Below are 57,671 nucleotides of genomic sequence, written 5' to 3'. Positions count from 1 at the left end.
TCAGATCCTTCCGGCAGGTCGAAGGTCATGGTCAGTTCTTCATCTTCCAGAAGCGTGATCCATTCAGCCATGTTGCCTTCATCGTCGATCAACGCCATTTCCATCGGGATCAGCATCGGCTTCTTGGCTGGTTGGCCGGGTGTTGCTGGCGTCTTCTGTTTCAGCGTGACAGCAATCTCGCGCGCTTCCGGATTCCAGCTTTCTTCCATCGTGATTTCTGGCGTTCCGGCTTGCGAATACCAGAGTCGGAACTGAGTGAAGTCCTGCTCGCTGACTTCTTCGAAACAGGCATAAAAATCCTCGATGGTGACGGCCTGTCCATCATGACGGTCGAAATACAGGTCCATGCCTTTGCGATAGGTTTCCTCACCCAGCATCCGGCGCAGCATGCCAATTATCTCCGCGCCCTTTTCATAGACCGTGGCCGTGTAGAGATTATCGATGGCCCCATAGGTGGTCGGGCGCACCGGGTGCGCCAATGGGCCGGCATCCTCGGCAAACTGGCGTGCGCGCAAGCGGATGACGTCCTTTATCCGCTGCACTGGGCGCGAGCGCATGTCGGCCGAAAAATTCTGATCACGGAAAACCGTCAGGCCTTCCTTGAGGCACAGCTGGAACCAGTCTCGACACGTGATCCGGTTGCCAGTCCAGTTGTGGAAATATTCATGGGCGACGATGCTTTCGATGGCCTCGAAATCTGCGTCGGTCGCGGTGTCTTCGTCAGCCAGCACATAGGCCGAGTTGAAGATGTTCAGACCTTTGTTCTCCATGGCGCCAAAATTGAAGTCGCGCACAGCCACGATATTGAACACGCCGAGATCATACTCCCGGCCATAGGTCTCCTCATCCCATTTCATTGAGCGTTTGAGGCTGTCCATGGCCCAGGCCGCACGATCCGCATCGCCCTTGTCGACATGAATTGCCAGATCGATGGTCTTGCCGCTCATGGTGGTGAACTGATCAGAGTAAACATCATAATCGCCAGCGCAGAGCGCAAAGAGATAGGCCGGCTTCTTGTGCGGATCATCCCATACCGCAAAGTGACGACCATCATCCACATCGCCTGCCTCGCCCGGCGTACCGTTCGACAGCAGGATGGGATAGGTCGCCTTGTTGGCCGTCATGCGCACGGTGAAGCGGCTCATCACATCCGGACGGTCGGGATAGAACGTAATGCGACGGAATCCGATGGCTTCGCACTGGGTGCAGAAACGGCCGCCTGACATATAGAGACCCGACAGCGCAGTGTTCTTTGAGGGCGCGATCTCGACTTCCGTAACCAGCGTAAACGCGTCTGGCACGTCTGCCAGCGTCAGTCCGGTCTCCGTCAGCTGGTAGGCATCATCCGGCACTGCAACGCCATCAATTGCGATCGACTTCAACTCCAGCGCTTCGCCGTCAAGCTCCAGAGGCGCGTTCGCGTCACCTGTCCGGCGGACCTTCAGATCGGCGCGCACCCGCGTCGCATCCGGATGAAGGTCAAACCTCAGATTCACCTGCTCGATTTCGAAGGGATAGGACGAATAATCCGACAATTGAACGGCAATGGGGGCTTCAGTGCGCATGTTTTCTCCGGCAAACAGGATTTCAGTCTTTCAGTTAGGGAGTCTGGCTGGCAACGTCGAGGGCTAGCGCCCATGCGTCTGCAGATATCAACCCGAATGGCGAGGCCTGATGCGCGCACTTCTGTCTCACCCCCTCATCCGTAGTCTGGCGGGGCTTGCCGCAATCGGACTGGCGATCATTATCGCAGTCTATTCCCTTGTCCCGGCCAGCGAGGCCCCTGCTCCGCAATTGTCGGACAAGATCAAACACTTTGCCGCCTACGCCGCCCTTGCCGCGCCGCTCTCGGTAGCGTTCGGGGTGGGCCCACGCCCGGCTGCTCTGGCGTTCAGCATATCAGCCTTGTTCGGTATCGGACTTGAGATCGCGCAAATGCTTGGCGAGGCCGGGCGCGAGGGCTCCAGCCTGGATGTTGCGGCCAATCTTGGCGGCGCGCTGGTCGGAGTTCTTGTTGTCGGGGTACTTGGTCGACAGGGGCGGCTATTCAGCCGCGACCGTCGCTGAATCTGCCTCAGCCGCGTCATCCAGCTGGTAGACAAAGCGCAGGATCGATGCGCAACGCTGGGCGACCTGCTTGAGTTCGGACGGGCAGTCATCCGGCTTTTCCTGACAGAAGTCCGCGATCTGACGTACGGTCTGTAACAAGTCCGGCGTGCAGGCGATCATGCGGGCCTGATGCTCGATACGTTGCGGGTCGCGATCATATTCGCCGCCCGTGACGCGCCAACCGCCCTGGTCATCTTCATCCGTCACAACCACGGGATAGGTCCCGACATCACTGATGCCGAGGCCACCAATACTGGCCCGCCATTTCGCGCGGCGGCGAGCGATATGCCAGTGCTCCAACAAGGAATCGTCGTCATCCGGGCGCAGGACGTGCGAATCCCTCGCCAAGCTCTCTTCAGCCGCCAGTTCATGAGACTGGAAACTGCGTCCCAATCCGCACTCATAGGTCACGCGGAGCGGCTCATCCACGTCCTTGACCCAATGCGGCACGACTTTTTCGATCAGCGCCCACGTTCCGACGGGCTTCACGAAGACGCGCTGCGATTTGTGAAATAACGCCTTGGCCATCAGTTGCTCCCGAATTCAGACGTGATTTTTGCCATCTGGGCCTTTCAACGCAGTGAAACCGATCGATGAAATTTGACCTACCGGCACGATTTCCCACCAAAAGTGGATTTTCGCGTTTCCGTTGGGTGACGGGTTTCCGCGCACGTAAACCGCGCTATTTTGCTCATCATTGAAGAAAATGAGTGGCCCGACCGGCCACAAAGGGGAGCGCAAGCGACATGAACTTCGACTTTTCCGAAGACCAGAAATTTCTCGGCAATGAGGCCCGCAAATTCCTCGAAGCCGAATGCCCCATGACGGCCGTCCGTCTGGTGTTGAATGACGACGATGTCAGCCACAATGAAACTGTCTGGAACAAGGTGGTGGAAATGGGCTGGCTCGGCACGGCCATCCCGGAAGAGCATGGCGGCCTCGGCCTGGGCCTGCTCGAAGTGTGCGTGCTGGCAGAAGAAATGGGCCGCGTCCTGGCTCCGGTTCCGTGGGCCTCCACCGTCTACTTCTTCACCGAAGCGCTGAAGCTGGCTGGCTCGAATGAGCAACAGGCCGAAATCCTCCCGCGTATCGTCAGCGGTGATGTAGTGGGCTGCTACGCTGCCAGCGAAGGCCCTGGAAATCCAGCAGCGGATACGCTGAAAACGACCTTCGACGGCTCCACGCTTTCGGGCACCAAGGTCCCGGTCACCGATGGCGATATCGCAACGCACGCCGTTGTGCTGGCCAAGGAAGGCTCCGGCGCGAGCCTGGTCCTCGTCGACCTGACCGGCGAAGGAGTGACTCGCAAGACGCTCCAGACACTGGACCCAACGCGCAGCCATGCCGAAATCGTCTTCGACAAGGCTCCGGCCACGCGCCTTGGAAACGCAGGCGACGGCGAAATGCTCAACGACCAGATTCTGGACCATGCCGCTGTCCTGCTCGCCTTCGAACAGCTGGGCGGCGCCTCCCGCGCCCTCGAAATGGCAACCGACTATGCCAAGGAACGCTACGCCTTTGGCCGCCCGATCGGTGGCAACCAGGCGATCAAACACAAGCTCGCTGAAATGTATGTGAAGAACGAGGTTGCTCGCTCGAACTGCTTCTACGGCGCATGGGCCGTCTCGACGGGTGCCGCCGAACTGCCGGAAGCCGCCGCCGCGGCGCGCATTGCGGCATGCGAAGCCTTCTGGTTCGCGTCCAAGGAAAACATCCAGACCCATGGCGGCATGGGCTTTACATGGGAGGTGGACTGCCACCTCTTCTATCGCCGCGCCAAGCTGCTGGCCGTTCAGGCCGGAGCGCCCAAAGTGTGGAAAGAAAAACTCGTCCGCACCCTTGAAAACAAGAATGCCGCCTAAGGAGGAATGACTCATGGACTTCAATGATACCAAAGAAGAAGCCGAATTCCGCGCCGAAGCTCGCGCTTTCCTCGGCAAACACCTCGAGCCCAAGGGCGACAAGCCGCTGCGCCAGCGCGTGGATGGCAGCGAATTCATGAAACTTGCCAAACAATGGCAGAAGACAAAATCCGAAGGCGGGTATGCTCAGATCACCTGGCCGAAAGAGATCGGCGGGCGCGGCGGCACGCCGATGCAGCAGGTCATCTGGAACCAGGAAGAAGGCAAGTTCGACGCGCCGACCGGCCCCTTCACCATCGGCCTCGGCATGTGCATCCCGACCGTCATCGCGTTCGGCTCCGACGAGCACAAGAAGCGCTATGTCGGCAAGGCGATGAAGGGCGAGGAAATCTGGTGCCAGCTCTTTTCCGAACCGTCTGCCGGGTCTGATGTTGCGGGCCTGAAGACCCGCGCCGTCAAGGATGGCGACGAATGGGTCATCAACGGCCAGAAGGTCTGGACCTCCGGCGCGCATTATTCCGACTACGGCATCCTGCTGACTCGGACCGACCCGAGCGTGCCGAAGCACAAGGGCCTGACCATGTTCATCGTGGACATGAAACAGGCTGGCGTCGAAGTGCGCCCGATCCACCAGGCATCTGGGGGTCGCGAGTTTAACGAGGTCTACTTCACGGATGTCCGCATCAAGGATTCCGACCGTCTCGGCGAAGTCGGTCAGGGCTGGAAAGTGGCCATCGTCACACTGATGAACGAGCGCCTTGCCGTGGGCGGTTCCCCTGGCCCGGACTGGGCGGAGATCATGGCCTATGCCAAGGAAGCCGGCACCATGTCTGATCAGGCTTTCCGCGAGAAACTGGCCGACTGGTACGTTGCAGCACAAGGCTACAAGCTGACCAAGTTCCGCACGCAGACGGCCCTATCACGCGGCCAGACACCGGGACCGGAAAACTCGATCGGCAAGATCATCACGGCCAACCACCTTCAGGACATTTGTAACTCGGCCATCGAGATGCAGGACCATTACGGCATCCTGACGGATTCAGATCGCATGCCAGCCGATGCCATCTTCCAGCAAAGCTTCATGTGGGCCCCCGGCCTGCGCATTGCAGGCGGCACGGATGAGATCCTGAAAAACATCATCGCCGAACGCGTTCTGGGCCTACCCCAGGATGTCCGAGTGGACAAGGACATTGCGTTCGACCAGATGAAAAGCGGCTAGATCAAGCCTCAGGCGCGTCTGCGTGAACGTTGATGTACTGGCTGACGAAGGCCGCCACATCGTTCACGCAGGCCCGGCCTGCTTCGCCCAGCGCCTTGGCACGGTCTGCATTTGACCCGCCATTGGCACTGGCAGAATTCGAGACCACGATCTGGTCCAGCACATCTCGCGATCCACCGTCCATGAGCGTCGCGCGCACGCGGCACCGCCCGATCGTGCCGGACAAGGTGAAATCCGTTACCTGCCAGGAAAGCTCATAGGGTGCTGAAGCCCCCGTCTCGGGCGCAATCGCCTTGCCTGCGCCCTGCCCCTGCAACGCGTCCAGCATCGCCATCTGCATCAGGCGTGTCGATGAATCGGTCCATTCCACATTCGGCACCAAACGTAGCGCACCACTGGAGTCTTCCGCCGCAATCGCCCGACCGGCTACGAGGCGTGACGCATCCGGCTCACGAATGAGAACAGACGCATCCAAATCGTAGGTTGTTTCCATCGGCGCAAAGCGATAGAGGCCCTGTGGCACCTTTGGCTCTGGCAAGACAGACACACATGCTGCGAGGCTACAGGCCGCAAGGCCAGTCATAAGAACACGGATCATCTAGCGGCTCTCCTCATATGGGGCCGGGTCACCGACCACGAAGCCCTGGGGGTTTTGTTCCAATTCACGCGCGACCCGGTCGAGGCGATTGATCAACAGGCGCAAATCCCGGCTGGCAAGACGCGCGTCAACCAGCGCGCCCGTGGCCGGGCCTTCGATGGCGTCTGTCGCCGCAAGTACCGCGAGATTGCTCTGCTCCACCGTCTTGTTCGCACTGGCAGCCACTTCGCGAATTTCGGCGACCAACGCATTGGCCTGCGAGCCGAACTCGGTCATCTGGCTGTCCGCATTCGTCCCGAAGGATTCCAACGACGCAGAGGCCGCTTCAAAGCGCGCGCTCGCCGCCGATACATCTTTCAGCGTCTGGGTCGCTTGTGCCATCGTGCCATCGGAGGCGGCGAGTTGCCCGCTGAGTGTTTCGATGTTGCGGATCGTGGCTGACAGGGACTCAATGTTCTCATCCGTGAGGATCAGGTTCACCCGCTCAATGGTCCGGTTGGCCTTGCCGAGCACTTCGGCGCCACCGGCAAAAATTTCGTCGAGTTGTGTCCGCTCGGCCTTGATGACGGGCACGGGCTGACCCGGCCGCGCACGCAGGGGCGCTGCCTTGGGTGACCCTGCCGTGATCTGAACAAATGTGATGCCCGTAATGCCGGCCAGCTGGATAGAGGCCGTAGAATCCACTTTCACAGGGGTTTCCGCGTCCACACGTATCCGGGCCCGCACCTTGGACTGATCGCCCCGGTCGATCCGCACCCAGGAGACCTCGCCCACCTTGATGCCGATATAGCGCACCGAAGCCCCCTGCTCCAAAGAGACCGGTCCCTCGAAGACAATATCATAGGCTTCAAAATCCTGCCGGAACTGGGACTGGCCCAGCCACAGCGTGAATACCGCCACGGCCATCGTGGCGATCAGGACGAATGCTCCGATCAGGGCGTAATTCGCTCGCGTTTCCATCGTCTCCGGGTCCTCTTCTAGTGTCCCGTCGCGGCCCGCCCACGCGGACCTCCGAAATATTCCTGGACCCACGGATGATCGAAGGCCCGTAATTCATCAATTGTGCCGACTGCCAGCACGCGTTTCTCGCCCAACACGGCAATCCGGTCACAAGTTGCCTGCAGCGTATCCACATCATGCGTCACAAGGAAGACCGTCAGGCCCAATGCGCGTTGCAGCTGTCGGATCAGCGCATCGAAATTGGCTGCTGTGATCGGGTCGAGCCCGGCGGTAGGTTCATCCAGAAACAGGAGTTCCGGGTCGAGTGCCAAGGCCCGTGCAAGGGCCGCGCGCTTGCGCATGCCACCTGACAGATCGGACGGGAATTTTGGACCGGCATCCACATGCAGGCCCGCCATCAGAATTTTCATATCCGCCAGTTCGCGGCATAGCTGCGGCGAGAGGTCGGTGTGCTCCTTCATGGGCACCATGACATTCTCGCGCACGGTGAGGTTCGAGAACAGTGCGCCGTCCTGGAACATGACGCCCCAGCTGCGCTCCACGGCGGCGCGCTCGTCCGGGTCGAGTGTCTCCAATCGCTTGCCGAACACCTCAATACTGCCAGCCGAAGGTTCCTTCAGGCCAGTGATGGCGCGCAGAAGCACTGACTTGCCACAGCCTGATGGGCCGATGACGCCGATGATCTCGCCGCGACGAATATCAAGATCAAGATGCTCATGTACGACATGAGACCCATAGGCGGTCTTCAGGTCACGCACGCGGATGATGATATCGTCGGTCAAATGCCCATCTCCATGTAGAAGATGGCGAACAGGGCATCGATCACGATGATCGAGAAGATGGCCTGCACAACCGATGTGGTTGTCTTGCTGCCAAGCGACTGGACGCTGCCACCCACATTCAGGCCCTGACGGCAGGCAATAAGCGCCACCACGAACCCAAACACCGGAGCCTTGGACATGCCAACCCAGAACTGGTCCAACGGCACGTTCGACTGAAGACGGTCAAGGAAGAGTGCCGGATTGATGTCGAGTGCCAGCCAGCCAACCATTACGCCGCCCGCAATGCCTGCAAGCGTGCCCACGAAGGCGAGTACCGGCGTGGCCACAACCATCGCAATGATACGCGGCGCGACCAGCACATCCATCGGCTTCAGGCCGAGTGTCTGCATGGCGTCGATTTCCTGGCGCATCTTCATCGTGCCGATTTGCGCCGTGAACGAGGAGTTGGTCCGCCCCGCCAAAACGATGCCGGTCATGATGACCCCAAGCTCACGCAGCATGGCAAAACCGATCAGTTCGACCACAAAGATTTCAGAGCCCAGGTCGCGCAGGGTTGTCGCGCCAATGAAGGCCACCACCATACCGACAAAGAAAGAGAGAAACGCGATGATTGGCATCGCATCGAGACCAGCCTCTTCAAGCACAGAGACAATTGAGGTCCAGCGTAACTTCCAGGGTGTCAGGACGAGCCGAAATGTCGTCACCAGCGTCTCGCCGAGAAAGGCCAACGTGTCCTTGGCTTCGCCCAGCATGTTCATGAAACCGCGGCCGGTCCGCTCAAGCATATCAACCAGTCCGCCATGCGGCGGTCGCTTGGGATCTTCCACATCGGTCACGGCATGCACCTGGCCGATCAGGTTTTCGGCGTTGGGATGGTTGCCTTCGATTCGGGCAGGCGATTCTGACAATTGTCGCAGCGTGCGGTCAATGACAAAGGCGCCGGCGGTGTCGAGCTTGCCGAGCGCAGCAGCGTCCAACACAAGCGCGCCCTCATGGGCCTCCAAATCACGCAAACCGTCATCCACGGCGTGAACTGTGCGCACGGTCCAGTCCCCCGAGACACGGAGGACGGTCTGTTCGCCGCTGGTTTCCAGCGCGAATTCGGGGATGCTAGGGTTCGCCATTCAAATACTTTTCTACCTGACCACCCTATCCAAACATGCTTAAGACCTGAAAAGCATGATTGTTCAAATTTCACCTATTGGGACCATACATGGGCCAGCGAACACTTGAAATTACTGATGTTTCTTCACCCCTGAAGACGGCGTTTACCATTTCACGCGGCGCCAAGACCAGCGCGGATACAATTCGGGTCACCCTCCGCCAGGGCCAGGCGGTCGGGCGGGGTGAATGCGTGCCCTACCCGCGCTATGGCGAAACACAGACCGGGGTACATGCGGCCATCGAAGCGCTTAGGGCTCAGATCGAAGGCGGTCTGAGCCGGGAGGCCTTGCAGACCGCCATGCCCGCCGGCGCTGCCCGGTGCGCCGTCGACTGCGCCTTGTGGGATCTGGAAGCCAAACTGACCGGCACGCCGGTCTGGAAACTGGCGGGCCTTCCCGAACCCAAGCCGATTGAAACTGCGGTTACGGTCAGCCTCGACACGGCGGACGCAATGGCCGAGGCCGCGCGCTCAACGCCCAGCCGTTTGCTGAAGCTGAAACTGGGCGGACCGGAAGACCTTGAACGGATCGAAGCAGTTCATGCGGCCCGTCCCGATGCCCGCTTGATCGTGGATGGCAATGAAGGTCTGCTGCCAGAACAATTCCCTGCCATCGTAAAGCGTGCCGCAGACCTGGGCGTGGTCCTGATCGAACAACCCTTTCCGGCTGGCAAAGACGAGGCCTTGCTAAGGAGGCCCGGCGCAGTATCCGTATGCGCAGACGAAAGCGCCCATACGAGCGCCGAGATCCAGGAACTCGCCCGCCGCTACGATGCGGTCAACGTGAAGCTCGACAAGACCGGCGGGCTTACAGAAGCTATTCGCACGGTCCGCGCCGCACGCGAAAGCGGACTTGGTGTCCTGCTCGGATGCATGGTGGGCGGATCATTGTCGATGGCGCCCGCCGTTCTACTGGCCGACATCGCTGACGCGGCAGACCTGGACGGCCCGCTCTGGTTGTCCGAAGACATCGCGCATGGCCTGACCTATTCGGACGGCATGGTCAGCCCACCAACATCAGCACTCTGGGGCTAGGCCGCCCCGTCGAGAATATCCCTGAAACCGCTGGGGGCGTGAGGCCCCATGAACAATTGTTCGAAGGCGCCGATGCCTTCGGACGACAAGCCGTTCGGCCCTTCATGCCGCGCGCGGGCGATGGCCTGGATGTGGAGATTTTCAGGCTGTTGCCAAGACATCTTCTCAGGCTCGTAATCCTCGCGGAGAACCGACAACTGGTCACCATGATAGGAGCCATGCTTGCGCTCAGGATGGCCATAGCCGATGCCCTTCATCAGGAAGGTTCCGAACGGATCGAAACTCACCGAATGCGAATTTCCCTGTCCGTCCTCGAGATGCAGCTTGGCCGCCTTCATCCGCCGTGTGCCCGGCGTGTAATTGATGTCCATGTGCGGCTTGTCGAGATGGAGCAATTCGCCCTGTCCGGCACCATCCATCGCCAGCACGGCGCGGGTGTTCCATGCCTCACCCGCCTCATCATGGTTCACATGATAGAACATTGAGAGGTTGGGGAAATTCGTCGGCGTCCAGATCCAGTAGAATTGCGGCGGCAATGGCGGGATCAGCGGCTGGGTATCCTGCGCGCCGATCGGGCGCACGCCCCAGCTGCGGTCACGCGTGCCCGTCCAGCTGTCTGGCGACACGGTGATTTCCTGTCCATCGAGGCGCAACTTGCCGGACCATCGCCCATTCTGAGTCATGCGGGTAACATCCATCAGCATGCGCGGCCCCTGCCGACGTGTGAAGCGAGGTTCTTCGATCGGAAAGGCCCTGCCCTCGAACTCCACATCCAGCGCGATGCCTTCGGTCTCTTCAACTTTCAATCGGATGCGCTTCAGCGGCTCAACCACTTCGACCGAGAAGCCCCCAACATATGTGTTCATCCGCTCCATATTGAGGGGACGGGAGAAGAAAACCGAATGCTGCTTGCCACCGCGCAGGATCGAGACCGCCGCGTCGATAATGTTCAGATGCGGATAAATGCCCATCGCCGCCGCGAAGAAGGTCTCGCCATCGGCGGAATAGCCATTGAAAAAGAACCGGTCATAGAAATTCCGGTCTGAGCCGGAAAAGGCGATGGGCTCTGGCGTCTGGTGAATCGGGTATTCGTCTCCGGCGGTCAGCATGTCATTTCCTTCCTTCGCGTTACCTCTTGGCGGGCAACGTCCCGCAAGTAGGGTGAACGACAGAGACACGCGGTTCAAGACGTGACGCCAAGGGAGGCTCCATTTAGATGACCAAGATGACGGCGGAAGAAGCCAACACATTTCTCAAAGGGGCATTCGAGACGCAGGACAATCGCAGCGAAGTGGTTCTGATGGAAGACGGTCGCGCTGTGATGCGACTTGTTGCCGACTCCTCACACCTTCGCCCTGGTGGCTATATTTCCGGACCCACTCAAATGGCTCTGGTCGACTCCGCAGCCTACATGGCGGTGATGACGAAGACAGGACATGAGCCGATGACGGTGACCAGCAATCTCAGCATCAATTTCCTGCGTCCCTGTATCGGAGACGTCGTGGTCGCCGATGCGCGCATCATGAAGATCGGACAGGCACTGGCGGTCATGGATGTCGATGTGCGGATCGAGGGCGCTGAAAAGCCCTCCAGCCATGCCGTCGTCACCTATGCCATCCCGCGCCAGCCGAGTGGCATGGCATGAACCGGTTGGGCATCTTCGCGGCCCTCACGGGCTTTCTTGCCGTCGCCTTGGGCGCATTTGGCGCCCATGCGCTGGACGACCAGCTGACCCCTGAAGGGCTCGACTGGTGGCACACCGCCACGCTCTATGCCCTGCCCCACGCGGCCGCGGCGCTCGCCATCTCGCTCCATGCGAAGACGGGCCTTGTGCGCAAAGCCGGCTGGGCGTTCGTATCCGGGACGATTGTATTCGCCGGTTCGCTCTATGCGATGGCGCTCGGCGCGCCGCGCTGGTTCGGTGCGATCACGCCGATCGGCGGCATATCATATCTGGTGGGGTGGGCGTGCTGCGCGTGGGCCGCCCGGAAAGCCTAGCTCGTCGACCGGCTCAGCGAGGCGTACTTGTCGGCCAGACCATCAGCCGTCTCACGCGCATCATCAATCGTATCGGCAAAGGATTTGAGCTCACGGTCAACCGGCGCCACATCCATGTCCATGTCAGGGCGTGAAGTCACTTCACCCATGGCACCCTGGAAATTGCGATAGGCCATCTGCGCGCGAACCAGTGCCCGCTCATAGCTCATCACGTCAGCGCGGCTGGCGGTATCTTCCTTGCCGGACTGCAGCACATCGCGGGCTTCGCGGCTGACATCTGCCAGACCCGTGCGGGCAGCCTGTGCGTCCGACACGATGCGGGCAAGCACAAGCGAGGGGGCATCAGACTTTGCTCCGATGCGGGACGCATAGTCCCGGCTATCGTCACTATCGGATTTTCCGTTGATCAGCGTGGACGCAAATGCGGCAAGGCCGCCTGTTGCTTCGATCCAGCCATTCTTCACAGCGTCCGCACAATAGTCGGCTGATACTTTGCGCAAGGCAGATTGGGACTGCGTAAGGCTGGTTTCCACCGACGCCTCACCGGGTACCATCGAGACGGTTGCGCACCCCGCCAAAAGGCATAGGGATGCACCCAGAACTATACTACGCATTTGACAGCCACCTGCACACCTGATTGGGACCACACCTGTAATAATGTTTACGGACGCAATTGGACCAAGTCCAGTAATGGCTGTGAATTTGACTGAAAATAGGTGAAGACTGCATGAACAGACGCCCAAACCGCCGCATTTTGTTCCCGAGACTGGAATCCAGACGCTCTGGACGGCTGCGAGTCAGTGAAATCCACGAGATTTACTGGGAAGAATCGGGGAATCCGAGCGGGATTCCCGTCATTGCCGTCCATGGAGGCCCCGGAGGCGGCTCTAGCCCAGAAATGAGGCGTTTCTTCGATCCGGGCAAATATCGCATCATTCTGTTCGACCAGCGCGGCTGTGGCCGCTCCACCCCGCACTCGGAATTGCGCGAAAACACAACCTGGGACCTGATCGACGACATGGAGTCGATTCGCGACATGCTCGGGATCGACAAATGGGTCGTCTTTGGCGGCTCGTGGGGGTCGACCCTTTCGCTGGCCTATGGCGTCACACATCCCGACCGCACGCTGGGCCTAGTCCTGCGCGGCATCTTCCTCGTCTCGAAGGCGGAGATCCAGTGGTTCTACCAATCCGGCGCCAGCCGTCTGTTCCCGGATGCTTATGACCGGTACATCAAGCCGATCCCGGAAGACGAGCGCGACGACCTGCTGATGGCCTTCCATCGCCGCCTGACAGGGGAGGACCGGCAGGTTCGCGTGGAAGCCGCGCGCGCATGGTCACGCTGGGAGGGCGAAACCCTGTCCGTCAAGGGTCCGACCACGACTCCTGCCCGCTTCAATGAAGATGATTTCGTCGACGCGTTCGCGCGCATCGAATGCCACTATTTCGTCAATCGTGGTTTCTTCGCGAATGATAGATGGTTGCTGGACGAGGCCGAGACCAAGCTGAAGGACATTCCAGGCACTATCGTACATGGGCGATACGATGTGGTTACGCCACTGTCGACCGCATGGGCGCTGTCCAAGGCATGGCCGAAAGCTGATCTCCATATCATACCCGATGCCGGTCATTCCTCGATGGAGCCAGGTATTGTCGACAAGCTCATTCAGGCCACGGATGACTTGGCCGACATGTATGCAGGCCAACTGAAGTCCTAGCGCCAATGGCCGGACAGGCATCGCCTTCCGGGTTTTTCGATAAATGTAGCGGGCGGAAGATATTTCAGGCCACGCAGTCTTGGGTATTGGGGAAGTATCAGGGTGCGACCCTCATACCTTCCGCCGCTGGAGCGGCTTCCATGGGCGACCGCAACTCCCGCCAACCGCGCTGAGCATCACGGCTGGAGACAGGGGCAGAATGCCATGCCCGCGCCGCCGCCGGATTGGTCCGGCAAGATCTGAAATGGTTGCATGAAAAAGGGGGCGGATAACCGCCCCCTCAATCCGATGACTTCACATGCTTGGCGCGTCGCCTAGATCACGCCAAGCTTGGTCAGCGTGCCCAACACCAGAATGAAGGCCAGCGCCGGCGGCACGATCCAGCGACACATGAAGCGCCAGAGGTTCATGATCGTGCCTTCGCCCAGCTCGGTCGTCAGCATCTCGCGACTGACAATCCAGCCCGCAAACACGGCCAGCAGCAGCGCGCAGAGCGGCAGCATAATGTTGCCGGTGATAATGTCTGCAAAGTCGATGAAGTCGGTGGAATAGACATAGCCCATACCGATCATGAACAGCATAAAACCAATGCCCATGGCCGCGCCCGGGCGCGTGACTCCTTCACGTTCTTCCAACCATGCCACGCCAACTTCCATCAAGGAAATGGATGACGTGAAGGCCGCAAACAGAGCGAGCAGGAAGAAGGCGCCACCAACCCAGACGCCGAGTGCGCCCATCTGGCTGAATGCAATCGGCATGGAAACAAAGAACAAGCCGGGACCGCCCGCAGGGTCTGCGCCAAATGCGAAAACAATCGGGAAGATCGCGAAGCCCGCAATCAGTGCCACCACCGTATCCGCGCTAGCCACGATCGCCGAAGCACGCGGAATGTTTGTGTCGCGGCTGAGATAGGCACCATAAGTAATCATCAGACAGGAGCCGACGGACAGCGAGAAGAAGGCCTGGCCGACCGCTTCAAGGAACGTGCCCATGGTCACTTCACTGAAGTCAGGGGTCAGCAGGAAATCGGCTGCTGCGCCCGCATCGCCTTCGACCAAAGCGAAACCGACGATCCCGATCAGCAGGATGAAGAAGGCAGGCATCAGCACGGTTGCAGCCTTTTCGATGCCGCCTTTCACGCCGCGCGCCACCACGAAAACGTTTGCCAGCAGGAAGGCCGCAAGCAGGCTGCCAATCACGTACTTGTTGCTGATCGTTTCACCGAAATTGCTGGCCGACATATCCGCAATTGAAACGGTGGTGCCCGTCTCCGCCGTCAGGCGGGCGGCCTCGGCGGCAAAGCCATTGAAGGTGCCTCCGAATGCCTGCGGGATGAAGGCAAGTACCCAGGCTGAAATAACGACATAGAAGGTGAGAATAAAGAAGGCGCCGAGCGATCCGATCCAGCCAACGACCTGCCAGTTCTCACTCTTGTTCTCGGCTCTCGCCAGAGAGTGAATGCCCTCAATGGCCGACATGCCCGACTTCCGTCCGAGCGCATATTCCGCCATCAGCACGGTCAGGCCGAGGAACAGTACGCAAAACAGATAGATGATGATGAAGGCGCCGCCGCCATTCTCCCCCGCGGTGAATGGAAAACGCCAGAAATTGCCGAGGCCAACGGACGAGCCGACCGCCGCCATGATGAAACCGAAGCGCGATCCCCAATGGTCCGTCTTGCGGCCAATTTCTCCTGCCATACGCCCTCTCCCCGGGTACAAGTTTTGCGCGAACCTATCTTCGGCGAAACAAAAATCAACGACTGTTATGTTTTAGTGCTAAAATAGACCTCGGGCTGTCAGTTTCTCGTCACGGTGCATGTGCGCCGCGATGATGAGCCCGAAGCACGCCATGGTCGTCAGCATGGCTGTGCCGCCATAAGAGATCAATGGCAAGGGCATTCCAACCACCGGCAACAAGCCCAACACCATGCCCACATTAAACACGATGTAAAAGCCGACGGTTGCGACGGCTCCCGCAGATGCGAGACGGCCGAACCAACTGACCGAGCGCGCCGCACTATAGAGCGACCACCCCAGCAGCACCGCAAAGCCGACAAGCAGCGCGGTCGAACCAAGGAAGCCAAACTCTTCTGCGATCACAGTGAGAATGAAGTCGGTATGTTGTTCAGGCACATAGTCTTGTTGAGACTGGATGCCCTGCAGGAAGCCGCGCCCGTTCAGGCCGCCAGCGCCGATGGCGATCTTGCCTTGTTCGATTTGGTAGCTTTCGCCCAGTGCATTGGTCGCGCCGCCAAACAATTGTGCGAGGAACGTGTCGACGCGCTCGCGTTGATAGGGTGCCAGCACGAACTGATAGACCGGCCAGACCGAGGCGACACCGCCGATGATGGCAGTCCCAATCACGCGAACTGACAGGCCCGCCAGGAAGATAACCACGCCACCTGACGCGACCAGAGCCAACGTCGTGCCGAAATCGGGCTGTTTGAAAATGAGCGCCGCTGGCAGGAGAATGATCGCCAACGCGCCCAGATGCACCATGACGCGACCGGTCTGCGGTTGCAGCACCATCTGGTAATACCGCGCGAGCGCCATTGTGACAGCAAGTTTGGCAAATTCCGAAGGCTGTACGGCAACCGGCCCGATCTGCAGCCAGCGTTGCGCGCCGCCGCCCGTAACGCCCATGACCTCCACGAGGATGAGCAGAACAATCGTGCCGACATAGGCAGGAAAGGCCAACCGCATCCACCAGGACAGCGGCAACATGGCCAGTCCGATCATCATGAAGAAGCAGACAACGAAACGCACCAGTTGCAACTTCCAGAGATGCGCTTCGGCAGGATTGGTGTGCGCTGAAGAATACAGCATCGCGATGCCTGTCAGCGCCATCGCCGCGATCAGCAGGATAAAGCCCCAGGGCAGTCGCATCAGCTTGTTCAGCGGCCCCTGATTGTCGAAATTGAGAGAGGTTGCCGTGCGCGTCCGCGCTTCGCCGCGCGAGAAGCCGGTAAACCCTTCGCGGTTCATGTTGGCTCTCCTGCATCGGTCATGGAGGTCGGCAGCGACGCGCTTTGCGAATAGGACGGTTTGCGGCGGCTATCTGTCTTGAGCGCGAAATGTAGAATGTCGCGCGCAACGGGCGCAGCCGTACGCGAGCCTCCTTCCCCATGCTCGACGACAACCGAAATCGCGTATTTGGGATTGTCCGCCGGGGCATAGGCCACAAACAAGGCGTGGTCACGCAGCTCGCGGGCAATCTCGCTGCCCGAGCGCACGCCACTGAGGCGCTCTTCTCGGGTAATACGGCGCACCTGCGCCGTGCCCGTCTTGCCGGCGAGGCGCGGGCCGCCAAGGCCAAGGTCACCGGATCGATAGGCCGTGCCTCCACCTTCGGAGGTCACGCCATACATGCCTGCCTTCATCAGCTTCATGACTTCCGGGTCGAGCGGCGCATCCAGCGTATGATCATCCTGCGACTGCGGGCCAATGCCAATCATTCGCGGCTTGAACGGTTTGCCCTCGGTCGCGATCCGCGCCGTCATCAGCGCAAGTTGCAATGGCGTGGTGCCAAGCTGCCCCTGACCGATGCCAAAATTCAGTGTCTCGCCTTCATACCAGTTTTCCTTGCGGACGCGTTGCTTCCACTCGCGATCCGGAACAAGGCCACCCCGGCCGCCCGTCATGCCTAGCACCCAGTCCTGACCAAAGCCGAACTTGCGCGCGGTTTCGGCAATCTTGTCGACGCCTGTACGTCGGGCGATCTCGTAGAAATAGACATCGCACGAGCCCTTGATACCCGTGTGCAAATTCACTGAGCCGTGCCCGCCCTTTTTCCAGCAATGCCAGGTCCGGTTGCCGAAATGGTAATAGCCATTGCAATGCACACGGTCGGTCGGCTTGATCGCGCCAGCTTCCAGCGCGGCCGTCGCGACGACCATTTTGAACGTCGATCCCGGCGGGTAGACACCGCCATGCGCACGCGGATAGAGCGGTGAGCGTGTATCGTCGCGCAGTTCGGAATAATTGGCAGTCGAGATGCCATTGACGAAATCATTCGGGTCAAAGGCAGGCGTGGAGACCATGGCCAGCACGTCACCACTCTCGACATCCATGACAACGGCCGCACCGCTTTCGCCCTCGAAGCGTTCAATCGCGACACGTTGCAGGTCTGAGTCGATGGTGACGAACAGGTCCTTGCCGGGCGTTGGCGCAAGCCGCTCGTCCGGAATTTCCTCAATCACGCGGCCATGCGCATTGGTCACCAGCTTGCGGTAGCCAGGCTTGCCGCGCAGCCATTCTTCAGCAAAGCGCTCCATGCCCTGACGACCTGTCCGCATGTCCGGATGCCGGAACATGGTCTTCAGTGTCTCGGCTTCCTTGTCCGTCATGTCGTCAGTCAGCCGAACGAGATCATCCTGGCTGGCGCGTGCGACATAGCCCAGCACATGCGCGAAATCGCGTCCGCGCGGATAGGACCGCGTTAGCGCCATTTCGACATTCACACCGGGCATCTCCGCCGCATGCACGTTCATGCGCGCAAAGTCTTCATAGGTCAGCTCGTGCGCGACCGTGACGGGTACGAAACCGGCATTGCGGCGACGGCTGAGGCGGATCTCGTTGGCTATGCGTTCGAGCCGCTCATCCGGCAGCTCAATCAGCGCGGCGATCTGCGCGAGCGTATGCTCTGGATTGTCAGTCTGTTCCGGTGTGATCGAGATGCGGCCCGCTCGGCGGTGCGAGGCCAGCGGCCGTCCAAACCGATCAAGGATACGCCCGCGCTGCGGCGGGGCGAGTTGCAGCTTGATATGGTTGGCCTCGGCCTGTGCCTGATAGCGTTCCTGATCGAGGATCTGCAGCTGGAACAAACGCGCAATCAGGCCGGCCCATACGAGGCCGCCTGCAGCCCCGGCAATTGCGGTACGGCGTGTAAACGCAAAATCGAGATCGGCAGTCTTCTTGCTCATCCGGCTTGCCCCGCAAGTTCACCCGGCCTGCGGCCCAGATCGAACATCTTCTGGAGCACGGCATAGGCGAGCCCGGTTGTAAGCAAGGACGCAAACAACGGCACCACGCGGACGGGATGGTCTTCCAGCGTCGACGCCATGAGCCACAGGATGAGAAAGGCCCCGGAGAACAGCAGGACGGGTGACATGATCGCGACAAGAGGTTCGTTCATGACATCGAACATATCAGCAATTGCGGTGCTGGCACCGTAGGCGAGCAGGTTGACGATGACAAAGCATCCGAGCGGCGCGTGGAATGTTACATCCTGCACGAGGCCAAAAATGATCAACAGGATCATCGGACGCAGCGACAGGCCCACCCTGCCCCAGCCAACCGCGCCCCACAATGCAGCATAGGGCCAGGCAATCGAGAAGCCGAAGATTTCGCGCGGTGTCAGGCCCAGCAATCCGATGGCCGCAATGGCAAACGCCCCGAACAGGAGACGGGGCGTCGGGCCGGTCTGCGACCACAGGCTTTTCTTGTTGCGGGGAGCAGAGCGCGACATCCTATTGGCGCGCCCCCTGTGCCGGGCTTGCAGCAATGGTGGGTTCTTCCACCTCAAGCTCCATTGGCTTGCGTATCTCTGGGGCCGGGATCATCTGGATATAGCCGCCATCACGCTCTGCCATCGAGAATTTGACCCGCCAGTCATCACCAACCTTGCGAACCTCACCCACGATCAGCCCCCGCGGGAAAGCGCCACCCTCGGCGGAGGTCAGGATACGTTCGCCTTCGACAAAATCATCGCGCTCCGGCAAATCCGTCAGGCTGCCGAGGCCATCGCGGCCACCATAGAGAATGGCCCGCACGCCACTGACTTCGCCCATGACAGGGACACGGCTGTTGAAGTCGGTGATCAGGAGGATGCGAGAAGAGTACTCGCCGAGTTGAATGACGCGGCCGACCAGCCCCCCCTCGTTCAGGGCTACCGCGCCGGGCTCGACGCCCTGCGCACGGCCCGCATTGGCCAGAATGGTCTGCGCGAACGGTCCATCATTCTCTGCGGTCACCCGCGCAGTCACGCCCCGTGCCGGTGGCTCGCCCATCAGGTTGAGGATTTCCTCATACGCTTCGAGGCGCTCGGCCATTGAAATGGCGGCGGCCTTGTAGCGCGAGAGATTTCGCACTTCGGCTTCGAGTTCCTTGATTCGTCGCTCGCGCTTGGCCTGGCCGGTCACCCATGCCCAGACATTGAAACCCTCATTGCCGCCTAGCTGGTCACCAACGGTCGTGCGAACGGGATTGAAAAGCGTGCGAATTTGCGGAGCGGACTGGGCCAGGACGAGCGCAATCGCGCCGAAAATGAACACACCGAGGATTAGACGCTTGGGAGAGCGTTTCTGACTCTTCGATCCTGATCGGCCGAGGCGCGCCATTGGCCAGTTCCCTTGCGAAATTACCCCTGTCAGCTCATCTCAATCAGACTTCGGGTGAAAGCACCGTACGCATCTTCGTGAAATTCTCGAGCACGTGCCCGCAGCCATTCACAACACATTTCAGCGGATCGTCGGCGATCATGACCGGCAATTGAGCCTGCTCACGGATGACCGTGTCGAGATTGCGCAACAGGGCGCCGCCACCTGTCAGAACGATACCGCGATCAACAATATCCGCAGCCAGTTCCGGCGGCATGGCTTCGAGTGCAATCTTAACAGCATCGATGATGTCCGTCACGGGCTCACGCAGCGCTTCGGCGATCATCGCTTCGGTGATCTCGGTCTCCTTCGGAACGCCGTCCAGCGTGCCGCGCCCCCGAACGGTCAGAGCCATGCCGGTACCATTCTCCGGCGGCTGGGCCGTGCCGATTTCCTTCTTGATCCGTTCAGCGGACATTTCGCCGATGAGAATCTTCTGCTCGCGGCGCAGGTAATTGACGATGGCCTGATCCATCTTGTCGCCGCCAACGCGGACTGAGCGCGAATACACAATGCCGCCCAGCGACAGGACCGCCACTTCAGACGTACCGCCGCCAATATCCACGACCATGGACCCGGCCGGATCATCAATCGGCAGGCCCGCGCCGATTGCGGCGGCCATTGGTTCTTCGATCAGCTGCACTTCGCGGGCACCTGCGGCGAGGGCCGACTGGTGGATGGCGCGGCGCTCAACGCTGGTGGCGGAGCTTGGCACGCAGATGATGATGAGGGGAGACACAAACGCCCGGCGGTTGTGAACCTTCCGGATGAAGTGCTTGATCATTTCTTCGGCGACTTCGAAATCAGCAATCACGCCATCTCGCATCGGGCGAATGGCTTCCATGTTTACCGGAGTCTTGCCGAGCATGTTCTTGGCTTGCTCGCCGACCGCATAGACAATCTTGCGACCGCCTTGCGTCATATAGGCAACGACAGAGGGTTCATCGAGCTTGACGCCCTGCCCCTTCACATAGACCAGCGTGTTCGCTGTCCCGAGGTCAATGGCCATGTCCGTAGACAGCATGCCGAGGAGGCTACCAATCATGTCGTACCCGAGCTCTTTCTTGAGCGGCCGAGCGGTTTTGCCCGGCACGCATGTGCAATTCTTTACACAGCCCCATACACCATCTGCCGTTAACGCCGCTTTAATGCAAGAGTCGCTCGGCACATAAGTGGTACGCAGCGTTCATGGTGAATATTTGCGCTGTTTTAAAAGGGATTTTTTTCGATCACAGACAACCATCCGCATCGCCAACGGAACGCATCGTACGGCAATCGTTAACAAAGGCCAAAGATGCTTTAGGAAAGATCTTCATCTTTCTGGTCGACGGCTCCGTCCCCAAGCACCCGATAGAGACGCGCTGGCGTTTTCGCACCCGTGGCGAACGGGATATTTTCGAGGAAATCCGGGATCTCCTGGCGCCCGAGACGTGCCGCAAATCCGTCCTGATCATGCGTGGTCATCAGTTTCGTCTCGGCATCCGCCGGGCAGGTCACGATATAGTCGATCCTGCTGCGGGATAGCTTCGCGCGCGTCTCCCCTGCATGGGACAGCAACAGCTCGATGGCCTGACTGATGCCGTCCTGATTGCGATGATAATTGCCCTGCAGGACATTGTGTTCGGTGCGATTCAGGATCTTCGGGCCAAAATCAGCCGGCGCAAGGACCCGGCCCTTCGGAAGCGTCTCCAAGGTGGCAAACAGACTGTCCTGAAGGCAGTCGGCCTTGTCGCCGGTCTTGTTTGTCTCAACCGCAGGCGACACCAGGAGTCCCGGCAATGCCCACAGGAAGGGTACGCTCAGGGCCAACGCGCCAATATAGGCAACGCTGGACGCGCTGCGCGCCTTGCCGGTGCGGTAGACATCTGCGATCCACAAGCCCAACGGAATGACCGCGAAAAGGTGGCCGAATACGTAGAAGCGCGTCTGGTAGAGGGTCATCGCCACTGCCGAGACGAGCAGCGCCACAAACAGGAAATTCGCGCGCATCCGCTGGCGGCGATATAGGCCGTAAAGGCAGAGCCCCAGCGCGAGAACCGTGATTCCAAGGCAAAATCCAAGCTTCGCGACAAGGTCTGATCGTTCTGCGAAGATCGGGCGCGCCTCATCCACACGGTCGAGCCAAAGGGTTTTCAAATCCGGAGACAACTCATCCAGCGGGTTGGACAAGCATTCCGGGCCAACCAGAACCAGTGCCCCTGCACAGGCGGCCCCCACCAGCGCCAGCGTACCCAGCCGCAGCCACCATATGCGACCTGACATGAGCAATGCGGCGGCGGCCAGACCAAATCCACCCGCCATGCCAGCCAACAAGCTGACCGCAGAAAGCGCGTCGCACGCCACGACAGTGTATTGAGACGGCGCGACCGTCGCGAAGAAGGCAATTTCCAATCCGGCGGCAAGACCCGCCCCAAACCCGGCTGCGCTGCGCATGGCTGCTGCGCCGGACACGGCCCAATCCAGGGCCATGAATGCGCATATCGCGGCTGCGAATACATAGACTTCGCCGCCAATGGCAACGGACGCTGCCAGAGCGAGACCTGCGCCGACCGCTCTGCTGGCCCGACGCTGTGGATCAAGCGCAAGCCCCATCGCCGCCGCCATAAGCGCCAATTGGAGATTGTGATGATCAATTGCTCCCGGTCGGAAGCGATAATGAGCGGAGTAGACAAAAATACTGAGCACGAGACAGGCCAAGGCCCCTGCCCGGCCGCCGACTTGGCGCGCGCCCATATAGAGACCGCCGAGCACGATGAGTACACTGAGAGGTGGCCATGCCGAATAAGCCCAGACAAGCGCCGTTTCGGAGGGCAGGAACAGCTCAAACAGGCTGAAAAGCGCGAGGATGGGAAGATCGACCAGTCGCGACCAATGCATCGCTGTGCCGCCGTCCGGACCCATCCGGTATTGATGGAGATCGAACCAGTCCTGGCCGTTCAGCAGATCCTTGATCTGGACCAGCCGCATCACGTCGTCGCCATCAGGCCCGATCGATCCAAGCGTTCCCTGGAGGGCGGCAGATGCGACCAGCCAGACCGGCGCGACCACAAACAACACAGCGATTTTGGCGTCGAACCGAGTTTGCACGACCTCCCTTTCCCACTCTGCAGGCAACCAAGCCTTCCACTCCCGAAAGGCAAACTTAACCAGTGGGGGTGTAGGAAACCCTAAAGAGGGAGGCGCTGAAAACCCATGACTGAAGAAGATGTTGCCCGATTGAATATCGCCGTCCTGTTGCCTTGCTACAATGAAGGCAAATCGATCGCGTCCGTGGTCATCGGGTTTCGCAAGGCCCTGCCAGCCGCGCGCATCTACGTCTATGACAACAATTCCAGCGACGACACGTCAGCCCAGGCCGCCTTTGCAGGCGCCACCGTCGTACCGTCGCGCCGGCAGGGCAAAGGCAATGTCGTGCGCCAGATGTTCGCGGACATTGAAGCCGATGTTTATGTGATGGCCGATGGCGACGGGACGTATGATCCGACCGCCGCGCCGCGTATGATCGATACGCTGCTGGCAGACCGGGCAGACATGGTGGTGGGCACGCGCCGAAACGTTACCGAGGATGCAGGTCGCAATGGCCACGCTTTCGGCAACCGCCTGTTCAACATGATCTATCGCGCCCTGTTCGGCAGCGATTTCACCGATATTTTCTCCGGGTATCGCGCCTTTACGCGTCGCTTCGCCAAGAGCTTTCCCGCCTCGTCACCAGGATTTGAAATCGAAACCGAAATGTCGGTCCACGCCTCGACCCTGCGTCTGCCCGTGTCCGAGATCGAATTCGATTATGGCCGCCGCGTCGAAGGCTCCGAAAGCAAACTGTCCACATTTCGTGACGGATTTCGCATCCTGCGCATGATGGGCATGTTGGTGAAGGAAACCCGGCCATTCATGTTTTTCAGTTCAGTGTCCGCAGGCCTGTTTGGTCTCGCCGCGATCCTGAGCGTGCCGGTGCTGGCAGAATACTTCGAAACCGGTCTGGTCAGTCGCATGCCGACCTGGATGCTGGCCATGACCCTGTTGCTGGGCGCGATGATGTCTTTCACCGCAGGCGTGATCCTGGATTCGCTGTCACGGGCCCGCGTCGAACAAAAACGCATCCACTATCTGTCGATTGCGCCTGCACGCGGTGAAAAGCATTTCCGTGGCAGTGGATCTGTTTCAGACCGTCGTGAAGCGGATCAGGCAATATCCGCTCCTCAAATTCGCAAGACGAGCGCCTAGAACGATCTTCCATTTTGAAGGGGCATACCCCGCACTGCAGCCTTTGCAGTGCGCGATCCTCCTGCGTTTAACGCAATCGCATAGTGAGCTCGCCAACTAAGGCAAAGTGTTCTGGAATACTGGTTTTGAATGTCAGGTTGCCAAGAAGGATGGCGCGCTTTAGCCGGTCTTCTTCTGCAACTCTGCAGGATCAATCACCGAAACTTCCGTTGCGGTGGCGCTGTCCTGAGGGGCCGAGCGACGCACAAGCGTCTCTGGAATGGTGACAAACGCCGTTGTTCCACGGCCGAGTTCGGAGCGCAGCTTGATGCGCAGACCCTGAGCATCGGCCAGACGACGCGCGACGCTGAGGCCCAGACCGACACCGGTCGAGTGGTCATATTTCTGGTGCGCCGGACGAGAATGGAAGAAGGGTTCGAAGGCCTTTTCCAGCACGTCTGAGGTCATACCCCTGCCCCGGTCACGGACCATGACCACAAGCCCGACGCCCGACACCATGCCCGCCTTGACCACGATCGGCGCCGACGAGCCGGATTCCAGCGCGTTCTTGATGATGTTGCGAATGATGATTTCGAAGCTGCTTTCATCCATGTCCGCAGCCAGATTGCTCGGCACGCTGACCTTGAGACGATCTGCAAAGCGCGAGAATTCCCCTTCGGTCAGCTTGCGCACAACGTTCTGAATCACTTCAGACACTGGCACTTCTGCTGATTGCGCCAGATAGTCTTCGCGTTCCATCCTCGTGAAATTGATGATGCCGTCCAGAGTCGAAGACAGGATCATCGCCTGTTCGGCAATCTTGTCGGCATAGGTGCTGACTTCTTCTTCGCTGCACGGAATATTTGACGATGAACCGATGACCCCGGCGCAGGCCGAAATGACATCAAGCGGCACTTTGAGTTCGGCGCTCATTGAGCCGAGGAAACGTGTCTTGGCTTCATTGGCCGCTTCAGCATCGTTACGAGCATGCTCGATCTCAGACCGGGCTTCTTCCATGCGAGTCACGTCTGTGTAGACGACCACAGTGCCGACACCGCTGATGCATTCGACGGATTTTTGCCAAAAGACCCCATCACGACGGATCGGTTTGTCGATGGGCTCCAGCGTATCTTCGCTTGTTCCAAACACTTGTTGGTGCAGCTGGTTTTCTACGACGACATCCCCATCTTCGTTGAAGATTGCAAAGGCCTGGTGGCTGGCTTCGAGCGCACCAATCAAAAGGTCTCGGGATTCTTCCGCCTTCTGGGTCGCGTCGATGTCTGACTTGTAGACCATGTAACTGGAGCGTGCGCCCAGATAGAGCGCGAACATGAAGGACACCATCATCAGACAGATCGTGGCGCCCGTAACGGATTGCGCATAGGCGCTGTAGGCCGCACTCGCGAAAAAGGCTGAAAGTGCATAACGCAGGACAATGCGGGGCACGCGCGTCAACATACTGGCCATGCCAGCCGCCATGGGGGTGATCATGAGACCACCCATGATCATTGCGGCGTTTTCATCTGCTCCGACAAAGAAAGGCAGGGATCCCCATGCAAGGCCAAACAGGATGGCAAGGAATTCCGAACGGCGAAGGTACTTGCCGCTGACCGTTTTGGGCGCCGGGCGCCCCCGCTTCAACAGGAAATCAATGACGAGCAGTGTGGCCAGGCAGAGATTGATCGCAATCCAGGCTTCAATATTTGTTTCAGGCACCCAGCGGTGAACAAGGAAGCTCGCCCCGATGGTGTTGACCAGCATGATCGTCGCCATGACCAGCTTGTGGCTGGAAAAATCCATGTGCTGCTGCAGCAGGACCAATCGGTCAACCGCCGTCGCCCGGGGAATCGTGTTCCCGGTTACATAAGACAGAAATGATTTTTCCTGTTTCGCCATGACACCGCTATACACAGGCAAGGTGAACAATCCGGTCTACAGGCCCGAAGGGATTGGCAGACTGTGGAAACTTGTCGTTAACGCGGGTGTTAACCAAGGATAGATACTCTTAAACGGTTGCATATCCTGTCCCGGGTTCTGTAGCGTGCATTCCGATTGAGGAGAGTATAGTTCCGGTGTCCCGCCCCAAATCGCCTTTCAAAATAGCAGTCATCGGTGCCGGGCCTGCGGGACTGAGCACGGCACGCTTCATCAAGCAGGCCGGACACAAGGCGGTCTTGTTCGAGGCCGAAGACCGTCTGGGGGGCAAGTCTTTTTCCGTTGTCCGTGGCGACGCCATGAATGAGATGGGCACGTGTTACACCACCCGCTCTCACAAGCTTGTAAAGAAGTGGATGCGCCAGCACGGGATCACGCTGAGCCGCCTGGGTGAGGCGCGATATGATGGCCTGAAGGTCGTCGACTATGTCAGGACGGGTGACGGTCCGCCCATGGTGTTGCAGGCCCTGAAGTTTATCAGGGCTGCCGGACGGCTGCGCCGCGATATCCGAGACCGACCAGACGATCCGGACGTGCGCGCGGAAGCCGCCATGACGACAGCGGAATGGGTGAAGCGACTCAACCTGCCGAAAATCGACCTTGCGTCTCACCGAATTCAGACAACGCAGGGTTATGGATTCACCGACGAAGCCACGATTGGCCAGACCGTCCAGTGGTGCGATCTGAACTATCTCCTGTCAGGCGTCCTCAACGACATGCACATGCCTGATCAGGGCTGGAGCGAGTTCTGGAACCGGTTCGCTCAGGATCTCGACGTGCGGCTATCGAGCCCGGTGACCCATCTCGACCGGTCCGGACCAAAGCCCGTGATCACGACGGCTGGCAAGAGCGAAGAATTCGACGCTGTGGTCTCCACCGTGCCGATGCAGAATTTCGTCAAGTTCTGCGCCGCAACGCGCGACGAGATGTTCATCTGCAACGGCATTGAATGGCAAAACTATACCACTACGCTGCTGACCTCGCCGGACTGGTTCGAAGGTCACATGATCATCGGCTATTCAGAGGCCAGCATGGACAGTACGCGGAAAGGAGCAATCCTGGGCGGTCGCCGCGAAGGCGAAAGCGAGGAATTGGGCGGCCGTCTCTACGTGACGGGCCAGTTTTCGACCGGCCTGACCGCGCCGGAACTTCGTGAGATCCTGCTGGCCGATGCGGAAAAGCACGGCTTTACCATCGAAAGCGTGATCCAGCAGAAGGTCTGGCAGTACTTCCCCCAATACAAGGTAGAGGCGGTGCGCGACGGCCTTTTTGGCGCACTGAAACGCGTACAAGGCCATCAACGTACCTGGTTTGGTGGAGCCAGCTTTTCACATGAACTGGTCTGCAGCGTTGTGGAACAGGCACAAGACATGGTGAAGGACATGCTCAACGAGCTCGTGCACGCCCCTGCTCCAGAGGCCTCATCGGAAACAACGAAAGTGGCCGAGACGGTCTAGACAGTCTCGGATTCCGGCACCGCACAATATTGATCAATGAAATCCTGATGACTCGGCATCTGTGAGACCGCCTTTGAGATATTGGCCTCAAGGCCACCCAATGCCGTCGTCAATTGCTCATCTGTCATCAGATGGCCCATATGGTGATATCCCTTGGGCTTCAGCCGCTGACCGAGCATAACCTGCAGCCAGGAATCCACGCGGAACAAATCATCCGTCGCCTGATAGGCCAGGCCGTTCTCACGGAACAGGGAAATGCGCTGTGCCAGAGAATCTGGAACCGGCATATCGCGGCGCGCGCGCCAGAAGTCCGAGTCGTCGCGCTCAGTCAGCTTGTAGTGCAACACGATGAAATCGCGAATTTTCTCAAGCTCGCGTTCGGCCTGTTCATTATAGTGGTTCGCAATCGCCTCACTTATCCCGGCAAACGGGAACTGCTGGACCAGACGGGTCGCCCCGACCTGGATGAGATGGATGCTGGTGGATTCCAGTGGCTCAACGAAGCCGCTCGACAGGCCAAGCGCCACGCAGTTCTTGTTCCACACCTTCTTGCGACGACCGGTCTTGTAACGGATCAGGCGAGGTTCGGTCAGTGGCTCCCCATCGACATGGCCAAGCAGATATTCCTTTGCCTCGTCCGGCTGCATATTCTCGCTGCAGAAGACAAGGCCGTTGCCGACCCGGTGCTGTAGCGGGATACGCCAGCGCCAGCCTGCATGATGCGCGACGGCGCGTGTATAGGGCTGAGCTGGGCCGACCGAGCGCGTCTGCACTGCCAGCGCACTGTCGGTCGGCAGCCAATGAGTCCAGTCTTCATAACCCGTCTTGAGGGTCTGCTCGATCAGCATACCCCGGAACCCGGTACAGTCGATGAAAAGGTCGCCCTCGATACGTTCGCCGGATTGCAGTTTGAGCGCCGTGATAAAACCGCTCTCGCCATCCTGCTCGACTTCTTCGATCAGGCCCTCAACACGCTTGACGCCCTTGGCCTCGCTGAAGGTCCGCAGGAATTTCGCGTAGAGACTGGCGTCGAGATGATAGGCATAGTTTATGTTGGCCTTGTCGGACGTGAAGAACCGTCCCGCCTCTGCAGCCTGTAATTCGAAACAGTAAGCGTCGAGTTCAGCGCCAATGCCACGCTCCTGCGCGTACATCCAGATATTGTAGAATTCGCCCATCCAGTTCGACTTGCCGACCTGGCCGAAGGAGTGAATGTAGCGATCACCAAGCCCGCCCCACTCCTCGAACGCAATGCCGAGTTTGAACGTGGCCTTGGTTGCGCGCATGAAGTCGCGCTCGTCGATTCCCATCAGATGGTGGAACGTACGGTGCGTCGGGATGGTTGCTTCGCCGACTCCGACTGTGCCGATGGCATCGGATTCCACCAGCGTTATGTCCAGCAAGGGGCCAAGCAGGCGTGAGAGCGAGGCCGCAGCGATCCAGCCAGCTGTGCCGCCGCCGGCAATGACTACTCTCCTGATATTCTGCGTTTCCAATGTGATCCCCGGTTCTTTTTATAGTCTTCAACGATTGAGCTTGTTCAGCAAGAGTGCGCGGAGCCGCCGTGCCTTCACCTCGTCGAGCGGCCCGAGATTGCCCTGAGCCGCATCGGGCAAGTGCGCAGCCGGCTGCTCGGAGGGTCCGAAAATATAATAGTCGAACAAGGCCTTCCAGGCCTGCTTCTCCGGCTCCGGACGATCCCGCAAGCTGAGTATGGCGTGCAGCAAAGTGTTTTGGGGCGTATCCATGAAGGCTGGCGACGTGTTCCACCAATAATTAATCATGGCCGTGAAGTCGCCGATGCCCTCAACATTGTGCCACCAGAGTGCTGGATAGAACAGTACATCGCCCGGCTCCAGCTCAGCCACCTCCCCGGCTGCCATGGCCTCGGCAAAGCGTGGGTAGCGCGCAAGGTCTGGATCACGGAAGTCCACCATGCTCACGACCTGTCCGCCGGGCGTGGGCTCCAGAGGGCCGGGATAGAGATTGGCCACCTGCTCAGGCGGGAACAATGTGAAGCGTCGCTTGCCGACCATACAGCAGGCCAGATTGTTCGACATGTCGTAATGGGCCGAAGCAATCGTATGGTTCCCCATCCAGATGCTGACCATTGGCTTGTGCGCATCAAACATCGGATCGTTCAGCACAAGGTCGTTCTCGTCGCGCATGCCCGGAAAGAAATTATCGAGATCGGTCGAACCAATATAGAAAGAGCGCCCGTCAGACGATCTTGCCGTTTCGCGTACCCGATCAAAGAAATCCGGCAACGGAACACGGTCGCGCTCAAAATTGAAGCCGTCCACCGCCTCAGTATAAAAATACCGCCCGCCTTCTCCTGGCGCACTGCGATATTCCACGACCGGACGCCCGCCATAAAACGAGGCGATATGGTCCATGGCTGCGTCCAGTGACTGCAAGCCCTTCTGGACCAGAGGCCACTTACTCGCCACTCCTTTCAAGATGACGGGCTGTTGGTCTCGCATCAACTGATCGTAAGGTATGGCGTCCGGCGAGATGCCGTCCAGCTCCTTCGTTCTGCGCTGTATGTCCAGTGAGGACAAGGTTTCCTCCCAGAGGGTCAGCCGCCTGCTGCCCGTTTCGCGTTCTTCATATTGATCAGCCGGTTCACATTGCCCAACGAGGCCAGCACAAGATAGGCTGCGCGCAGAAATCCGCCACGATGGAGCTGTTGCAGCGCCTCCCCTTCCAGGGCGGCCAGCTTTTCTTCGTTCAGTGTAAAGAGGTCAGGCACCTTGTATTCGGTATGGTCATCAAGTTTGACGTCCAGTGATACAGGCTCGATCAAGCCGGCCTGCTCGAAAGCTGCAAACATGGGCGCGGTCATATCCGCGCCGACCGTAATCACGCGCAAGACCTGGCTGATATGCTGCAAGTATGGTGCATTGCCGCCATGCGCGAGAAAAAGCGGCTCGCCCTCCGTCTTGCTGACGCGCGGATTTTCAAGGTCCACATGGATCACCGGTTCTCGGCGGACCTCGCCATCGACTTCCTGGTTCTGGAAACCGATCATGAACGGGCCGCGCTGATGGATCGCGGGCACATAACGGGCCTGCCAGCGCGCACCATCAAGGAAGAGGTTTTCGCCCTTGTCGAGACCGAGCAGGATCACGCAGTAAAATACCCCCTCCTCGTCTTTTCGGAAGAAGATCGGGTATTCGCGCTGAAGCTCTGAAAACTCTGTCGGATAGACCGCTGCCTGATTGACGCTGTCGCCATAGGCCGCGTCAAAGCGGGTGATCACCTTGATATCCGGATGATCGATATTGTTCAGAAGTGCCATCTTGGCCATGAGGCGCCTTTCGGTGCTGCTTACGCTCGTTGTGTCGTGCGAGCGCGTTTCCGTCATGATGAAACAATCCTCCCATGCTTACAAGCGGGGGCAAAAAAGGCCGCTGCAAGCAGCGGCCTTTCCTGAATGTTCCAAGTCTCGTTCCAGTCGTCTCCGACTAGAACTTGTAGCGGACGCCAACCTGGTAGCGTGGTGCCAGCTCGTAGACATAGTACACCTGCTCCGGCACGCGGTGGTAAAGCCGCTGGTCTTCACCGGCCAGATTGATGCCCTCGAAGGACACGGCAATCTGGTCGTTAATGTCATAGCTGACATTCAGGTCGATCTGGCTGTATTCCTCGGTATAGATACCGCTTCGGTCTCCGCCTTCGTTCGTGTTGAGAAGGAAGGTATCGCGCCAGTTATAGGCCAGACGCGCGGAGAAACCGTACTTTTCATAGATCGCCGTTACGTTCGCCGTGTCGGATAGACCGAGCAGTGCGAACTGGTTCTCGTTGATATCTCCGGCCGGATTGAGCTCAACGTCGCCATTGACCAATGTATAGTTGGCCTGGAAACCAAATCCGGTCTCCCCGAAGAAGTGCTGCCAGGCAAATTCGAGCCCGTCAATGTTGCCTTCGCGGTTATTAATCGGCTGTTCGACACCAAATAGTGCCAGCGGGTCGCTGGCATTGGATGCGACATCATATTGTCCGAGAATCTGGTCCACATAGCTTTGCGGCAGGACACCGCCGACAAGCTGGGATTCGAACTCAGCACGCGCCGCCGCAGTATCCCCGCCATTCGCGTCGATCAGGGCTGTCAGCGTAAAGAGGTTGGCTTCAGATTGATCGACACCCAGCGTATTGATAATAGCCAGAGCATCTCCAGACCGCGAACCAGACACTCCTGATGCGGGATCCCGCAAGCCGAACAAATTGCGCTCGACCACACCATTACCAATGAAGTTTTTCACCTTCTTGTCGAAGTATCCGAGCGATACATAGCTTGAATCATCGTAGTACCACTCAACCGAGGCATCGAAATTGGTCGATTTGAGAGGTAGCAAGCCCGGGTTCTGAGATTCACCCGTTAGTGAACCGCCAAAGGCCGTTGGGCGATTTGGCGCATCCGTGGTCGTGGACGAGAAAAGGTTACTATATGCGGCCCGGCCAATTGTTTTGCTGAACGATGCACGTGCAACAACATTTTCGGTCAGATCAACCTGAAAGTCGACGTTCGGAAGCACTTCCTCATAAGCGCCCTTGCCCGATAGATCTTGCTGGGCACCAGACTGGACGATGAGGAAATCGTTGTCTGACTGCCACAAGATGCCCGACGGGATCGACTGAACCGTTGTCGAATTGACGTTGGTGTCCTCATAACGAACACCAATATTGGTGCGCGTCGGAAGCCCCATGAAGTCGCGCTCGATATTGAACTGAGCATAGAAAGACAGAATTTCTTCCTGCACAGTGTCGTCGGATTCAGAGACGTTGACCGCGTTGCCAGCATAAGCCGCTTCCAAAATCGGGAAGAGCTGAGCCGCGTCAGTGCGGAACGCGACGTCTGCCTGCCCCACAGCTACGTCGTCGAACAGACATGAGAGACAATACTGCTGCATCGCACCTGGAGCGAATTGTTCAACGTCGCCGGGATTGGAGATACCCCATGAACCAAGGTCCTGCTGGGTTGTACGTGTTGTACGATCCATCTGAGTGTCGCGGTAATTACTGCCAACCGTCAGACTCGTACGATCGTCGAAGTCCCAGACGAAGCGCAGATCAAACTCGTCAACCTGATGCTCCATATTGGCAGAGTTCGACCGTTGCACCTGGGTGCCGAGATCACCTGCATCCAGCACGCCATTGCCATTTCCGCGAACGGAATCGTCAATCGTGTAGGACTGGATCGGAGAGCCGCTACGATAATCCACCGAGTGTTGGAGAATAACCGGCGCGCCCATTGAAACGAATGTCGCAACGTGGCCGAGTGGATTGTTACCGCCGGATTCCGACTTCGAGCTGTGCGCATCGAAGATAATGGTTCCGCGTTCGGAGAATTCCCAATCAGCGTTGAAACCGATCGAATTCATCTCGTCCTTCGTCGCGCGATTGGTTTGCTCAAAGCCGATATCCTTTGAGCCGTTATTGTTCTCCTGCATGAACACAGCCGTAGCGACCGGGCCATCATTATCGAAAATGATCTGGTCCAACGGCGTCGCAAACCAGTTGGTCTGCTCATAGCGCAGTTCGTCGGCCTCATTCTGGGCGTAAGTATAGTCGCCGGTCAGGGTGAGGTTATCAATCGGACGGAACTGCAGCACCAGCTGGCCGTTGAGACGCTCTCGGGAAATATCCGAGAAGTCGTAGCGGCTGTCCTGCGCGATGGCGTAGAGTTGGCCAGCAGCTGGCGGGTTCGTGATTTGCGTAGAGCCATCGCCGCGAACATAGCTGCCATCAATCGTGCCGTCAGTGGATTCACGGACGATCCAGTCATTGATCTGCTGCGATGGCGCGCCGGAATCCCGCTTCGAATAAGATCCGAAAATACCGATGCCGAAACGGTCGGAAGGATCGGTCCAGCTGACAAGACCTGACAATTCAGGTGTGAAGTCATCTCCAGCTTCAACGCTCGTATCGTTGATCGCCTTGGCCGAGAAGGTCGCATTCAGACCTGGATCGTCAAAAGGCGTCCGTGTCTTGATGTTGACGGTCGCGCCGAGGCCACCTGATGGCAGCACGGATTGGCCAGTCTTGTAGACTTCCAGTCCGTTGACGCCTTCCGAGGCGAGGTTTGCGAAGTCGAATGCACGGTCACCACCAGCGCCGTAATTGCCGCGGGCACCGATAGCGCGAATTTTGGCGGTTGGCATGGTCCGGCCATTCAGCGTGACCAAGTTGAACCCTGGGCCAAAGCCACGAACGGTGATTTCGGAGCCTTCGCCGTTGACCCGGTTGATGGACACACCCGTGATGCGCTGAAGCGATTCCGCGAGGTTTGTGTCCGGGAACTTGCCGATGTCTTCGGCCGAAATGGCGTCAACAACACCATTGGAGCTGCGCTTGATGTCCATGGCGCGCTCGAGCGATCCGCGGATGCCCTGTACGACCACAGTTTCCTGCGTCAGTGTCTCTTCATTTGCGTCTTGCGCCTGCGCTGCCAATGGCAGGGCTGACAGCAGCGACACCGCGGACGCACTGCACAGCAGCGTTCCCCATTTTACTTTCCGTGCGGAATCCGCACGGACCTTGTCCGTGGAAACAGTCATTACAATCCTCCCTGAGACAGGCCACTCACGACGGTGGTGCCGGTCTTCAATGCTTGTCTCGGTCAGGCGGACTGCCCCTGCAATCCACCTACCCGAAGGTCAATGCATCACCAAATGTTTGCGCTATCAAGTCTTTCATGACGAAAATTTTGGATTGGTGGCGCTCAGTTCGAGCGCGATGAAACCGATTTCACCGCTCTTGCAACAATTTTCGCCCCGTAGCTATTGGGACTTTCGCAATCCCGCGCAGGATTGAGCAATCGCGGTAGAAAATTTTTCAAGGACCGATTTTTCCGGATTTATGACAAGGTTGGCAAAAAGGCCACACTGTCGAATCCCAAACCCTGCGGGAATGAGGAATCGTAAACCTGCTGAGCAGGCCCCCCTTCTCTACGCGCTCCACCTCCAAAATATATTGTGCGGACTCGATCAAGACGCCTCACACTCGGTAGCTCCACATTCAGTCGAGCCTTCCGAATCAAGTTGCCCCCCCTTTGGCACCATCTTCCAATGCCGAGAAATTCAGTTGGATCGAGACACGTATGACCCACCCTGCCCCCGTCGACTTGCTCATCCGAAATGCATGGATCGTCACGATGGATGCGACGCGGCGAATTTATCGGAATGGCGCAATCGCGATCGTCGGAAACCGCATTCACAGCGTCGGTCAGGACAGCGAAATATCCGGCTCGGTCAGCGCTCGTGAGACGCTGGACGGCAATGGATTCGTCATCACGCCTGGATTCGTGAATTGCCACGTCCACATCACCGGTGAACCTCTGACCCGGGGAATCGTGCCAGACAGTACGGACTGGGCTGAAAACGTCTTCGGATGGCTGATTCCGATGTACATGACCCAAACTCCTGCCGACGAACGCCTGTCGGCTCAGTTTGCGGCCCTTGAAATGCTCCGCACCGGCACCACGACTTTCATCGAGGCCGGCACGATCCTGAACCTCGAAGCTGTTGCGGATGGCCTTGCCGAAATCGGCATCCGCGGACGGATTGGTCAATGGCTGCAGGACCGGGCTTTTGCTCCCGACGACGATCAGACGGCGCTGACCGACTCGGCGCTATCGCGCATGGACGACCAGTCCAACGCCTACCCGCAGACGGAAGATGCACTTATTTCGGCCTGGCCGCTCCTGGTGGGCCACAACACGGCAACCGACGAATTATGGCGCGGCGCGTCGGATCTTGCCCGCACGAAAGGCTTGGGTGTGAGCGCCCATATGAGCGCCGATCCGGCAGATCCTGAATATTACCTCGAGACAGCCGGAAAGCGCGCAATCGCCTATCTGGCAGACCTCGGCGCGCTCGGCCCGCACCTGTCCCTGACCCACGCGGTGCATCTGGACCAGAACGAAGTCGACCTGCTGGCATCGAGCGGCACGCAAGTCACACACTGCCCGATGACCGCCATGAAAGGCGGGTACGGGGCAAGCTCTGCCGGCCTGTTCCCCGAAATGGCCGCCGCCGGCGTGAACATCCAGCTTGGCACGGATGGCAACAATAATGGCAATACCAGCGATATCATGCGCGCCATGTTTGCCATGGCAGGCCTGTTCAAGGATGCGCGCCGCGACGCAAGCCTGTTCTCGGCCTATAGCGTGCTGGAAGCGGCCACGATCAATGGCGCGAAAGGCGCGCAGATGGCCGACCAGATCGGGTCACTGGAACCTGGCAAGAAGGCCGACTTCGTACTGCATGATCGCAACCGGCCGGAATGGGTGCCGCTATTCAACCCGGTCAACCAGCTTATCTATTCCGCCGATGGCCGCGGCGTTCACAGTGTCTGGGTAGATGGGCGGCGCGTGGTCGAGAACTACCGCTCCACACTGATTGACGAAGACCGGTTGCTTGCCGAGGTTCAGGCCGCCGGAATGGCACTGGTCTCACGCGAAGGCCGCAGCGTGCCGTCAGAATGGCCGGTCCTCTGAGGAAGGCCCGAGACGACACAATCTGGAAATTCGGAGAAAATGGTGGGCGGTAACGGGCTCGAACCGCTGACCCTCTCGGTGTAAACGAGATGCTCTACCAACTGAGCTAACCGCCCCAATCCCGCTCAAATGCACGGGGTTGAGAGAAAAAGCAAGACGGCCGTTCAGTGTTTGAACGGCCGCCTGTCATAAGTCTCAATTCAGCCTAGTGAGGACGGGCCGGATCGGTCGCCTGATTACCCGGCTGACCGGACAATGAGGCCTGCAATGCGGCTTCATCTGCTTCTGACCACTCGATCGGCGACAAGGGCCGCGTCAGCGCGATGGCCAGCACTTCATTGATGTCCGAAACGGGCACAATCTTCAGGCCGGTCTTCACATTCTCCGGAATGTCCTCGAGATCCTTCTCGTTCTCTTCCGGGATCAGCACCGTCTTGATGCCGCCGCGCAGAGCTGCGAGCAGTTTCTCTTTCAGGCCACCAATCGGCAGGACGCGTCCCCGCAGGCTGATCTCGCCCGTCATGGCCACTTCCCGGTCAACCGGGTTGCCGGTCAGCAGCGAGACAATCGCCGTTGTCATGGCAACACCCGCGGACGGGCCATCCTTTGGCGTCGCGCCATCAGGCACGTGCACGTGGATGTCGGTCGTGTTGAACACGGTCGGCTTGATGCCGAGCATGACAGACCGGGACCGGACCAGCGAGCTGGCCGCCTGGATCGACTCTTTCATGACGTCGCGGAGGTTGCCCGTGACCTTCATGTTGCCGCGTCCCGGCATCTTGACCGCCTCGATGGTGAGCAGGTCACCGCCGGTCTCGGTCCAGGCAAGGCCTGTCACCGCACCAAGCTGGTCGGTCTCGTCGGCGAGACCGTAGCGGAATTTCCGCACGCCTGCGAATTCCGGAAGGTTCTCCGACGTCACCGTCAGGGTCTCGCCCTCCTTGTCAGACAGGATGCGGACCGTCTTGCGAGCCAGCCGCGCAATTTCGCGCTTCAGGCTGCGCACACCCGCTTCCCGAGTGTAATACCGAACAAGGTCGCGAATGGCGTCGTCTGACACAACCCATTCCCCTTCCTTGAGGCCGTGATCTTCACGGACCTGCGGAATAAGGTGACGTTTGGTGATCTCCACCTTCTCGTCCTCGGTATAGCCAGCGATGCGGATGATCTCCATCCGGTCGAGTAGCGGCTGGGGCATGTTGAGCGAGTTTGCCGTCGTCACGAACATCACGTCCGAAAGGTCGTAGTCGACTTCCAGATAGTGGTCGTTGAACGTGGAGTTCTGCTCAGGGTCCAACACTTCCAGCAAGGCAGAGGCCGGATCGCCGCGATGGTCCATGCCCATCTTGTCGATCTCGTCCAGCAGGAAGAGCGGGTTGCCCGTCTTGGTCTTCTTCAGCGACTGGATCACCCGGCCCGGCATGGAACCGATATAGGTCCGGCGGTGGCCACGAATTTCGCTTTCGTCCCGCACGCCGCCCAGCGACACGCGCACAAAGTCGCGTCCCGTGGCTTCAGCGATGGAGCGGCCAAGCGAAGTCTTGCCGACGCCCGGAGGGCCCACGAGGCAGAGGATCGGTCCTTTCATCTTGCCGGTGCGTTTCTGCACGGCGAGATATTCCAGGATCCGCTCTTTCACCTTGTCGAGACCATAATGGTCGTCATCAAGCTGCTTCTCGGCCTTGGCGAGATTGGTCTCGATTTCCTTGCGCGTGCCCCAAGGCAGGGCCAGCAGCCAGTCGAGATAATTCCGCACGACAGTCGATTCCGCAGACATTGGCGACATCTGACGCAGCTTCTTGATCTCGGCTTCGGCCTTCAGACGTGCCTCTTCAGACAGCGGGGCATCCGCAATCTTCTGCTCAAGGTCGGCCAGCTCATCGCGCTCAGCGCCATCGCCGCCCTGCTCGCCCAACTCGCGCTGGATCGCCTTCATCTGCTCGTTCAGGTAATATTCGCGCTGGGTCTTCTCCATCTGCCGTTTGACGCGGTTCTTGATCTTCCGCTCCATCTGCAACATGCCCATTTCGCCCTCCATGAGGGCGAAGACCTTCTCGAGGCGATCTTTCGCATCGGGAAGTTCGAGCAATTCCTGCTTTTCGGAGAGTTTGACAGACAGGTTTGACGCCACCGCATCGGCCAGACGACCAGGCTCGGTCAGCGCAGCAATCGTGGTGACGGATTCCGGCGGGATCTTGCGGTTCAGCTTGACGTAATTTTCAAACTGCTCCTGCACGGCACGCATCAGTGCCTGCACGTCATCATCGGTGCCTCGGGCCTCGTCATAGGCTTCGACTTCAGCTTCAAAATATTCGCCGCGGTCGTGCAGCTGGTTCAGACGCGCACGCGTCTTGCCTTCGACCAGCACTTTCACCGTACCGTCAGGCAGCTTGAGCAGCTGCAAAATGGTGGCAATCGTGCCGACCTCGTGGACATCATCTGAGCCCGGGTCGTCTATGGCCGCGTCGCGCTGGGCGACCAGCATGATTTCATTATCGGCCTCTTCGATCATTTCGAGGGCCCGTACAGACTTGTCACGCCCAACAAACAGGGGCGCGACCATGTCTGGAAACACAACGATGTCCCGAAGCGGCAACACCGGAAGGTTCTTTATACCTGGCATCTACAATGCCTCCTTCTTCAAATTGAGCCCCGACTGGGCGGCAGCTCAGGAAACCCTACCTGCCGATGATGGCAGGAGTCGGGCGTTTCACCAGATGTGGAGGGCGATGCAGGCCGGTTCAAGCCACCGGATGCTCAGGAAATTCCCTCTTCTGTGGAAACCGTCTCCTATCAGGGCATTGCGGCTTTTCTGGCCTTCTCAGTGCGGCTTTCATTTTTCTGATTGGCCAGGAAGGCAGAAAGCACGCCCAATCCCGTATCCGGGGTCTCGCCGGCGCCAAGCCTGCGCAACTGTTCATAATACCAGCCGATAACGCCAAAACCGTTCAGCGCCTTCACCAGTTTGATGGGAGAATTCGGCCCCAGCCATCCCGGCCCGAGGCGCAATGTTTTCTCCCATTGCGCGGCGGCAGCGACCTCTCCGGACAAGAGCTGTTTCGGCGTGTCCGGCTCGACACAGAGCGGCCGGCCAAGACCGATCAGGTCGGCCTCCCCTTCCGCAAGCGCCGAATTCATGGCCTCGGTCGTGCGAAATCCGCCCGTCACCATGAGTGGCAACTGGCTGCGCGCCTGCACTGCTTTGGCATATTTCAGGAAGTAGGCCTCCCGTTCGCGCGTGGATTCACGGACATTCTGCTCAAAAACCGGCTCCAGGCCTTCGCTGTCCATCATGCGGGGCTGTTCATAATTGCCCCCGGATATCTCGACAAAGTCGACGCCAAGCTCGTTCAGAATGTCGATCACGCCGAGACAATCTTCAAAACTGAACCCGCCTTTCTGAAAGTCTGCGGAATTGAGCTTTACCGAAACCGAAAACCCCGGCCCTGCCGCAACGCGCGATTCCCTGACGCATTCGGCGAGGAGGCGCGCGCGGTTTTCCAGCGGCCCGCCATAGTTATCCTGGCGCTGGTTCGCCAGCGGCGACAGGAACGAAGAAAGTAAATAGCCATGCGCGCCATGAACCTGAACACCGTCAAAGCCCGCCTGCCTTGCAACGCTGGCGGCCCGGCCGAAGCCTTCGATCACGGCTTTGATCTCGTCCAAAGTCATCGCGCGGGGCTGACCGAACTGGCCGCCCGGCAAGCCCAGCGCGACCGGACTTGGCGCAGCGGGGCTCGGATTGATCAGTTTTGGCGTTTGGCGTCCGGCATGGCTGACCTGCATGATCATTGCGGCACCATGAGATTTGCCAACCTCGGCCCAGCGCGAGAACATATCCATCTCTTCATTTGACGGCTTGCCGTCTATGACCACATTTCCCGCACGCTCGAGATGATTGCGGTCAATCTGGACATTTCCTGTGATCATCCCGCCTATGCCGCCTTCCGCCCAGCGGCGATACAATGTCAGATGGCTTTCAGTTACCCGGTTGCGAGGATCAGCGAGTCCCTCTGTCATTGCCGCCTTCACAAGCCGATTGGGGAATGTAAGCCCGCTCTCCAGGGTTAACGCCGTATTAATCGAGGCTGTCATCTTATGTTCTCCCATATCGACACTGAGTCGCCCGCCCTTATCGGAGACATCATATGGCAGCCGCCAAGCAAGCAAAGCTGTTTGACCAAATGAGTACAGAAAGTACCGGCTATTCCGCCAAGGATATCGAGGTCCTCGAAGGCCTTGAACCTGTCCGCAAACGCCCCGGCATGTATATTGGCGGCACGGATGAGCGCGCCTATCATCACCTCTTTGCCGAGGTGCTGGACAACTCCATGGATGAAGCGGTGGCCGGGCATGCCAGCCGGATCGAGATCAAGCTCGACGCCGATGGCTTCCTGGCGGTGAGCGACAATGGCCGCGGCATTCCGGTTGATCCACACCCGAAATTCCCGAAAAAGTCCGCGCTGGAAGTCATCATGACCACACTGCATGCGGGCGGCAAGTTCTCCNNGCGGCCTGCACGGCGTCGGCATTTCGGTCGTCAATGCGCTGTCGGAACTGGTCGAAGTTGAAGTGGCACGCGACAAGATCCTGTACCGGCAGACCTTCTCGCGCGGCATTCCGCAGGACAAGTTAAAAAAAGTCGGCACGGCGCCAAATCGCCGGGGCACCGTGGTGAAGTTCAAGCCGGACTTCCAGATCTTCGGCGAAAAGATGCGTTTTCGCCCGGCCCGCCTGTTTCAGATGGCGCGATCAAAAGCCTATCTCTATCGAGGCGTTGAAGTACGCTGGAGCTGTGATCCTTCCCTGCTGCCAGAAGATTCCAAGGTTCCTGCCGAAGCCACGCTCTCCTATCCGAACGGATTGGCAGACCAGCTGGATGAAGTCTTCAAGGACAAGGCGACCATCACCGATGCAGCCTTTACCGGTCTCGTTGATCAAGGCGGCGAAGGCAAGGTCGAGTGGGCCATTGCCTGGACGCGTGCCGGCTTTGGCGAGGCGGATGGATTTTCACGCTCCTATTGTAACACTATTCCGACCCCGGATGGTGGTACGCACGAAGCGGGCTTCCGCTCAGCCATCACAAAAGGGCTACGCAATTTCGGGGAACTGACCGGAAACAAGAAAGCCTCCGAAATCACCGCCGAAGATATCATGGGCCATTCCGGCTTGCTCTTGTCTGTTTTCATCAAGGGTCCGGAATTTGTCGGTCAGACCAAGGACAAGCTGTCGACGACGGCCGCGTTCCGTCTGGTGGAAAACTCCGTGCGCGACCGGTTCGATCATTGGCTGGCCGGTAGCCCGAAAGAAGCCGACAAACTGCTCGGCTGGGCGGTTGAGCGCGCGGAAGAACGCCAGCGCCGCCGCAAGGCCAAGGATATCAGCCGCAAATCGGCCACCAAGAAGCTTCGCCTGCCGGGCAAGCTGGCGGATTGCTCCAACAAGGGGCCGGACGGCACGGAACTGTTCCTCGTCGAGGGGGATTCGGCTGGCGGCTCCGCCAAGCAGGCCCGCGACCGCAAGACCCAGGCCATCCTGCCCCTGCGCGGCAAGATCCTGAATGTCGAAAGCGCCTCGCTCGACAAGATGATGAACAATCAGGAGATCAATGATCTTTCACTGGCGCTCGGCACGGCGCTGGGCAAGAAGTTCGACATGGACGATCTGCGGTATGACCGCATCATCATCATGACGGATGCCGATGTAGATGGCGCCCACATTGCCAGCTTGCTGATCACTTTCTTCTATCGGATGACACCGGGCCTGATCGAAAGCGGACGCCTGTTCCTGGCCCTGCCCCCGCTCTACAAGCTCTCCAACAAGGGCACGATCGTCTACGCGATGGACGATGCCGACCGGGCCGAGAAAATGAAAGAGCACTTCAAACCGAACCAGAAAGTCGACATGACCCGCTTCAAGGGTCTCGGCGAGATGAACCCGTCTCAGCTGAAGGAAACCACAATGAACCCGGCGACGCGGACGCTTGCGCGGGTCACTCTGGAGGCGATTGACGATGTCGAGGTTCCAGCCGAGGAGCTGATAAACACGTTGATGGGCAAGAAAGCCGAATTGCGTTTCCGGTTCATTCAGGAAAACGCTGCTTTCGTTGAAGAGCTTGATATCTAGGTAAACAAGATTTGAAACGCCGGTAAGAAATTTCCTTTATTCGGAAAGACGATTCTAACCCTGTTTGGGTATGGTTCGCCCATCATGTTATTCGGACGCACCCTATTCAAACACGACAAGAAGCGCCATTCCGGGCGCGAAATTCTTGAGTCGCACCTGAATCGGTACATCCTCGCGCTGAGCATTGTTCTGGCGCTGATCCTTGCCAGCCACATCGTTTCCCTGACTGCCCTCCGCCAAGGTGCGCATGATGCGACCGCGATCAATATGAGCGGCAGCCAGCGCATGTTGCTGCAGCAAATGTCTCATGCGGCCCATGATTACGCCGAAGACGGATCGCCGGAGCTGAGGGAGAATTTGCGCGCCAGCATCAAATTGTTCGAGACGTCTCACTATGAACTTATCCGCTTTGGCGAAGATGATGCCGCACTTCAGGCGATCTATTCCGAAGGCGAAAACTCCATTCATGCCAAGGTTCTTGAACTCATCAACAATGTGAACTGGGTTCTGGTCGACCGCCGGAATACGTCCGCGGCGCTTGAGGCAATTGAATATGAGGCTTCCGGCCCCCTCGCCAATCGGCTCGGAGAGGCGGCGGACGCTTTCGAAGCGCAGGCCAACAAGCGCGCCGAATGGCTGGGTACGATCCAGACCTATACGGTCCTGGCACTTGTCCTGACGATTGTTGCGGAAGTGTTCCTGGTCTTCTGGCCGGCCCACAAGATCATGATCCGGGCCTTCAAGAAGCTGGACCAGCAACATAGCGAAGCCCAGGCAACACTGAAGCGCCTGTCCAATTTCTCCGCCGTGGCCTCAGACCTGTTCTGGGAAACCGATCTCCAGGGCAAGCTGATCTATGCCGAGGGCACCTTCCTCCAGAAACTTCAGGGCGGCCGCAATTCCCTGGTCGGGTGCAACTATCTCGACATTATCCAGTTCGACGAAGAAAACTCCGAGATCATGACCAATGCGGTCCAGTCGGCCGCGAGTTACGCCCGTGTGCGCGGAATTTTCACGGACGTTGATGGCCAGACCTATCACATGGATATGGCCGGCGCGCCGTGCTTTGACGACAAGGGACGGATCACCGGCTATATCGGCACCTCCAACGACATTACCGCACAGGTCGAGAAACAAGAGGAGGTCCGTAAATTGGCCTATTCGGACCCCCTGACTCATCTCGCGAACAAGCGCGCCCTCGAAGAGCGGCTGCCGACCATGCTCGCAGAAGCCTCAAACACCGCGCCGCTCTTTATCCTGGCGCTGGACCTGGATGGCTTCAAGGCGGTCAACGACACATATGGTCATGGCGCGGGCGACGAAGTGCTCAAAGTCGTGGCGGCCCGGATGAAAGCCATTGTTCGCGACAGCGACCTGACTGTGCGCACAGGCGGGGACGAGTTCTTCATCGTCTGCAGCACATCACCATCGCGTCTTGCCGTTGAGGGCCTGGCCCTGCGGCTCAAGCGCAAGCTGAGCGAGCCTTATGGCCTGTCGACCGGCCACCGCGTCCGCATCAGCACGTCCATCGGCATTGCCGCTGCGCCTTATGACTGTATGGGCGAAGGCCCGCTGCTGCACGCCGCAGATATGGCGCTGTACGAAGCCAAGCGCTGTGGCCGCAACCAGTTCCGCTTCTATGAAGATCTCGGGCCTTTCGTGGTCGACGAACAGGCCATGGCCTAGGGCCCCTTCTCTCCATTTCCTCCAGAACCTCTGGCCGGAGACGCGCCCCACGCGCTCCGGCATTTTTTTGTGTTGTGAGGCAGGCGTCAGCCAGAGCTTTCCCAGGAGTCCAGCCCGGCGCGGATCTGCGCAGGCAGCAGCGTCGCAATCGCGCCAAGCTCTGGCGAGAGGCGGAAGGCGCTGGTCGCCGCGCCGACCATAGGGCGGGGCTCGCCCTGCTTCTGCAAGCGTTTGAGACTGCGCGCGAGGCGGATGGCGTGGCCGTCCGGGTCTGCGATGACGCGCCGGAGCGCCGCGATCCGGGCCATCAGCCTGTGCGGGGATACGGGTCCGGAAAGGGTTCGGAGAATGTCCGGAAAATCGCCCTCAATCGTCTGGCGTGCGGGCAGCAGTTTCAACCGTCTTGGATAAAGGCGCGGAAAGATTGCGAGTTCGACGCCGTCGGGCAGGTCTGGTTCCGGCTTCGGCTCAGCGGGCGCGGCGCGCGGGGCCGCCGGGGCGAGCGTCAGATTGAGCGCGAGGACCAGGATCAGGCGGCGGACGATGGTTTCCAGCATTTTGAGCCGCCCGGAAATCCGCTGCGCCATCCCCCGCCCGATCACTTTCGGCCCGAGATGGAGGTTCGCCAGCGCGGAAGCATCCAGCACAGCAAGCCCGGCATGTTCCAGCCCCCGTTTCAGAATGTCCGTTTGCGCGTCCATGCGGAGGAGTATGGGGGTGACGGGTATCAGACGGATTGGGGAGCTTCCCTAGCCTCAACCCGTTCTTCGTATTGACACCACAAACTTCATGTTTTATACAGTTTTCGACGTTAAACGAAATTCGATGAGGCCCGTGAAGTGCTTGGAAATCGCAAGGCGTTCGAGACGCATGTCACTAGAACCGTCCTAGAGGCAGTCCCAAAGGAGTTCTTCGTTGAACTCCAAAGAAGGGCTCAAGCGGCGTATCGAGATGAGTTTCACTCTGTTAAGAACTGCCCCACGGTGTTACCGGAGCAGCGCTTGGCGAAACTTAAGGCGGACCGTCAAAGCAGGATGGAATGGGAACTCCATCAAGCTGCAATTGCGGCTGGTGTGCATGTAACAGCGACGCCGGTCGTCGAGAACGATTGGAGTTATGTGTATGCAAAGTCGAGTTCAATTGGCCTTACCCAGTCTTACGTTCAGTTTCGTGGAGACTTGCCAAAAGAGGCTAAGTTCAGAGAACGCCTCGCTGCCGCTTCCCAGTTCCCCCAGCTCCCGCTAGCGGGAGAAAGCCCTAGCCTGTATGAGCCATGTGAGTTCTACGCATTGATTGCGCACAACCCCATCGGACATCAGTTTACGGATAATAAACAAATGCTCGGTTCAATTGAACTGTGCGTCCCTGATTCGGCCATGAAAAGGTGGGTGTTTCAGAAAAGTCTAACAGAGATCATCGGGCTCTATCCCACTGTGGCAAAACGGCAGATTGCAAGTCGCGACCCCACACTGAAGAAGGGAGCTCAACAACAGCGGAAGAAGTAACTCATGACAGTGGCAGTTGGCTTTTTGGGAGAAAGACTGTTCGAAGCAAGGAAAGCTCGAGGTCTATCGGCTGTCGACCTTGGCGGTATGGTCGATGTGAGTCCAACTTCCATTTCGAAGTACGAGAACGGCCACCAATCGCCAAGGCAAAGTGTAGTCTCGCGTATCGCGCAAGTACTCGGCTTCCCTCGTGAGTACTTTTTCCGCCCCCTCGGTCATCAAGACCAGAAACCGGTGTTTTGGCGCTCTCAACTCTCCGCTCCCGCAACTGCGCTGGATCGAGCTTCAGTCCGTCTAGACTGGTTCAAAGAGCTAGTAACATTTCTCGGCGAGTATTTTGAGTATCCCGAACTAGATATTCTTGATACGGATATTCCGGAAGATCCCAATGCCGTAACCGACGACATGATCGAAGCTCTCGCGATGGAGGTTCGAAACTATTGGGGGATTTCCAGCGGGCCAATATCTGACGTCTTGGAGAAAGTAGAAGCTTCGGGAATCTTAGTCTCTCGCATCCATGTCGGTATTGAAAAGGTTGATGCATTTTCCCAGTGGTCTGACTCGTTCGGAGTGCCGTTTATTGTTTTGTCGCGCGATAAGGCGAGCGCGGTTCGACAAAGGTTTGATACGCTACACGAACTTTACCATATCCTTGCTCACCGTAACGTTACGCCAAACCGTTTGAATAATCGTCAGACTTATAAACTGTTAGAGCAGCAAGCGAACAAATTTGCGTCGTTCATGTTGTTGCCGGAACGCGACTTTATAGAGGAGCTCTACGCGCCGACATTGGATGGAATGCTCAGCATGAAGGAGCGCTGGGGCGCTTCGGTAGCGACTATGATCATGCGCTGCCGCAGTATGGATCTGTTTGATGACGAATCAGCCAGAAGAATGTGGATGAACTACACGCGCCGTGGCTGGAGGAAAAATGAACCGTTTGACGGAAAGATCCCGAAAGAAGAACCCCACCTAATCCGTCGGAGCATAGAAATGCTTTTGGACAACAACATTGTGTCAGTCTCACAAATTCTTAAAGCGCTACCGTTTCCCGTTGGTGATCTCGAGGAGCTTGCAGACTTGGAGCCCGGAACGCTTGGTGGAAAACCCGACAAACGCGTGGAACCTATACTGAAAAGTCCCAACAACATTGTGTCGTTATTCAATTGAGTCGAGAGTCATAGCCGACTTTCGTACGCACAGGCCGGCCTCCTTCTTGCTATAACGCAGTTCCTTCACTCGGCGGTTTACTCACTTTGGGGCAATCGCCGTGCTTCCCCAATTGCCATCCCCCTCCCCATCACCTAAATGCTCCTTATGAGCAAAAAGCTGAGAATCTTGGTCGCGCAGTTGAACCCGGTGGTGGGGGATATTCGGGGGAATCTGGAGCTGGCGCGGGGCGCGCTGGCCGAGGGCAAGGCCAAGGGCGCTGACCTTGTTGTCCTGTCGGAACTCTTCATCCTGGGTTATCCGGCCGAAGATTTGGTGCTGAAGCCCGCCGCGGTGGAAGATTCCATGAAGGCGGTAAACGCGCTGGCCGCCGAGACCGCCGGTGCGCCGGACATGATCATCGGCGCGCCGTGGATGGAGGATGGCAAGCGCCACAATTCGGCGGTCTGGCTGTCGGGCGGGGCCATCAAGGGCCGCTATGACAAGCGCGAACTGCCCAATTATGGCGTGTTCGACGAAAAGCGCATCTTCGATGCCGGCGAAGGCCCTCCCCCGGTGTTCGAGTTTCATGGCGTGAAGGTGGGCGTCGCGATCTGTGAGGACATCTGGTATCCGCGCGTGCCGAGCGAGCTGCATGATGCGGGCGCCGACATGCTGATCGTGCCGAATGGCTCGCCCTGGCGGCGGACGGTTCAGGTGGAGCGGCACACCACGTTTTCCGCCTGGCGCAAGACGGGCGTGCCGTACCTGTTCGTGAACCAGGTGGGCGGGCAGGACGAACTGGTGTTTGACGGCAGCTCCTACGCAGTCGATCATGACGGGGCCGAGCACCAGCTGCTCGGTGATTTCGTGACCGGCACGGCGATGGTGGCCTATGATCCGGCCACGCATTGTTTCGAGAGCGACGCGCAGGCCGAGCTGACCGAAGGTTGGCATGCCGAATACCGCGCGGCGGTGCTGGCGCTGGGCGATTATGTCAACAAGAACAAGTTTCCCGGCGTCGTGCTGGGCATGTCGGGCGGGATCGATTCGGCGCTGACGGCGGCGATGGCGGTGGACGCGCTGGGGCCGGACCGGGTCTGGTGTGTGATGATGCCATCGAAATATACGTCCTCGGACAGTCTGGAAGACGCCAAGGCCTGCGCCGAGGCGCTGGGCGTAAAGTATGACAGCATCAATATTGCCCCCGGCGTGGGCGCGATGGGCGAGATGCTGGCCGACCAGTTTGCCGGCACCCAGCCGGACACGACCGAAGAGAACATCCAGTCGCGCCTGAGGGCGGTGACGCTGATGGCGCTGTCGAACAAGTTCGGCCATATGGTGGTGACGACGGGCAACAAATCCGAAATGGCGGTGGGCTATGCGACGCTCTATGGCGACATGTGCGGCGGCTACAATGCGCTGAAGGATTTCTACAAGACCGAAGTGTTCGAATTGGCCAAATGGCGCAACACGATGGTGCCACGCGGCGCGCTGGGCCCGGCGGGCGAAGTGATCCCGGAGCGGATCATCACCAAGCCGCCCTCTGCGGAGCTGCGCGAGGACCAGCGCGATGATGACTCGCTGCCGCCTTATGATGTGCTGGACGATATATTGCGCGGACTGGTGGACGAGGAAGAACCGATCGAGGCAATCCTGGCGCGCGGGCATGACCGGGCCGTGGTGAAGCGGATCGAGCATCTGCTCTACATCGCCGAATACAAGCGCCGTCAGGCCCCGCCGGGCGTGAAGGTCGGCGGCAAGAATTTCGGCCGCGACCGGCGCTATCCGATCACCAACCGCTTCCGGGACGATTGATCGGCCGTTTGGCGCCTATTCGAGCGAGCCGGGCTCAACCCCTTCATAGGCGAGGCGGTTGGCCTCGGCATCCATGCGGATCTGCTCGGCATCTTCCGGGGCAATATCGCTCGCTTCGCCATAGGCCAGCATGGGCGATGGCACGATGCCGGGATGGTCGATAACGGATGCATAGAGCAGCCAGGGCTGCGTGCCGTCCGCGCAGGTGACGCGCACCCACTGGTCCTCAACCGTCGGCATGGAGCCGATATCGCTGATATCGCGCAGCTCGGCCTCGTTGATGTCATATTCGGCGCCGTCATAAGACACGACGGTGAACCCCTCCCCCAGATAGCGCAGGTATGTCAGCTGGTCGCCAGCCTTCAGGTCGAGCGTGTGGATGCCGCCATCGGAAATGTATTCGATGCTGGCATCCTGGTTGAGCGTGACCGGGAACGTCTTGGTCGCCACGAAGAAGCGCAGGTCATCGGCGTCGGCGCGGTCATAATTCCAGAGCTGGTAATTGGCGTATTGCGGCAGGGCGCAGCTTGTGTCGGCTTCATTGGCGCCATTCGGCACCGTCCAGGCAGGGACGGTCGTGCCAGCATCCAGCACCGCAAAACCGGCCGGATATTCGCCGGGCCAGCCCGCGCTGACATACCAGCTCTCATCATATCCCGACAGGGCCTGATAATTGATATCATCGACGGGCGGCGCGGCAGGCTCTGCCTCCAGCGCGCTGTCGAGGTCTGAGGTCACCTCGGTCGTTGCGGGCGCCGGCGTCTCTGCCGGAGCCTCCGCACGCTCCTGCCCGCAGGCCGCCAACAGGCCCGCGGCGATCAGAATACAGCCCAGTCTCATCTACCTCTCCTCGACGGCGACTCACATGCCCGTCGCACATTAGCACGAACAATAGCAAGAATATGGCATCGGCCCTTGGCTTTTTGCGAGATTTGATGTCGAAAGCACGCTTCAAAACAGGTTTTTTCCATGACTGCACCGATTGTTCGCTTCGCTCCTTCGCCCACCGGCCGCCTGCACGTAGGTAACGTGCGCACGGCGCTGATCAACTGGCTGTTCGCCAAGGGCCAGCAGGGCAAGTTCATCCTGCGCATCGATGACACCGATACCGAGCGCTCGACACAGGAATATGAAGACGGAATCCGCACCGACCTGACTTGGCTCGGCCTCGTCTGGGACGACAGTTTCAGCCAGTCCAAACGCTTTGCCGAATATGACGCGGCGGCCGACAAGCTGCGCGAAATGGGCCTGCTCTATCCCTGCTACGAGACAGCTGACGAGCTGGACCGCAAGCGCAAGATCGCGCTGTCGCGCGGCCGCCCGCCCGTCTATGACCGCGCAGCGCTGGAGCTGAGCGATGAAGACAAGGCGAAACTCGAAGCCGAAGGCCGCACGCCGCACTGGCGCTTCAAACTCTCCGGCGGGCGCGTCGAGTGGACCGACCTTGTGCGCGGAGACCAGAGCATCGACACGTCCAGCCTGTCCGACCCGATCCTGATCCGCGAGGACGGCTCCTATCTCTACACCCTCCCCTCGGTCGTCGATGATATCGAGGCGAAGATCACCCATGTCGTGCGCGGGGAAGACCATGTCACCAATTCCGGCGCGCAGATCGAGATCTTCAAGGCGCTGGGCGGCACGGCGCCGGACATGGCGCACACGCCGCTGCTGATCGGCGCGGACGGTCAGGGCCTGTCGAAACGCCTCGGCTCGCTGTCGATGGGCGAATTGCGCGCGCAGGGCTATGAGCCGATGGCCGTCTCCAGCCTGCTCGCCAAGATCGGTACGTCGGATAATGTCGAGGCGCGCGAGACGCTGGACCAGCTGGTCGCGGAATTCGATTTCGGCAAGATCGGCCGCGCCCCGGCGCGCTTCGACGAGGCCGAACTCTTGTCGCTGAACGCGGCCATCCTGCACGGCCTGCCCTTTGAGGCGGTGAAGGACCGGCTCGCCGATGTGGACCCCCGCGCCGCCGACGAGGCGTTCTGGACTGTTGTGCGCGAGAATTGCTCGCTGTTGCCGGACGTGGCCGCATGGGTCGAGACCGTGTTTGGCGAGATCACGCCTCTGGTGGATGCTGAAGACAAGGACTTCGTGGCGACCGCCGCAACCCTGCTGCCCGAGGGCGACCTGACGGGCGAGAGCTGGAGTCAGTGGGCGAATGCCGTGAAGGCCGAAACCGGCCGCAAAGGCCGCGGCCTGTTCATGACGCTCCGCAAGGCGCTGACCGGACAAGAACACGGCCCCGACATGGGCGCACTGCTGCCCCTGATCGGGCGGGACCGAGCGCTCAGGCGGCTGCAGGGCTAGCACCCTCCTCGTAGACTCCTGAATCTTTTCGGATTTCAAACTTTTTGGAACAAAGTCAGAACTTTTTCCTTTCCAAAAGGTGAATATTCTGGTTATGTTCTCTTATCGCAGATCAAGCGAAGAACAGGTTCAGCACACAGTTTCACGAGGGGTTTCAGCATGTCGGGTTTGGTGATCAAGGGATGTGAGTACGATCCAATTGAGTCCAAGGATGTCGTCTATGGCGACGGCTTCCGCATGGAGCTGGAACAGGCGATTGCGCTGGCCTCGACAGGCGTTGAATTCTGGGCCGCAGAGCGCGACGGCTCTGCCGCGCCCGTCTCTGTCGCCAAGAATGAATATGGCGAACTGATCCTGAGAACCGAGCCGACGGCCTACGCGGCCAACCCGCTTGGCGAGATCAGCGCGCCGCCGATCGTGCACCGCCGCTATCGCCCCGAAGCGCAGATACCTGCACGGGTCCACTCCGGTTACGCTGTCGCGGCCTAGTCACGCAGCGGCCCCTACCCTTTACATGTTTCCTTGTTTTCGCGCGTCTCCACACCCACTCTCGGCGCGCGAGATTGCTCCGACCTCACCTGTCCGGAGCTGAAGGGCCACACCTGCAAGTGAAGGGTGGGGGTTACTCCGCCTCCAGATGAACCAGCACATCGCCCTCGGCGACCTGGTCCCCGGCGGCAGCCTCCACGGACTCCACCACGCCATCGCGCGGCGCTGGCAGGGTGTGCTCCATCTTCATGGCTTCCATCACCGCAACCGGATCACCCTTGGTGACTGTATCGCCCGGCTTTACATGCACGGCGAGCAGTTTGCCCGGCATCGGCGCGCTGACTGAGTCGCCGCCCAGCACTGCTTCGACATCGGCGTCATAGTCCGGCACTTCCACAAGAACAGTGTCGCCGCCGGTCGTCACCGCATAACGGCGCGGAGAGATATCTGTCACGAAGGGCAGCGGCGCGTCCGGATCGACGTCATGCTCGGACGGGTCAAACCAGTCTGCATCCGCGCCCACCGCCACGGCCGCTTTGCGCACAGGCGCCGCATTCGCCCGGAACCCATCCCGGATTCCCCATGGCGTGACGGCAGCGCTGTCATCCAGCTCGATGTCGCTGACGGCGAGAACGGATGCATGCTGATGCGCGGCGGGAGGCTGGGTCAGCGCATCCCCCTGCTCCGCAATCCAGTTCACATGATGCGTGCCATCGCGGAACGCGTCCGACTGGGCGCAGCGACGCAGGAAGCCGGTATTGGCCGGCACGCCCGAGAGTTGGGTGTGCGACAGCGTCTCGGTCAGCAGGTCAACCGCCGCGTCGCGGTCTTCTCCGTGCACGATCAGTTTCGCGATCATGGAATCATAGTTGGATGGTACGCGATCACCCGTCTCGAAACCGGCATCCCAGCGGATCGTTTCCCCATCAATGGGCTGCAACAGGCCGAATTCCAGGATCAGCCCCGCGCCGGGGCGGAAGCCATCGGCCGGGTCTTCGGCGCAGATGCGCGCCTCGATGGCATGGCCCATCAGCGGGATCTCGTCCTGCGCCAGCGGGATTTCCTCGCCGGAAGCGACCAGCAATTGCCAGGCGACAAGGTCCTGCCCTGTGATCATCTCGGTCACCGGATGCTCGACCTGGAGACGGGTATTCATTTCGAGGAACCAAAACGTGTCGACGCCCAGCGGCTTTGACCCGTCCACGATGAATTCCACCGTGCCCGCGCCCTGATACCCAACAGCCTGCGCCAGCTTCACCGCTGCGTCCGTCATGGCCGCTCGCACATCATCCGGCATGCCGGGCGCGGGCGCTTCCTCTATGACTTTCTGGCGGCGACGCTGAAGCGAACAATCGCGTTCATAGAGATGGACGACATTGCCATGCGCATCGCCAAAGACCTGCACTTCAATATGGCGTGGCTGCTCGACCAGTTTTTCCAGCATGACCCGGCCATCGCCAAAGGAACTCTCGGCCTCACGCACCGCGCTTTCCAGCTCGGCCTTCAGCTCGCCCGCCTTGGAGACGAGGCGAATGCCGCGCCCGCCGCCCCCGGCAACCGCCTTGATCAGCAGCGGAAAGCCAACATCTTTCGCCGCCCTGGCAAGCGTTTCCAGCTCCTGCCCTTCGCCGCGATAGCCGGGCAGCACAGGCACGCCGGCCTCTTCGGCAATGCGCTTGGCTTCGTCCTTCGGGCCCATGGACCGGATCGCCTTGGCCGAAGGGCCAACCCAGATGAGGCCCGCTTTCTCGACGGCTTCGGCGAAATCGGCATTCTCGGACAGGAAACCATAGCCCGGATGGATGGCATCGGCGCCGGTCGCCTTGGCAGCGGCCAAGATGGCTTCGACCTTGAGATAGCTTTCGGGCGCAGGCGACGGGCCGATATGGATCGCTTCATCGGCCTCGCGGACATGTTTCGCGCGCGCATCGGCATCGGAATAGACGGCGACTGTCGCAATGCCGAGCCCATGGCAGGTCTCAAAGATGCGACAGGCGATCTCGCCCCTGTTTGCGACGAGCAGCTTCTGGATCTTCAATGCGTGGCCCTCCCGGCGCCCGGTGGACCAAAGCCACCAGAACAAAACTGATTATCATCAGCAGATACCACGAACCGAGTTTCGATAAAGAGACCATCTGCCAGCCATGCTCTTGCCCGGGATAGGCCCAGGCGCGGGCGAATGTTCCAAGATTCTCAGCAAACCAGATGAAAACTGCCACGAGCAGGAACCCGATGACGAGCGGCATCGGCCTGTGGGCTTCATCAGCGCGGAACCAGACCAGACATGGCCCATAAACCATCGCCGTGCCCACGAACAGGGCGATCCGGACATCCGGCAACCAGTGATGCGCGAAGAAATTCACGTAAATCGCGGTTGCCAGAATGGCTTGAACCCAGAGTGGCGGAAAGCGGTCAAACCGGAAATCGAAGATGCGCCAGACCCGCGCCAGATAGGAGCCCACCGCCGCGTACATGAAGCCCGTAAACAACGGCACACCGCCAATGCGCAGGAAGCTCTCCTCGGGATAGATCCAGCTGCCATGATAGGTCTTGAACAGTTCCATGACCGTGCCGACAATGTGGAAGACGAGGATGATTTTCGCCTCTTCCCATGTTTCCAGGCCCGTCCAGAGCATCATGACCTGAATGGTGACTGCGCCAAGCACGAGGAAATCATAGCGCGAGAGCGGCGCGCCTTCCGGATACCAGACAAAGGTCAGCAGCAAGAGCCCCAGCATCAGGCCGCCAAACAGGCACGCCCAGCCCTGCTTGATGCCGAAGGCCACAAATTCGAACACGGTCTGGCTGACCGGGCCGTTCACGCAGCGCGCATGCAGCGCGGCGCGCGCGGCATGCAGGCGTTGTTGCGCGCGGGTCTGGGCGGGGACCGGTATCTCCATGCCCTCCTCTATCTGCAGGAAACACGGCGCAATCGGGGCACGCACCGGGCGAGGCAAGGGCCTTTGCCAGTCCAAATTCCGCCTTTGACACCCCTGCCAGCTGTCGTAAGGGTTAATGCCAAGAAACCACGGGAGTGTCTTATGGCCTATGCTTCAGGAATCCGGATCAGCAGTGTCGCGGGAGTCATCGGCGCCGGCGTTGGCGGCTATATTGGTTACACGCAGGCGGCAGACGTCAGCAATCTCAGCCCCGTGGCCGGCGCGCTGATCCTCGGCGCCATCGGCTTCGTCGCGGGCAGCGCGGGTGCCTTCCTGCTGAAGTCGCTGATGCAGTTCGTGATCTACATCATCCTGTTTGGCATCGTGGCATATTTCTTCCAGCATCAGATCGAAGCGCTCACGGGGATAAACCCGATCAGCGCGACACTTAATCTGCTGGCCGACTTCGGCCTGCCGGTGGACTCCAAAGACAGCGTACTGGTTACCGACCCCAACTAGGCGGGCGCTTGTCGAGGAAGGCTTCAATGCCTTCCTTGCCCTCATCGGAGACCCGACGCGCTGCGATGCGCTTTGATGTCTCTTGGCTGAGATCCTTGTCGATGAATACACCGGAGACATCGCGAACCAGTGCCTTGCTCTCGGCCACAGCGCCGGGCGCAGCGGCAAAGACAAGATCGGCAAGGTGTTCTTCCATTGCCGTCATCTCGGCCTGGTTTTCCACGACATACTGAACGAGGCCCAGCTTCTCAGCATATTCGGCATCAAACGTTTCGGCAGTGGTGAACAAGGCCTTCGCCCAGCGCGCGCCGATGGCTTCGATCACATAGGGGCTGATCGTCGCCGGGGTCAGGCCGAGGCGCACTTCAGAGAAGCGGAACTTCGTGCCCTTCATCGCCACAGCGACGTCACAGGCGGCCACGAGGCCGGCCCCGCCACCCATGGCGGCGCCCTGCACCAAGGCAAGCGTCATCTGGGGCATGTCGTAGAGCGTGCGCAGCATTTCGGCGAGGTTCATCGCGTCGCGCTCATTGTCTTCGCGCGTATGCATCGCCGCGAGCTTCATCCAGTTGAGGTCTGCGCCCGCCGAAAAACTCTTGCCCGCGCCGCGCAGGATCATCATGCGAATGGTGCGCTGGTCGGCAATGGTGTGGAACGCATCGGTCAGTTCGGCGATCAGCTCGGCATTGAACGCATTGTGCACATCCGGCCGGTTCAGCGTGACAACCGCCAAGCCTTCCTGCGTCGCTTCGAGCGTGATGAGATCATAGTCGGAATCGCGCATGGGGATCAGTCCTGTTCAGGGTTGGAGGCCACTTTGCGGTAGTGGCTGGATGGGCGCAAGGCGCGCCGCTCGACAAGATGCCACAGCGCATAGCTGGCCACGATGACGAGAAGCGCCGACAGGGTAAAGCCGACCGCATGGCCGAATGCTGCAAAAGCGCCGACCATGACAAGGCCCTGCAGGATCGGAAAATGAGTGATGTAGACGCCGTAGCTGATATCTCCGAAGCGCGCCGCGTTCAGCGCAGGGCCTGGCAGGAAAGCCAGGCAGGCAATCAGGCCCGTCAGTCCGGCCGCGCGGAGCGGCTCCAGCCAGGAATGGACGAAGGAAAGCAAGGTCAATGCGAGCCCCACCACGCCGAACCAGAGCGGCTTTGCCTGGGCCCGATCCCATACCTGCCACAAGGCAATGCCACTGGCGAAAAAGGCCAACTGACCCGGCAGCTGGCGCGCCGCGATAAGCGCGGATTCCCCCTCCAGAAAAACAGACACCAGATCACGCCACCCCTCCCCCAACACATACAGGCCCACCAGGACGCTCCACTGCGCGCGGCGCATCGTCCGCAGCAATCCGCCGATGATCGGCAGGACGAGATAGAACAGAACCTCGATCTTCAACGTCCACAACGCGCCATTGACCTCTGTGAAGCGGTTGCCTTCGAACAGTCCCGGCAAATCCGGCGACAGGAAGTTCAGGAAGACGAGATTGGCACCCACATATTCTGCGACTCCACCAATACTGCCGCCCATCAGCAGGCTGATGAGCGCCGGGATCAGAATGACGACAGCATAAGCCGGGTAAAGTCGACGGACCCGCTTGCCAGCATAGTCAGCAAGGTTTTGCGACCGCATGAGCGAGCCGGCCACCAGTGCGCCGGATACAATGAAGAAGCCTTGAATGGCGATCTCGGCAATTTGGCCCCAGACGCGCTCCAACCCGCTCATCGGCGCGAGCGCGGACAGAACGATTGCATGATAGGCAAACACGGCCGAAGCGAGCGCCAGCCGGATGAGATCAAACCTGTTTGCTGCCAGTCGGTGCGCTGTCGCCATCGGCGCTGTTTATCGTATTCGTTCCAAATGGAAAGGGGCCCGCTGGACCGGCGGACCCCTTCAGCACCGACTGGGTGGGCAGCCTACCGAACCGGCAGGCCAGCCGCCGTCACGGCGCCTTGATCGGACCGTCCCCGCCAGGCAGCAAGGGCATCTGCCAGTTCTTCCTCGGAGACGGTTCCATTCGAATTGAGGTCGAATTTCGTGAACTTCGCTTTCGCCTCCGACTCGCTGGCTGTGCCCGCGCTGTCGGAGTAGCTCACATATTCGTCCTCGCTGATCAGGCCATCATCATCCAGATCCAGCAACGAGAAGTCGGGCATCTCGCCCGCATGGCCCATCAGGGCCGTCATCATCGCCGCCGTTACCAGAAAGCTGCTACGTCTGACCATGTTCGAACTCCTTCTTACTCTATACGTCGCAGGAGACCGCGACAGGACTGAACATACTCGAAACAACTGGTAATGATGCGTGAAAAGACGTTCACGACGAAGATGTAATGAACCCAGATCAGACGGCCTGCCCGCCGATCTCCTTCATGAACTCGAACCAGGATTCGACTTTTGATGGCGTCAGAGCGCCAACGCCGCCGATGATCGTGTGGTGCATCGGTTTGAAACCGGACAGGCCAAGCACGCCGCGCTCCAACGCTTTCAATGCGCCCGCATCCATGCCGAATCTATAGACCAGGTCGGGCATACCCATCGTCACGACAATGCGGGCCGACTTTCCCTTCATCATGCGCTCAGGCCATTCATGATCGGACTCGCCTGTTTTCAGGAAGAATTCTGCCCGGGCCGCCTGTTCGAAGAAGGCCTTGAGTTTGGCTGGCATACCGCCCATCCAGAGCGGGAAAGCGATGACGAGGTGGTCTGCGTTGGCGATCTTCTGGCGTTCACTCAGCACCGGCTCTGACGGGGGCATTGCGAACTCTTTCTCAGAGTTGAGGAATGGCATGTCGAAATCTGCCACGCGGATGCGAGACACTGTGTGATCGGTCGCCTCGGCGCCCTCGGCATAAGCATCGCAGAGCGCGTGGACCAGATGGTCCGGATCAGGATCGGGGTGGCCATCGATGATACAGATAGAGCGGGTCATGGGGGTCAGCCTCCTGCCATGTGACAGGGAGTTTCTACCATTGGCCGGCAACAGATTTTATACGTAGAACCCCTACATCCGAAAGACGCCGAACCCTCTATCCGGGAACGGAGCATTCAGGCTGGCGGAAAGGGCAAGGCCCAGAACGCGGCGCGTATCGGCCGGGTCGATGATGCCGTCATCCCATAGGCGCGCTGTGGAGAAATAGGGCGAACCTTCAGCTTCGTAGAGATCGCGGATCGGCTGCTTGAAGCTGTCCTCGTCCTCGGCAGACCATTCCCCGCCCTTGCGCTCAATGCCGTCGCGCTTGACGGTGGCGAGCACGCTGGCGGCCTGTTCG

48 protein-coding genes, 1 tRNA gene and 1 pseudogene (1 of these 50 running past the window's edge) are annotated in these 57,671 nt (G+C 59.3%); 18 read left to right on the top strand and 32 right to left on the bottom strand.

What is annotated here, in order from left to right:
• Nucleotides 1-1,565: the 5' portion of an aminopeptidase N gene (gene pepN / locus B2P82_RS16760; protein WP_290498185.1), read on the bottom strand. The gene continues 1,012 nt to the left of window position 1, outside the view; the window shows 1,565 of its 2,577 coding nt (coding positions 1-1,565); the start codon lies at nucleotides 1,563-1,565; its stop codon lies off the left edge, out of view.
• A gap of 109 nt (nucleotides 1,566-1,674) precedes the next feature.
• Between pepN and B2P82_RS16755 the strand changes: the two genes are divergently transcribed.
• Entirely contained in the window at nucleotides 1,675-2,067 is a 393-nt protein-coding gene (locus tag B2P82_RS16755; protein ID WP_290498183.1) for a VanZ family protein, read from the top strand.
• Here the strand turns inward: B2P82_RS16755 and B2P82_RS16750 are convergent.
• On the bottom strand, nucleotides 2,044-2,637 hold the full coding sequence (locus B2P82_RS16750) for a hypothetical protein (RefSeq protein ID WP_206992309.1): 594 nt from the start codon (nucleotides 2,635-2,637) through the stop codon (nucleotides 2,044-2,046). The genes B2P82_RS16755 and B2P82_RS16750 overlap by 24 nt on opposite strands.
• Nucleotides 2,638-2,855: 218 nt before the next feature.
• Here B2P82_RS16750 and B2P82_RS16745 point away from each other — a divergent pair, with 218 nt between their 5' ends.
• Together B2P82_RS16745 and B2P82_RS16740 are read left to right on the top strand one after the other, a co-directional pair.
• Complete coding sequence (locus tag B2P82_RS16745) at nucleotides 2,856-3,971, top strand: acyl-CoA dehydrogenase family protein (RefSeq protein ID WP_290498181.1); 1,116 nt, start codon at nucleotides 2,856-2,858, stop codon at nucleotides 3,969-3,971.
• 13 nt (nucleotides 3,972-3,984) lie between these two features.
• A complete protein-coding gene (locus B2P82_RS16740; RefSeq protein WP_034815938.1) occupies nucleotides 3,985-5,190 on the top strand; it encodes an acyl-CoA dehydrogenase family protein in 1,206 nt (401 codons plus the stop codon).
• A 1-nt stretch (nucleotide 5,191) separates the two neighbouring features.
• On the opposite strand, the gene B2P82_RS16735 is transcribed toward B2P82_RS16740, so the two are convergent.
• The 4 genes from B2P82_RS16735 to B2P82_RS16720 are packed head-to-tail and all read right to left on the bottom strand — an operon-like array spanning nucleotide 5,192 to nucleotide 8,654.
• Nucleotides 5,192-5,788, bottom strand: a complete 597-nt coding sequence (locus tag B2P82_RS16735) for an ABC-type transport auxiliary lipoprotein family protein (protein WP_290498178.1) — start codon at nucleotides 5,786-5,788, stop codon at nucleotides 5,192-5,194.
• Nucleotides 5,789-6,748: an MlaD family protein gene (locus B2P82_RS16730; RefSeq protein WP_206992306.1), complete on the bottom strand. Its 960-nt coding sequence runs from the start codon at nucleotides 6,746-6,748 to the stop codon at nucleotides 5,789-5,791.
• A 17-nt stretch (nucleotides 6,749-6,765) separates the two neighbouring features.
• Entirely contained in the window at nucleotides 6,766-7,530 is a 765-nt protein-coding gene (locus tag B2P82_RS16725; RefSeq protein WP_290498176.1) for an ABC transporter ATP-binding protein, read from the bottom strand.
• On the bottom strand, nucleotides 7,527-8,654 hold the full coding sequence (locus B2P82_RS16720) for an ABC transporter permease (protein WP_290498174.1): 1,128 nt from the start codon (nucleotides 8,652-8,654) through the stop codon (nucleotides 7,527-7,529). The genes B2P82_RS16725 and B2P82_RS16720 overlap by 4 nt, the downstream gene beginning before the upstream one ends.
• 89 nt (nucleotides 8,655-8,743) lie before the next feature.
• Between B2P82_RS16720 and dgcA the strand changes: the two genes are divergently transcribed.
• On the top strand, nucleotides 8,744-9,727 hold the full coding sequence (gene dgcA, locus B2P82_RS16715; RefSeq protein WP_290498172.1) for an N-acetyl-D-Glu racemase DgcA: 984 nt from the start codon (nucleotides 8,744-8,746) through the stop codon (nucleotides 9,725-9,727).
• On the opposite strand, the gene B2P82_RS16710 is transcribed toward dgcA, so the two are convergent.
• Complete coding sequence (locus B2P82_RS16710; protein WP_290498169.1) at nucleotides 9,724-10,836, bottom strand: Rv3169 family protein; 1,113 nt, start codon at nucleotides 10,834-10,836, stop codon at nucleotides 9,724-9,726. The two genes, dgcA and B2P82_RS16710, sit on opposite strands and share 4 nt — an antisense overlap.
• Before the next feature lie 107 nt (nucleotides 10,837-10,943).
• On the opposite strand from B2P82_RS16710, the gene B2P82_RS16705 reads away from it, so the two are divergent.
• On the top strand, nucleotides 10,944-11,372 hold the full coding sequence (locus tag B2P82_RS16705) for a PaaI family thioesterase (RefSeq protein WP_290498167.1): 429 nt from the start codon (nucleotides 10,944-10,946) through the stop codon (nucleotides 11,370-11,372).
• Nucleotides 11,369-11,725: a DUF423 domain-containing protein gene (locus B2P82_RS16700; protein ID WP_290498166.1), complete on the top strand. Its 357-nt coding sequence runs from the start codon at nucleotides 11,369-11,371 to the stop codon at nucleotides 11,723-11,725. Before B2P82_RS16705 ends, B2P82_RS16700 begins: the two co-directional genes overlap by 4 nt.
• Here the strand turns inward: B2P82_RS16700 and B2P82_RS16695 are convergent.
• Complete coding sequence (locus tag B2P82_RS16695; RefSeq protein ID WP_206992300.1) at nucleotides 11,722-12,339, bottom strand: hypothetical protein; 618 nt, start codon at nucleotides 12,337-12,339, stop codon at nucleotides 11,722-11,724. The two genes, B2P82_RS16700 and B2P82_RS16695, sit on opposite strands and share 4 nt — an antisense overlap.
• Nucleotides 12,340-12,452: 113 nt before the next feature.
• Between B2P82_RS16695 and pip the strand changes: the two genes are divergently transcribed.
• Entirely contained in the window at nucleotides 12,453-13,442 is a 990-nt protein-coding gene (gene pip / locus B2P82_RS16690; protein ID WP_290498165.1) for a prolyl aminopeptidase, read from the top strand.
• 314 nt (nucleotides 13,443-13,756) lie between these two features.
• Here the strand turns inward: pip and B2P82_RS16685 are convergent, their stop codons facing one another.
• From B2P82_RS16685 to B2P82_RS16655, 7 genes are all read right to left on the bottom strand, one after another.
• The gene (locus tag B2P82_RS16685; protein WP_290498164.1) at nucleotides 13,757-15,142 is read right to left on the bottom strand and encodes a sodium-dependent transporter; all 1,386 of its coding nucleotides are present in this window, start codon (nucleotides 15,140-15,142) and stop codon (nucleotides 13,757-13,759) included.
• A gap of 78 nt (nucleotides 15,143-15,220) precedes the next feature.
• Entirely contained in the window at nucleotides 15,221-16,429 is a 1,209-nt protein-coding gene (rodA, locus tag B2P82_RS16680; protein WP_242517474.1) for a rod shape-determining protein RodA, read from the bottom strand.
• Nucleotides 16,426-18,366, bottom strand: a complete 1,941-nt coding sequence (mrdA, locus tag B2P82_RS16675; RefSeq protein ID WP_206992298.1) for a penicillin-binding protein 2 — start codon at nucleotides 18,364-18,366, stop codon at nucleotides 16,426-16,428. Before mrdA ends, rodA begins: the two co-directional genes overlap by 4 nt.
• The gene (locus tag B2P82_RS16670) at nucleotides 18,363-18,911 is read right to left on the bottom strand and encodes a hypothetical protein (RefSeq protein ID WP_034815904.1); all 549 of its coding nucleotides are present in this window, start codon (nucleotides 18,909-18,911) and stop codon (nucleotides 18,363-18,365) included. The genes mrdA and B2P82_RS16670 overlap by 4 nt, the downstream gene beginning before the upstream one ends.
• Before the next feature lies 1 nt (nucleotide 18,912).
• Nucleotides 18,913-19,782 (bottom strand): rod shape-determining protein MreC, encoded by an 870-nt coding sequence (gene mreC / locus B2P82_RS16665; protein ID WP_290498163.1) that lies wholly within the window; start codon nucleotides 19,780-19,782, stop codon nucleotides 18,913-18,915.
• Between the two features lie 43 nt (nucleotides 19,783-19,825).
• Entirely contained in the window at nucleotides 19,826-20,866 is a 1,041-nt protein-coding gene (locus B2P82_RS16660) for a rod shape-determining protein (RefSeq protein ID WP_206992296.1), read from the bottom strand.
• Nucleotides 20,867-21,120: 254 nt separating this feature from the next.
• Nucleotides 21,121-22,908, bottom strand: coding sequence for a hypothetical protein (locus tag B2P82_RS16655; protein WP_290498162.1), 1,788 nt, complete (start codon nucleotides 22,906-22,908; stop codon nucleotides 21,121-21,123).
• A 105-nt stretch (nucleotides 22,909-23,013) separates the two neighbouring features.
• Between B2P82_RS16655 and B2P82_RS16650 the strand changes: the two genes are divergently transcribed.
• Entirely contained in the window at nucleotides 23,014-24,045 is a 1,032-nt protein-coding gene (locus tag B2P82_RS16650; RefSeq protein WP_206992294.1) for a glycosyltransferase, read from the top strand.
• Nucleotides 24,046-24,204: 159 nt separating this feature from the next.
• Here B2P82_RS16650 and B2P82_RS16645 read toward each other — a convergent pair whose 3' ends face one another.
• Nucleotides 24,205-25,920, bottom strand: a complete 1,716-nt coding sequence (locus tag B2P82_RS16645) for a sensor histidine kinase (RefSeq protein ID WP_290498161.1) — start codon at nucleotides 25,918-25,920, stop codon at nucleotides 24,205-24,207.
• Between the two features lie 176 nt (nucleotides 25,921-26,096).
• Here B2P82_RS16645 and B2P82_RS16640 point away from each other — a divergent pair, with 176 nt between their 5' ends.
• Nucleotides 26,097-27,416 (top strand): FAD-dependent oxidoreductase, encoded by a 1,320-nt coding sequence (locus tag B2P82_RS16640; protein WP_290498160.1) that lies wholly within the window; start codon nucleotides 26,097-26,099, stop codon nucleotides 27,414-27,416.
• On the opposite strand, the gene B2P82_RS16635 is transcribed toward B2P82_RS16640, so the two are convergent.
• The 4 genes from B2P82_RS16635 to B2P82_RS16620 form a co-directional block, all read right to left on the bottom strand.
• Nucleotides 27,413-28,912: a tryptophan halogenase family protein gene (locus B2P82_RS16635; protein WP_290498159.1), complete on the bottom strand. Its 1,500-nt coding sequence runs from the start codon at nucleotides 28,910-28,912 to the stop codon at nucleotides 27,413-27,415. The two genes, B2P82_RS16640 and B2P82_RS16635, sit on opposite strands and share 4 nt — an antisense overlap.
• 27 nt (nucleotides 28,913-28,939) lie before the next feature.
• Nucleotides 28,940-29,977, bottom strand: a complete 1,038-nt coding sequence (locus tag B2P82_RS16630) for a cupin-like domain-containing protein (RefSeq protein WP_290498158.1) — start codon at nucleotides 29,975-29,977, stop codon at nucleotides 28,940-28,942.
• A 17-nt stretch (nucleotides 29,978-29,994) separates the two neighbouring features.
• Nucleotides 29,995-30,783 (bottom strand): SapC family protein, encoded by a 789-nt coding sequence (locus tag B2P82_RS16625; protein WP_290498157.1) that lies wholly within the window; start codon nucleotides 30,781-30,783, stop codon nucleotides 29,995-29,997.
• A gap of 100 nt (nucleotides 30,784-30,883) precedes the next feature.
• Nucleotides 30,884-33,976, bottom strand: coding sequence for a TonB-dependent receptor (locus tag B2P82_RS16620; protein ID WP_290498156.1), 3,093 nt, complete (start codon nucleotides 33,974-33,976; stop codon nucleotides 30,884-30,886).
• A gap of 542 nt (nucleotides 33,977-34,518) precedes the next feature.
• On the opposite strand from B2P82_RS16620, the gene B2P82_RS16615 reads away from it, so the two are divergent.
• A complete protein-coding gene (locus B2P82_RS16615) occupies nucleotides 34,519-35,916 on the top strand; it encodes an amidohydrolase family protein (protein ID WP_290498155.1) in 1,398 nt (465 codons plus the stop codon).
• Between the two features lie 40 nt (nucleotides 35,917-35,956).
• Here B2P82_RS16615 and B2P82_RS16610 read toward each other — a convergent pair.
• From B2P82_RS16610 to B2P82_RS16600, 3 genes are all read right to left on the bottom strand, one after another.
• Nucleotides 35,957-36,032: transfer RNA gene (locus B2P82_RS16610), tRNA-Val, on the bottom strand.
• A gap of 89 nt (nucleotides 36,033-36,121) precedes the next feature.
• Nucleotides 36,122-38,539: an endopeptidase La gene (gene lon / locus B2P82_RS16605; RefSeq protein WP_290498153.1), complete on the bottom strand. Its 2,418-nt coding sequence runs from the start codon at nucleotides 38,537-38,539 to the stop codon at nucleotides 36,122-36,124.
• Between the two features lie 170 nt (nucleotides 38,540-38,709).
• The gene (locus B2P82_RS16600) at nucleotides 38,710-40,011 is read right to left on the bottom strand and encodes an NADH:flavin oxidoreductase/NADH oxidase family protein (protein ID WP_290498152.1); all 1,302 of its coding nucleotides are present in this window, start codon (nucleotides 40,009-40,011) and stop codon (nucleotides 38,710-38,712) included.
• A 53-nt stretch (nucleotides 40,012-40,064) separates the two neighbouring features.
• On the opposite strand from B2P82_RS16600, the pseudogene parE reads away from it, so the two are divergent.
• Nucleotides 40,065-42,042, top strand: a pseudogene (gene parE, locus B2P82_RS16590) (DNA topoisomerase IV subunit B).
• An 84-nt stretch (nucleotides 42,043-42,126) separates the two neighbouring features.
• On the top strand, nucleotides 42,127-43,728 hold the full coding sequence (locus B2P82_RS16585) for a diguanylate cyclase domain-containing protein (protein ID WP_290498148.1): 1,602 nt from the start codon (nucleotides 42,127-42,129) through the stop codon (nucleotides 43,726-43,728).
• Nucleotides 43,729-43,814: 86 nt separating this feature from the next.
• Here B2P82_RS16585 and B2P82_RS16580 read toward each other — a convergent pair whose 3' ends face one another.
• Nucleotides 43,815-44,429, bottom strand: coding sequence for a hypothetical protein (locus B2P82_RS16580; RefSeq protein ID WP_290498147.1), 615 nt, complete (start codon nucleotides 44,427-44,429; stop codon nucleotides 43,815-43,817).
• A gap of 300 nt (nucleotides 44,430-44,729) precedes the next feature.
• Here B2P82_RS16580 and B2P82_RS16575 point away from each other — a divergent pair, with 300 nt between their 5' ends.
• The 3 genes from B2P82_RS16575 to B2P82_RS16565 all read left to right on the top strand — a co-directional run bounded on the left by B2P82_RS16575 (nucleotide 44,730) and on the right by B2P82_RS16565 (nucleotide 48,200).
• Entirely contained in the window at nucleotides 44,730-45,233 is a 504-nt protein-coding gene (locus tag B2P82_RS16575; RefSeq protein WP_290498145.1) for a hypothetical protein, read from the top strand.
• 3 nt (nucleotides 45,234-45,236) lie between these two features.
• Nucleotides 45,237-46,403 (top strand): helix-turn-helix domain-containing protein, encoded by a 1,167-nt coding sequence (locus tag B2P82_RS16570; RefSeq protein WP_290498143.1) that lies wholly within the window; start codon nucleotides 45,237-45,239, stop codon nucleotides 46,401-46,403.
• Nucleotides 46,404-46,550: 147 nt separating this feature from the next.
• Entirely contained in the window at nucleotides 46,551-48,200 is a 1,650-nt protein-coding gene (locus tag B2P82_RS16565; RefSeq protein WP_290498141.1) for an NAD+ synthase, read from the top strand.
• Between the two features lie 15 nt (nucleotides 48,201-48,215).
• Here B2P82_RS16565 and B2P82_RS16560 read toward each other — a convergent pair whose 3' ends face one another.
• Nucleotides 48,216-49,040: a hypothetical protein gene (locus tag B2P82_RS16560; RefSeq protein WP_206992279.1), complete on the bottom strand. Its 825-nt coding sequence runs from the start codon at nucleotides 49,038-49,040 to the stop codon at nucleotides 48,216-48,218.
• Nucleotides 49,041-49,169: 129 nt separating this feature from the next.
• Here B2P82_RS16560 and gltX point away from each other — a divergent pair, with 129 nt between their 5' ends.
• Entirely contained in the window at nucleotides 49,170-50,510 is a 1,341-nt protein-coding gene (gltX, locus tag B2P82_RS16555) for a glutamate--tRNA ligase (protein WP_290498139.1), read from the top strand.
• A 159-nt stretch (nucleotides 50,511-50,669) separates the two neighbouring features.
• Nucleotides 50,670-50,999: a hypothetical protein gene (locus B2P82_RS16550; protein ID WP_290478635.1), complete on the top strand. Its 330-nt coding sequence runs from the start codon at nucleotides 50,670-50,672 to the stop codon at nucleotides 50,997-50,999.
• Between the two features lie 133 nt (nucleotides 51,000-51,132).
• On the opposite strand, the gene B2P82_RS16545 is transcribed toward B2P82_RS16550, so the two are convergent.
• Nucleotides 51,133-53,037, bottom strand: coding sequence for an acetyl/propionyl/methylcrotonyl-CoA carboxylase subunit alpha (locus tag B2P82_RS16545; protein ID WP_290498137.1), 1,905 nt, complete (start codon nucleotides 53,035-53,037; stop codon nucleotides 51,133-51,135).
• Nucleotides 52,979-53,899, bottom strand: a complete 921-nt coding sequence (locus tag B2P82_RS16540; RefSeq protein WP_290498136.1) for a DUF817 domain-containing protein — start codon at nucleotides 53,897-53,899, stop codon at nucleotides 52,979-52,981. Before B2P82_RS16540 ends, B2P82_RS16545 begins: the two co-directional genes overlap by 59 nt.
• A 141-nt stretch (nucleotides 53,900-54,040) precedes the next feature.
• On the opposite strand from B2P82_RS16540, the gene B2P82_RS16535 reads away from it, so the two are divergent.
• On the top strand, nucleotides 54,041-54,397 hold the full coding sequence (locus B2P82_RS16535; RefSeq protein WP_034816664.1) for a hypothetical protein: 357 nt from the start codon (nucleotides 54,041-54,043) through the stop codon (nucleotides 54,395-54,397).
• Here the strand turns inward: B2P82_RS16535 and B2P82_RS16530 are convergent.
• From B2P82_RS16530 to B2P82_RS16510, 5 genes are all read right to left on the bottom strand, one after another.
• Complete coding sequence (locus B2P82_RS16530) at nucleotides 54,381-55,181, bottom strand: enoyl-CoA hydratase-related protein (protein ID WP_034816662.1); 801 nt, start codon at nucleotides 55,179-55,181, stop codon at nucleotides 54,381-54,383. The two genes, B2P82_RS16535 and B2P82_RS16530, sit on opposite strands and share 17 nt — an antisense overlap.
• Before the next feature lie 5 nt (nucleotides 55,182-55,186).
• Nucleotides 55,187-56,233: an acyltransferase family protein gene (locus tag B2P82_RS16525; protein ID WP_290498134.1), complete on the bottom strand. Its 1,047-nt coding sequence runs from the start codon at nucleotides 56,231-56,233 to the stop codon at nucleotides 55,187-55,189.
• Between the two features lie 83 nt (nucleotides 56,234-56,316).
• Nucleotides 56,317-56,625 carry an EF-hand domain-containing protein gene (locus tag B2P82_RS16520; RefSeq protein WP_206992274.1) on the bottom strand — a complete coding sequence of 103 codons (309 nt, stop codon included), beginning with the start codon at nucleotides 56,623-56,625 and terminating at the stop codon, nucleotides 56,317-56,319.
• 118 nt (nucleotides 56,626-56,743) lie between these two features.
• The gene (locus B2P82_RS16515) at nucleotides 56,744-57,331 is read right to left on the bottom strand and encodes an NAD(P)H-dependent oxidoreductase (protein ID WP_290498133.1); all 588 of its coding nucleotides are present in this window, start codon (nucleotides 57,329-57,331) and stop codon (nucleotides 56,744-56,746) included.
• A 72-nt stretch (nucleotides 57,332-57,403) separates the two neighbouring features.
• Nucleotides 57,404-57,671, bottom strand: a 268-nt coding sequence (locus B2P82_RS16510; protein ID WP_290498130.1) for a carboxyl transferase domain-containing protein, incomplete at its 5' end; no start/stop codon positions are given.

The sequence above is a fragment of the Hyphomonas sp. UBA4494 genome (assembly GCF_002388935.1).
GTDB lineage: Bacteria > Pseudomonadota > Alphaproteobacteria > Caulobacterales > Hyphomonadaceae > Hyphomonas.
The sequence above is the reverse complement of the archived record's forward strand: the minus strand, read 5'-3'. Positions and strand labels throughout refer to the sequence as shown.

What these genes read in the sequence shown, in the direction of transcription:
- B2P82_RS16645 (WP_290498161.1), bottom strand. Translation starts at nt 25,920, where the DNA reads ATGGCGAAACAGGAAAAATCATTTCTGTCTTATGTAACCGGGAACACG.
- B2P82_RS16720 (WP_290498174.1), bottom strand. Translation starts at nt 8,654, where the DNA reads ATGGCGAACCCTAGCATCCCCGAATTCGCGCTGGAAACCAGCGGCGAA.
- B2P82_RS16755 (WP_290498183.1), top strand. Translation starts at nt 1,675, where the DNA reads ATGCGCGCACTTCTGTCTCACCCCCTCATCCGTAGTCTGGCGGGGCTT.
- B2P82_RS16745 (WP_290498181.1), top strand. Translation starts at nt 2,856, where the DNA reads ATGAACTTCGACTTTTCCGAAGACCAGAAATTTCTCGGCAATGAGGCC.
- lon (WP_290498153.1), bottom strand. Translation starts at nt 38,539, where the DNA reads ATGCCAGGTATAAAGAACCTTCCGGTGTTGCCGCTTCGGGACATCGTT.
- B2P82_RS16570 (WP_290498143.1), top strand. Translation starts at nt 45,237, where the DNA reads ATGACAGTGGCAGTTGGCTTTTTGGGAGAAAGACTGTTCGAAGCAAGG.
- dgcA (WP_290498172.1), top strand. Translation starts at nt 8,744, where the DNA reads ATGGGCCAGCGAACACTTGAAATTACTGATGTTTCTTCACCCCTGAAG.
- B2P82_RS16700 (WP_290498166.1), top strand. Translation starts at nt 11,369, where the DNA reads ATGAACCGGTTGGGCATCTTCGCGGCCCTCACGGGCTTTCTTGCCGTC.
- B2P82_RS16670 (WP_034815904.1), bottom strand. Translation starts at nt 18,911, where the DNA reads ATGTCGCGCTCTGCTCCCCGCAACAAGAAAAGCCTGTGGTCGCAGACC.
- B2P82_RS16735 (WP_290498178.1), bottom strand. Translation starts at nt 5,788, where the DNA reads ATGATCCGTGTTCTTATGACTGGCCTTGCGGCCTGTAGCCTCGCAGCA.
- B2P82_RS16650 (WP_206992294.1), top strand. Translation starts at nt 23,014, where the DNA reads ATGACTGAAGAAGATGTTGCCCGATTGAATATCGCCGTCCTGTTGCCT.
- B2P82_RS16580 (WP_290498147.1), bottom strand. Translation starts at nt 44,429, where the DNA reads ATGGACGCGCAAACGGACATTCTGAAACGGGGGCTGGAACATGCCGGG.
- B2P82_RS16600 (WP_290498152.1), bottom strand. Translation starts at nt 40,011, where the DNA reads ATGACAGCCTCGATTAATACGGCGTTAACCCTGGAGAGCGGGCTTACA.
- B2P82_RS16750 (WP_206992309.1), bottom strand. Translation starts at nt 2,637, where the DNA reads ATGGCCAAGGCGTTATTTCACAAATCGCAGCGCGTCTTCGTGAAGCCC.
- B2P82_RS16685 (WP_290498164.1), bottom strand. Translation starts at nt 15,142, where the DNA reads ATGGCAGGAGAAATTGGCCGCAAGACGGACCATTGGGGATCGCGCTTC.
- B2P82_RS16740 (WP_034815938.1), top strand. Translation starts at nt 3,985, where the DNA reads ATGGACTTCAATGATACCAAAGAAGAAGCCGAATTCCGCGCCGAAGCT.
- B2P82_RS16705 (WP_290498167.1), top strand. Translation starts at nt 10,944, where the DNA reads ATGACCAAGATGACGGCGGAAGAAGCCAACACATTTCTCAAAGGGGCA.
- B2P82_RS16615 (WP_290498155.1), top strand. Translation starts at nt 34,519, where the DNA reads ATGACCCACCCTGCCCCCGTCGACTTGCTCATCCGAAATGCATGGATC.
- B2P82_RS16540 (WP_290498136.1), bottom strand. Translation starts at nt 53,899, where the DNA reads ATGGAGATACCGGTCCCCGCCCAGACCCGCGCGCAACAACGCCTGCAT.
- B2P82_RS16525 (WP_290498134.1), bottom strand. Translation starts at nt 56,233, where the DNA reads ATGGCGACAGCGCACCGACTGGCAGCAAACAGGTTTGATCTCATCCGG.
- B2P82_RS16585 (WP_290498148.1), top strand. Translation starts at nt 42,127, where the DNA reads ATGTTATTCGGACGCACCCTATTCAAACACGACAAGAAGCGCCATTCC.
- gltX (WP_290498139.1), top strand. Translation starts at nt 49,170, where the DNA reads ATGACTGCACCGATTGTTCGCTTCGCTCCTTCGCCCACCGGCCGCCTG.
- B2P82_RS16535 (WP_034816664.1), top strand. Translation starts at nt 54,041, where the DNA reads ATGGCCTATGCTTCAGGAATCCGGATCAGCAGTGTCGCGGGAGTCATC.
- mreC (WP_290498163.1), bottom strand. Translation starts at nt 19,782, where the DNA reads ATGGCGCGCCTCGGCCGATCAGGATCGAAGAGTCAGAAACGCTCTCCC.
- B2P82_RS16515 (WP_290498133.1), bottom strand. Translation starts at nt 57,331, where the DNA reads ATGACCCGCTCTATCTGTATCATCGATGGCCACCCCGATCCTGATCCG.
- B2P82_RS16620 (WP_290498156.1), bottom strand. Translation starts at nt 33,976, where the DNA reads ATGACTGTTTCCACGGACAAGGTCCGTGCGGATTCCGCACGGAAAGTA.
- B2P82_RS16625 (WP_290498157.1), bottom strand. Translation starts at nt 30,783, where the DNA reads ATGACGGAAACGCGCTCGCACGACACAACGAGCGTAAGCAGCACCGAA.
- B2P82_RS16560 (WP_206992279.1), bottom strand. Translation starts at nt 49,040, where the DNA reads ATGAGACTGGGCTGTATTCTGATCGCCGCGGGCCTGTTGGCGGCCTGC.
- B2P82_RS16710 (WP_290498169.1), bottom strand. Translation starts at nt 10,836, where the DNA reads ATGCTGACCGCCGGAGACGAATACCCGATTCACCAGACGCCAGAGCCC.
- mrdA (WP_206992298.1), bottom strand. Translation starts at nt 18,366, where the DNA reads ATGAGCAAGAAGACTGCCGATCTCGATTTTGCGTTTACACGCCGTACC.
- rodA (WP_242517474.1), bottom strand. Translation starts at nt 16,429, where the DNA reads ATGAACCGCGAAGGGTTTACCGGCTTCTCGCGCGGCGAAGCGCGGACG.
- B2P82_RS16660 (WP_206992296.1), bottom strand. Translation starts at nt 20,866, where the DNA reads ATGATTGGTAGCCTCCTCGGCATGCTGTCTACGGACATGGCCATTGAC.
- B2P82_RS16695 (WP_206992300.1), bottom strand. Translation starts at nt 12,339, where the DNA reads ATGCGTAGTATAGTTCTGGGTGCATCCCTATGCCTTTTGGCGGGGTGC.
- B2P82_RS16730 (WP_206992306.1), bottom strand. Translation starts at nt 6,748, where the DNA reads ATGGAAACGCGAGCGAATTACGCCCTGATCGGAGCATTCGTCCTGATC.
- B2P82_RS16530 (WP_034816662.1), bottom strand. Translation starts at nt 55,181, where the DNA reads ATGCGCGATTCCGACTATGATCTCATCACGCTCGAAGCGACGCAGGAA.
- pip (WP_290498165.1), top strand. Translation starts at nt 12,453, where the DNA reads ATGAACAGACGCCCAAACCGCCGCATTTTGTTCCCGAGACTGGAATCC.
- B2P82_RS16565 (WP_290498141.1), top strand. Translation starts at nt 46,551, where the DNA reads ATGAGCAAAAAGCTGAGAATCTTGGTCGCGCAGTTGAACCCGGTGGTG.
- B2P82_RS16550 (WP_290478635.1), top strand. Translation starts at nt 50,670, where the DNA reads ATGTCGGGTTTGGTGATCAAGGGATGTGAGTACGATCCAATTGAGTCC.
- B2P82_RS16520 (WP_206992274.1), bottom strand. Translation starts at nt 56,625, where the DNA reads ATGGTCAGACGTAGCAGCTTTCTGGTAACGGCGGCGATGATGACGGCC.